This is a genomic window from Syntrophotaleaceae bacterium, assembly GCA_041390365.1.
In the GTDB taxonomy this organism is placed as follows: domain Bacteria; phylum Desulfobacterota; class Desulfuromonadia; order Desulfuromonadales; family Syntrophotaleaceae; genus JAWKQB01.
In genome coordinates this window covers 1,037,242-1,094,332 of the sequence record JAWKQB010000003.1, presented here as the reverse complement: position 1 = coordinate 1,094,332, position 57,091 = coordinate 1,037,242, and the positions used below count along the sequence as shown (strand labels likewise).

Annotated in this window: 55 protein-coding genes, 1 tRNA gene, 1 other RNA gene and 1 riboswitch (2 of these 58 running past the window's edge); of the genes, 27 read left to right on the top strand and 30 right to left on the bottom strand. The window is 58.3% G+C overall.

All coding sequences use genetic code 11. The annotated features are described in order from the left end of the window. The 3 genes from R2940_17260 to R2940_17250 all read left to right on the top strand — a co-directional run. Window positions 1-1,116, top strand: partial view of an ATP-binding protein gene (locus R2940_17260; GenBank protein ID MEZ4601539.1) — the 3' portion only. The gene continues 36 nt to the left of window position 1, outside the view; 1,116 of the gene's 1,152 nt are visible here — the last part of the coding sequence; the start codon falls outside the window, past its left edge; its stop codon occupies window positions 1,114-1,116. A gap of 37 nt (window positions 1,117-1,153) precedes the next feature. Beyond that, window positions 1,154-2,299 (top strand): HAMP domain-containing sensor histidine kinase, encoded by a 1,146-nt coding sequence (locus R2940_17255; protein MEZ4601538.1) that lies wholly within the window; start codon window positions 1,154-1,156, stop codon window positions 2,297-2,299. 130 nt (window positions 2,300-2,429) lie between these two features. Further along, window positions 2,430-2,813, top strand: coding sequence for a molybdenum cofactor biosynthesis protein MoaE (locus tag R2940_17250; GenBank protein MEZ4601537.1), 384 nt, complete (start codon window positions 2,430-2,432; stop codon window positions 2,811-2,813). An 85-nt stretch (window positions 2,814-2,898) separates the two neighbouring features. On the opposite strand, the gene R2940_17245 is transcribed toward R2940_17250, so the two are convergent. The 25 genes from R2940_17245 to R2940_17125 all read right to left on the bottom strand — a co-directional run bounded on the left by R2940_17245 (window position 2,899) and on the right by R2940_17125 (window position 27,569). Beyond that, window positions 2,899-3,927 carry a TIGR00730 family Rossman fold protein gene (locus R2940_17245; protein ID MEZ4601536.1) on the bottom strand — a complete coding sequence of 343 codons (1,029 nt, stop codon included), beginning with the start codon at window positions 3,925-3,927 and terminating at the stop codon, window positions 2,899-2,901. Between the two features lie 24 nt (window positions 3,928-3,951). Beyond that, window positions 3,952-4,500, bottom strand: coding sequence for a hypothetical protein (locus R2940_17240; protein ID MEZ4601535.1), 549 nt, complete (start codon window positions 4,498-4,500; stop codon window positions 3,952-3,954). Window positions 4,501-4,605: 105 nt separating this feature from the next. Further along, window positions 4,606-5,042: RNase P RNA component class A (gene rnpB, locus R2940_17235), an RNA gene on the bottom strand. A 27-nt stretch (window positions 5,043-5,069) separates the two neighbouring features. After that, the gene (locus tag R2940_17230; GenBank protein MEZ4601534.1) at window positions 5,070-5,780 is read right to left on the bottom strand and encodes a C4-type zinc ribbon domain-containing protein; all 711 of its coding nucleotides are present in this window, start codon (window positions 5,778-5,780) and stop codon (window positions 5,070-5,072) included. A 65-nt stretch (window positions 5,781-5,845) separates the two neighbouring features. Further along, window positions 5,846-6,970 (bottom strand): Nif3-like dinuclear metal center hexameric protein, encoded by a 1,125-nt coding sequence (locus R2940_17225; protein MEZ4601533.1) that lies wholly within the window; start codon window positions 6,968-6,970, stop codon window positions 5,846-5,848. Between the two features lie 130 nt (window positions 6,971-7,100). Then, window positions 7,101-7,176 (bottom strand) — tRNA-Ile (locus tag R2940_17220). Between the two features lie 65 nt (window positions 7,177-7,241). Then, window positions 7,242-8,996 (bottom strand): RNA polymerase sigma factor RpoD, encoded by a 1,755-nt coding sequence (gene rpoD / locus R2940_17215; protein ID MEZ4601532.1) that lies wholly within the window; start codon window positions 8,994-8,996, stop codon window positions 7,242-7,244. 85 nt (window positions 8,997-9,081) lie between these two features. Then, window positions 9,082-10,890 carry a DNA primase gene (gene dnaG, locus R2940_17210; protein MEZ4601531.1) on the bottom strand — a complete coding sequence of 603 codons (1,809 nt, stop codon included), beginning with the start codon at window positions 10,888-10,890 and terminating at the stop codon, window positions 9,082-9,084. Further along, complete coding sequence (locus R2940_17205) at window positions 10,887-13,244, bottom strand: endonuclease MutS2 (protein MEZ4601530.1); 2,358 nt, start codon at window positions 13,242-13,244, stop codon at window positions 10,887-10,889. The genes dnaG and R2940_17205 overlap by 4 nt, the downstream gene beginning before the upstream one ends. A gap of 41 nt (window positions 13,245-13,285) precedes the next feature. Next, window positions 13,286-13,813, bottom strand: a complete 528-nt coding sequence (locus tag R2940_17200) for a CvpA family protein (GenBank protein MEZ4601529.1) — start codon at window positions 13,811-13,813, stop codon at window positions 13,286-13,288. Between the two features lie 25 nt (window positions 13,814-13,838). Further along, a complete protein-coding gene (locus tag R2940_17195) occupies window positions 13,839-14,285 on the bottom strand; it encodes a GatB/YqeY domain-containing protein (GenBank protein MEZ4601528.1) in 447 nt (148 codons plus the stop codon). 100 nt (window positions 14,286-14,385) lie between these two features. Further along, a complete protein-coding gene (locus R2940_17190; protein ID MEZ4601527.1) occupies window positions 14,386-15,051 on the bottom strand; it encodes a phosphoribosyl-ATP diphosphatase in 666 nt (221 codons plus the stop codon). Window positions 15,052-15,063: 12 nt separating this feature from the next. Next, window positions 15,064-15,831 (bottom strand): imidazole glycerol phosphate synthase subunit HisF, encoded by a 768-nt coding sequence (gene hisF / locus R2940_17185; protein ID MEZ4601526.1) that lies wholly within the window; start codon window positions 15,829-15,831, stop codon window positions 15,064-15,066. Window positions 15,832-15,962: 131 nt separating this feature from the next. Continuing rightward, window positions 15,963-16,691 carry a 1-(5-phosphoribosyl)-5-[(5-phosphoribosylamino)methylideneamino]imidazole-4-carboxamide isomerase gene (hisA, locus tag R2940_17180; protein MEZ4601525.1) on the bottom strand — a complete coding sequence of 243 codons (729 nt, stop codon included), beginning with the start codon at window positions 16,689-16,691 and terminating at the stop codon, window positions 15,963-15,965. Between the two features lie 154 nt (window positions 16,692-16,845). Next, on the bottom strand, window positions 16,846-17,475 hold the full coding sequence (gene hisH, locus R2940_17175; GenBank protein ID MEZ4601524.1) for an imidazole glycerol phosphate synthase subunit HisH: 630 nt from the start codon (window positions 17,473-17,475) through the stop codon (window positions 16,846-16,848). 1 nt (window position 17,476) lies between these two features. Continuing rightward, window positions 17,477-18,067, bottom strand: a complete 591-nt coding sequence (gene hisB, locus R2940_17170) for an imidazoleglycerol-phosphate dehydratase HisB (protein ID MEZ4601523.1) — start codon at window positions 18,065-18,067, stop codon at window positions 17,477-17,479. 31 nt (window positions 18,068-18,098) lie between these two features. Further along, on the bottom strand, window positions 18,099-19,391 hold the full coding sequence (gene hisD, locus R2940_17165) for a histidinol dehydrogenase (protein ID MEZ4601522.1): 1,293 nt from the start codon (window positions 19,389-19,391) through the stop codon (window positions 18,099-18,101). A 31-nt stretch (window positions 19,392-19,422) separates the two neighbouring features. Further along, entirely contained in the window at window positions 19,423-20,085 is a 663-nt protein-coding gene (gene hisG, locus R2940_17160; GenBank protein ID MEZ4601521.1) for an ATP phosphoribosyltransferase, read from the bottom strand. A gap of 102 nt (window positions 20,086-20,187) precedes the next feature. Further along, on the bottom strand, window positions 20,188-21,441 hold the full coding sequence (gene murA, locus R2940_17155; GenBank protein MEZ4601520.1) for a UDP-N-acetylglucosamine 1-carboxyvinyltransferase: 1,254 nt from the start codon (window positions 21,439-21,441) through the stop codon (window positions 20,188-20,190). A gap of 67 nt (window positions 21,442-21,508) precedes the next feature. Continuing rightward, entirely contained in the window at window positions 21,509-22,366 is an 858-nt protein-coding gene (gene prmC / locus R2940_17150) for a peptide chain release factor N(5)-glutamine methyltransferase (GenBank protein MEZ4601519.1), read from the bottom strand. 1 nt (window position 22,367) lies between these two features. Further along, complete coding sequence (prfA, locus tag R2940_17145; protein MEZ4601518.1) at window positions 22,368-23,444, bottom strand: peptide chain release factor 1; 1,077 nt, start codon at window positions 23,442-23,444, stop codon at window positions 22,368-22,370. A 52-nt stretch (window positions 23,445-23,496) separates the two neighbouring features. Next, a complete protein-coding gene (gene thyX / locus R2940_17140; GenBank protein MEZ4601517.1) occupies window positions 23,497-24,183 on the bottom strand; it encodes an FAD-dependent thymidylate synthase in 687 nt (228 codons plus the stop codon). Between the two features lie 140 nt (window positions 24,184-24,323). After that, complete coding sequence (rpmE, locus tag R2940_17135; protein MEZ4601516.1) at window positions 24,324-24,530, bottom strand: 50S ribosomal protein L31; 207 nt, start codon at window positions 24,528-24,530, stop codon at window positions 24,324-24,326. Window positions 24,531-24,687: 157 nt separating this feature from the next. Next, a complete protein-coding gene (gene rho / locus R2940_17130; protein ID MEZ4601515.1) occupies window positions 24,688-25,935 on the bottom strand; it encodes a transcription termination factor Rho in 1,248 nt (415 codons plus the stop codon). An 827-nt stretch (window positions 25,936-26,762) separates the two neighbouring features. After that, entirely contained in the window at window positions 26,763-27,569 is an 807-nt protein-coding gene (locus R2940_17125; GenBank protein MEZ4601514.1) for a hypothetical protein, read from the bottom strand. A gap of 241 nt (window positions 27,570-27,810) precedes the next feature. On the opposite strand from R2940_17125, the gene R2940_17120 reads away from it, so the two are divergent. After that, on the top strand, window positions 27,811-28,617 hold the full coding sequence (locus tag R2940_17120; GenBank protein ID MEZ4601513.1) for a transporter: 807 nt from the start codon (window positions 27,811-27,813) through the stop codon (window positions 28,615-28,617). Between the two features lie 9 nt (window positions 28,618-28,626). Here R2940_17120 and gluQRS read toward each other — a convergent pair whose 3' ends face one another. Then, entirely contained in the window at window positions 28,627-29,544 is a 918-nt protein-coding gene (gene gluQRS, locus R2940_17115; protein ID MEZ4601512.1) for a tRNA glutamyl-Q(34) synthetase GluQRS, read from the bottom strand. A gap of 254 nt (window positions 29,545-29,798) precedes the next feature. Here gluQRS and R2940_17110 point away from each other — a divergent pair, with 254 nt between their 5' ends. Together R2940_17110 and R2940_17105 are read left to right on the top strand one after the other, a co-directional pair. Then, window positions 29,799-30,245, top strand: a complete 447-nt coding sequence (locus R2940_17110) for an Rrf2 family transcriptional regulator (GenBank protein ID MEZ4601511.1) — start codon at window positions 29,799-29,801, stop codon at window positions 30,243-30,245. A 148-nt stretch (window positions 30,246-30,393) separates the two neighbouring features. Further along, a riboswitch (SAM riboswitch) is annotated at window positions 30,394-30,507 on the top strand. 95 nt (window positions 30,508-30,602) lie between these two features. Further along, window positions 30,603-31,754, top strand: a complete 1,152-nt coding sequence (locus R2940_17105) for a homoserine O-acetyltransferase (protein MEZ4601510.1) — start codon at window positions 30,603-30,605, stop codon at window positions 31,752-31,754. On the opposite strand, the gene nudC is transcribed toward R2940_17105, so the two are convergent. The 3 genes from nudC to R2940_17090 all read right to left on the bottom strand — a co-directional run bounded on the left by nudC (window position 31,702) and on the right by R2940_17090 (window position 34,196). After that, window positions 31,702-32,592, bottom strand: coding sequence for an NAD(+) diphosphatase (gene nudC / locus R2940_17100; protein MEZ4601509.1), 891 nt, complete (start codon window positions 32,590-32,592; stop codon window positions 31,702-31,704). The two genes, R2940_17105 and nudC, sit on opposite strands and share 53 nt — an antisense overlap. Before the next feature lie 120 nt (window positions 32,593-32,712). Then, the gene (locus R2940_17095) at window positions 32,713-33,576 is read right to left on the bottom strand and encodes a diacylglycerol kinase family lipid kinase (protein MEZ4601508.1); all 864 of its coding nucleotides are present in this window, start codon (window positions 33,574-33,576) and stop codon (window positions 32,713-32,715) included. Window positions 33,577-33,824: 248 nt separating this feature from the next. Continuing rightward, window positions 33,825-34,196: a hypothetical protein gene (locus tag R2940_17090; GenBank protein ID MEZ4601507.1), complete on the bottom strand. Its 372-nt coding sequence runs from the start codon at window positions 34,194-34,196 to the stop codon at window positions 33,825-33,827. A 285-nt stretch (window positions 34,197-34,481) separates the two neighbouring features. Between R2940_17090 and R2940_17085 the strand changes: the two genes are divergently transcribed. Then, the gene (locus tag R2940_17085; protein ID MEZ4601506.1) at window positions 34,482-35,153 is read left to right on the top strand and encodes a metallophosphoesterase family protein; all 672 of its coding nucleotides are present in this window, start codon (window positions 34,482-34,484) and stop codon (window positions 35,151-35,153) included. A gap of 88 nt (window positions 35,154-35,241) precedes the next feature. Here the strand turns inward: R2940_17085 and R2940_17080 are convergent, their stop codons facing one another. Then, a complete protein-coding gene (locus R2940_17080) occupies window positions 35,242-36,477 on the bottom strand; it encodes a U32 family peptidase (GenBank protein MEZ4601505.1) in 1,236 nt (411 codons plus the stop codon). Between the two features lie 270 nt (window positions 36,478-36,747). Between R2940_17080 and ybgF the strand changes: the two genes are divergently transcribed. The 20 genes from ybgF to R2940_16980 form a co-directional block, all read left to right on the top strand. Next, window positions 36,748-37,416, top strand: a complete 669-nt coding sequence (ybgF, locus tag R2940_17075; GenBank protein ID MEZ4601504.1) for a tol-pal system protein YbgF — start codon at window positions 36,748-36,750, stop codon at window positions 37,414-37,416. Between the two features lie 120 nt (window positions 37,417-37,536). Continuing rightward, on the top strand, window positions 37,537-38,541 hold the full coding sequence (locus tag R2940_17070) for a LysM domain-containing protein (GenBank protein ID MEZ4601503.1): 1,005 nt from the start codon (window positions 37,537-37,539) through the stop codon (window positions 38,539-38,541). A 104-nt stretch (window positions 38,542-38,645) separates the two neighbouring features. Next, window positions 38,646-39,740: a DNA-processing protein DprA gene (gene dprA / locus R2940_17065; protein ID MEZ4601502.1), complete on the top strand. Its 1,095-nt coding sequence runs from the start codon at window positions 38,646-38,648 to the stop codon at window positions 39,738-39,740. An 11-nt stretch (window positions 39,741-39,751) separates the two neighbouring features. Continuing rightward, window positions 39,752-40,237 carry a DUF494 domain-containing protein gene (locus tag R2940_17060; GenBank protein ID MEZ4601501.1) on the top strand — a complete coding sequence of 162 codons (486 nt, stop codon included), beginning with the start codon at window positions 39,752-39,754 and terminating at the stop codon, window positions 40,235-40,237. 168 nt (window positions 40,238-40,405) lie between these two features. Further along, entirely contained in the window at window positions 40,406-42,781 is a 2,376-nt protein-coding gene (gene topA / locus R2940_17055; GenBank protein ID MEZ4601500.1) for a type I DNA topoisomerase, read from the top strand. Between the two features lie 216 nt (window positions 42,782-42,997). Then, entirely contained in the window at window positions 42,998-44,338 is a 1,341-nt protein-coding gene (gene trmFO, locus R2940_17050; protein MEZ4601499.1) for a methylenetetrahydrofolate--tRNA-(uracil(54)-C(5))-methyltransferase (FADH(2)-oxidizing) TrmFO, read from the top strand. A 163-nt stretch (window positions 44,339-44,501) separates the two neighbouring features. After that, window positions 44,502-46,418, top strand: coding sequence for a sensor domain-containing diguanylate cyclase (locus R2940_17045; protein MEZ4601498.1), 1,917 nt, complete (start codon window positions 44,502-44,504; stop codon window positions 46,416-46,418). Between the two features lie 84 nt (window positions 46,419-46,502). Further along, entirely contained in the window at window positions 46,503-47,150 is a 648-nt protein-coding gene (locus R2940_17040; protein MEZ4601497.1) for a Maf family nucleotide pyrophosphatase, read from the top strand. 87 nt (window positions 47,151-47,237) lie between these two features. Further along, window positions 47,238-47,924, top strand: coding sequence for a YggS family pyridoxal phosphate-dependent enzyme (locus R2940_17035; GenBank protein MEZ4601496.1), 687 nt, complete (start codon window positions 47,238-47,240; stop codon window positions 47,922-47,924). An 8-nt stretch (window positions 47,925-47,932) separates the two neighbouring features. Further along, entirely contained in the window at window positions 47,933-49,294 is a 1,362-nt protein-coding gene (locus R2940_17030; protein ID MEZ4601495.1) for a sodium-dependent transporter, read from the top strand. Between the two features lie 87 nt (window positions 49,295-49,381). Beyond that, a complete protein-coding gene (locus tag R2940_17025; protein MEZ4601494.1) occupies window positions 49,382-50,023 on the top strand; it encodes an HAD-IA family hydrolase in 642 nt (213 codons plus the stop codon). A 77-nt stretch (window positions 50,024-50,100) separates the two neighbouring features. Next, the gene (locus tag R2940_17020; GenBank protein MEZ4601493.1) at window positions 50,101-51,372 is read left to right on the top strand and encodes a hypothetical protein; all 1,272 of its coding nucleotides are present in this window, start codon (window positions 50,101-50,103) and stop codon (window positions 51,370-51,372) included. Window positions 51,373-51,606: 234 nt separating this feature from the next. Beyond that, a complete protein-coding gene (locus tag R2940_17015; protein MEZ4601492.1) occupies window positions 51,607-51,807 on the top strand; it encodes a hypothetical protein in 201 nt (66 codons plus the stop codon). After that, window positions 51,804-52,184: a hypothetical protein gene (locus R2940_17010; GenBank protein MEZ4601491.1), complete on the top strand. Its 381-nt coding sequence runs from the start codon at window positions 51,804-51,806 to the stop codon at window positions 52,182-52,184. The genes R2940_17015 and R2940_17010 overlap by 4 nt, the downstream gene beginning before the upstream one ends. Before the next feature lie 464 nt (window positions 52,185-52,648). Beyond that, window positions 52,649-53,449, top strand: coding sequence for an RDD family protein (locus tag R2940_17005; protein MEZ4601490.1), 801 nt, complete (start codon window positions 52,649-52,651; stop codon window positions 53,447-53,449). After that, window positions 53,446-54,033, top strand: a complete 588-nt coding sequence (locus R2940_17000) for a B-box zinc finger protein (GenBank protein MEZ4601489.1) — start codon at window positions 53,446-53,448, stop codon at window positions 54,031-54,033. Before R2940_17005 ends, R2940_17000 begins: the two co-directional genes overlap by 4 nt. After that, a complete protein-coding gene (locus R2940_16995) occupies window positions 53,997-55,058 on the top strand; it encodes a hypothetical protein (GenBank protein ID MEZ4601488.1) in 1,062 nt (353 codons plus the stop codon). Before R2940_17000 ends, R2940_16995 begins: the two co-directional genes overlap by 37 nt. Window positions 55,059-55,234: 176 nt before the next feature. Beyond that, window positions 55,235-55,375 (top strand): hypothetical protein, encoded by a 141-nt coding sequence (locus tag R2940_16990; GenBank protein ID MEZ4601487.1) that lies wholly within the window; start codon window positions 55,235-55,237, stop codon window positions 55,373-55,375. A gap of 16 nt (window positions 55,376-55,391) precedes the next feature. Further along, entirely contained in the window at window positions 55,392-57,059 is a 1,668-nt protein-coding gene (locus R2940_16985; GenBank protein MEZ4601486.1) for a hypothetical protein, read from the top strand. Next, window positions 57,043-57,091, top strand: partial view of a DUF4350 domain-containing protein gene (locus R2940_16980; protein ID MEZ4601485.1) — the start only. Its footprint extends 1,160 nt past the window's final position; only the first 49 of its 1,209 coding nucleotides appear in the window; the start codon lies at window positions 57,043-57,045; the stop codon falls past the right edge of the window. Before R2940_16985 ends, R2940_16980 begins: the two co-directional genes overlap by 17 nt.

The following is a 57,091-nucleotide window of genomic DNA, read 5'->3' as shown; positions in this document are numbered from 1 at the left end:
TCCTATCAGCGGGCAACAGCCTGGGATCTGAAACGGCAGATTGCACTGTTTGCCGATGGCGCCCTGAATCGCACCCTGCTCGACGCCGTCCCGACCCCGTTAATGGTTCTCAATACCCATCAGCAGATCGTCTATGCAAACAAAGGTCTGCTGGATATGGCGGCCGCCGATGCAAGCGAGGTCTACGGCCGTCGTCCGGGAGAAGTGCTCGACTGCCACCAGTCTGTCAACACGCCCGGAGGCTGCGGAACCTCAGAGGCCTGCAAAAGCTGCGGAGCGATCCTGGCCACTCTCTGCAGCCTTGGCGGCCGACAGAACGAAAGCGAGTGCTGCGTTTCCCGAAGTCGCGAAGAAATTCTGCCCGAGTCCCTCGAACTGCGGGTGAACACGTCTCCTCTCACCATCGATGGAGAAACTTTCGTCATTTTCGCCGTTACCGACATCAGCCATGAAAAAAGGCGCCGGGTCCTGGAACGAATTTTTTTTCACGACATCCTGAATGTCGCCGGCGGTATCCGCGGCTTTGCTGAATATCTCCTGCAACACGATCCGCCCAATCCGGAGGAGATCTATGCCCTGATCAGGGCCGCTGCCGACCAGACCATCGAGGAGATCGAGACCCAGCGGCTGCTGTCGGAAGCAGAGAACCAGGAACTCCAGGTGCGGTCGGAACCGCTGATCCTGGGGGATTTTCTGGAAACGACCGTCGGCTTCTATCGTCAGCACGAGGCGGCCCGGGGGAAACATCTGCACCTGGACGACCGCAGCCCGGAACTGATCCTGGTCAGCGACAGAACCCTTCTGCGCCGGGTGCTGGGGAACGCCATCAAAAACGCTCTTGAGGCCTGTTCCCCGGGAGAAACCGTCACCGTCGGCAGCGACATTGTCGGTGATCAGGTGCGCTTCAACATTCACAATCCCGGTCACATCCCGCATCCGGTCCAGTTGCGAATCTTTCAGCGCTCGTTTTCCACCAAAGGCCCCGGGCGCGGCCTCGGCACCTACAGTCTGCGGCTGCTCGGCAATCACATGGGAATTCAGGTCTCCTTCACCAGCAGCATCGGCAAAGGGACGCTGTTCACCATCCTTCATCCCCTGTCTTCGGCTACGGAATAGTCGCCGGAATCATATCGAAAAAAAGGACACCGTAGCCATGCCGACATCGGAACCTTTAACCTTTTTTGCCCCTGCCGATCGTGTTCCCTTCGAAACACTGAGGCAACAGATCGAATTTTTCGCCGATGCATCCCTGACCCGGAAGCTGCTCGACGCCGTTCCCTCCCTGTTGATGATTCTGAACCGCCATCGCCAGATCGTCTACGCCAACCAGACCCTGGTGGACCTTATCGCCTCCGGGGACAAAAACCTGGTGCACGGCCTGCGCCCGGGAGAAGCCCTGAACTGCCTGCATGCTGCCGCGGCCCCGGGCGGCTGCGGCACTGCCGAAGCGTGCAGCACCTGCGGGGCGGTGCTGGCCGTTCTGGGCGGGCTGCAGGGTCGGCAGGAAGTTCGAGAGTGCCGGGTAACCCGCATGGTGAACGGGCAGCAGGAGTGCCTCGATCTGCAGGTCTGGGCCACGCCGTTGATCCACTCGGGCGAGACCTTCACGGTGCTGGCCATCAGCGACATCAGCCACCAGAAGCGGCGGCGGGTTCTGGAGCGACTGTTTTTTCACGATATCCTCAACGTGGTCGGCAGCATCCGCGGCTTTGCCGAACTTTTGCAGTCCTACAGGTCGGAGGACAGGGAAGCGATCTACGGCCTGATAAAAGTCGCGGCCGAACAGACCATCGATGAAATCGAGACCCAGCGCATCCTGTCGGCCGCAGAAAACAATGAACTGCAGCTTCGGCCGGAACCGATTCGCATCGACCAGTTTCTGCACCAGACGGTGGAAATCTACCGCCGCCACCCCATTGCCGAAGGACGCATAGTGTCCATCATCCGACCCACCCCCGAGTTGACTCTCTTCAGTGACCGGACCCTGCTCGGGCGGGTCCTGGGCAACATGCTGAAAAACGCCCTTGAAGCCTGCTGTCCTGGAGAGACGGTCACAACCGGATACCGCGTCGTGGACGGGCGATTGGAATTCAGGGTGAACAACCCCGGAGTCATTCCCCCCGAGGTCCAGCTGCAGATTTTTCAACGATCCTTTTCCACCAAGGGCGAAGGTCGAGGTCTCGGCACCTACAGTTTGCGCCTGTTGAGCTCCCGTCTAGGCGGCGAGGTTTCTTTTATCAGCCGCGCGGAGGAAGGCACCACCTTTCTGGCCAGCTATCCGCTGAAGGCGGCCGTGTAAAACCTTATGCTCGACCTGCTTATTGCCGGTCGGTCGGATTCGTGGTTGCAACACCCGGTCCCCTGTGGATAATATGAGCCTTCATTTCGGCCCGCTTCAAAACCCGTTTTCATTTCTGAAAGGAAGCCAGATGGTTCTTGTCGTCGAGGAAGCGATTCAACCCGGGAAGATTTACGATCTGCTCGCAAGGAACACCGCGGGTTCGGTACTTTTGCACTTTGCCGTGGTCAAGGAAACGCCCCACAACCAGGCAGCCACCCAAGGCGTCGAATACCGCCGCAACGGGGACATGGAAACGGAGATGCAGACCATTGCCGAACATCTGCTGCAACAGTGGGAGCTGGAAGACGTGCTGCTGATCAGACGGGTGGGCTGCCTCAAGTCCGGCGAAATCATCTCCCTGGTGGCAACCTCTTCCCCCAACAGCGTCGATGCCTTTGACGCCTGCCAGCACGGCATCAGCCATCTGAAAAAGATGTCGACCATCAAAAAAACGGAAATCGGGGTCTGTTGATCCTGGATGAGCGTATAGCATAAGTGAAAAAGCCGGGGAGGTCTCCCCGGCTTTTTCACTTCTGGTGATCGGGATCGGTGGCCGTCTAAAAGGAATTGATCCGCCGGATAAAGGCCTTGAGCAGGCCGTAGCTGCGGCGATCGAATTCAAAGGTCAGCCGCGGCAGGGGGAGCAGATCGGGCTGGTCCTTTTCGGCCGGGAGCGGGCCGGTGATCTGCAAATGACTTCCCGGTTCCTTGATTTCCGGGAATTCGCCCTCCAGCATTTCCAACTGTTCCGGGTTCAGGGGCTTGTAAAGGCGAATCACCAGGGTTTTGCCGACAAAACGCATGGAGTGGTACACCCGGTAGAAATCGTCGATGATGCGCACCGCCTCCACCGGATCCCGGGTAATCGAGAAGAGACTGAAGTCCTCGCCGGAGATAAGGCCGCGCTTGAACAGGGGATCCTTGACGAATTTCAGCCACTTTTCCCAGTAGTCGCCGTCTTCCTCATCGATCAGCACCAGCGGTATCGGGGGGTTCTTCCCGGTCTGGATCAGAGTCAGGGTCTCCATCGCCTCATCCAGGGTTCCGAACCCGCCGGGGAACAGAGCGACCGCCGCCGCCTCCTTCAGAAAGGCGACCTTGCGATTGAAAAAATATTTGTAGGTAATGACATTTTCGCTTTCGGACATGACCGGATTGGTCTCCTGCTCGAAAGGCAGCCGGATATTCACCGCGAAGGAGTTTTCGGCGCCGGCGCCCTCATTGCCGGCCTGCATGATGCCGGGCCCGCCGCCGGTGATGACCATATACCCCCGCTCCACCAGCATCCGGCTGAAATCGACACATTTTGCATAGATCGGCTCCTCCGGCAGGGTCCGGGCCGAACCGAAGATCGTCACCTTCTTGCGGCGGCGGTAGGGTCCGAACAGCTTGTTGGTGTAGCGCATCTCCTTCATGGTGGTGCGCATCAGCTTGAGGTCCGCCAGGTAATCCGTCTCCCTGCCGGCCTTGAGTGCGCTGATGATCATCTCCCGGACCAGCTCGGGATGATTGACCTCAGTGGCGCGCAACAGATCGTCGATCAATTCGTCAAGGTGATTGTTGACGCGGGCAAAATGAATATCCATGCAAATTTTCCCCTTTGACTTCAGTCAGGCCGGTGTCCCGAGAAACGGTCGGCCGGAAAGGCCTTCGGCGCGGATGAATAGACCGCAGAGGCTGCTACCGGCAAAGCGGCGGTCAAATGCCCGATAAAGCCGGTGCAGGGCCTTCTCCAGCGCAAAATAGTTTTCCCGGTCTTTTCCGCCAAGGAAATTCAGGACCGGCTCACAGGCAAAGGTGATGCAATTAAAGGGCCGTCGACAGGGTTCGATACGGCAGCCCGTTGCACCAAGGAAGGGGCAGGGCAGCGAAAAATCCGGTTTTGGAGGGGGTTCTCCCGCAACAAGAAAAGCCAGCAGATTGGCCAGGGTAAAATGGTTTTTTCCGCTGTCGCAGCAGGCCCCCGAGCAGTGTCGGCAGGCTTTGGGCCCATCGGCAAGGCGAAACAGCTCGTCGATCTGCCCCTGCATCACCGCAATTTCATTGATCCTGTCGACGATCCACTTTCTGTCTTCCCGATCGAGGGTTTCCAATTCCTGACTTACGGCGGCAAGGGAGCGCTCCCAGAGCCGTTGATTGCGTTGAAGGTCACTGACCATAGTTCGTCTATGGAAACGGCGCCCTGGAAGCGCCGATTTCTGAAAAAAGCATCCAAAGATGTTTCGGGATTGAAAAGCGGGCGGATTCCTACCCGAAAAATGAATGGCCGGAGAAGTCCGTAAGCCGGGTTCTGTTCCCCGGGTCGGTTACCCTTGCCGGGGCGATGATCATTCCTCTAGGACCGCCGTCGCCGGCGGCCTCAAGCAGCCAACCCGGGAGCTTCGGACGGGCCGCCCTCAAACGCTCCCCTATTTGGCCTTGCTCCGGATGGGGTTTACCGAGCATCCGGTGTCACCACCGGACCTGGTGAGCTCTTACCTCACCCTTTCACCCTTACTCCGTTTTCGCCTCCGAACTTCGACGCAAACCACCTTTCTGGAAGGCGGCCTGCTCCGTCGAGCTTCGGCGAAGGCGGAGCGGTTTGCTTTCTGTGGCACTTTCCCTGGGGTTACCCCCGGTTCCCGTTAGGAACCATCCAGCCCTGCGGAGCCCGGACTTTCCTCCCCCTGCCTGGGCAGGCGGCGATCATCTGTCCTTCTCCGGCCATTCCAATGAAGATCGGCCTGAATCAGTCTTCCTTTTCCACATACAGCAGGCGATTGCAGTGCGGGCAGCACTGGATCTCCTGGGACCGAAACAAGCTGTTGAACAACTGGGGCGGCAGATGCATGTTGCAACCGAGACAGGTACCGTTCCTGGCTTCCACAACCGCAATACCGGCCCGGCGCTCCATCAGCAGTTGGTAGCGTTTGCGCAGGGGCACCGGCAGCGGCTCGAGATGGGTATCGCGCTGACTGTTCTTTTCGGCCAGAACCTGTTCGGAATCCTGGAGCGATTGGCGAATTTCTTCGCAGCGCTCCCTGACCTGCTCCTTCAAGGCGTCCAGCGACTCCTGCTTTTCTTTCCTTTCCTGCTCGAGAGCGCCGATCTCCTTTTCCTTTTCCTGGATCCGGTCGGAGAGATCCTTGTTCACCTTCTTGGCGGCATCAATCTCCTTGAGCACCGCCAGATATTCCTTCTGGGTCTTGATCTCAGGGAGCCTGCCCTCGGCTTTTTCCACATTGGCCTTTTCCAGATTCAGAGACTTGCGAAGTTCTTCGCGCTGCGCTTCGATCAACTCGATATCGGCGGTGAGACTGTCGATCATGGTCTGAATCCGCTCCAGGTCGGCACCAATTTCGAGTTGCTCCTTTTCGAGCTTCTGCCGATTTTCGCGAAGGCGACCCAGCTCCCGGTCGAGGCCCTGCAGGTTCTTGAGAAGTTGCATCTGTTCTTCCACGTAATTGCCTCCAATCATTCTCTCATTTGCGGTTTTTCGAGCGTTTTACCCGAAAAAAAAGGGATTCAGATCACTGTAAAAGGATCTTCCTCCCCCTTGTACTCCAAAAATTCGATGTGCATACCCCGCTCGGCGGCCTTTCTGCGAAGAACCTCGGCCAACCTGCCGACCATCAGCTGCTCACTGGCAAAATGACCGGCATCGATGAGGGCGAGATTCTGGTTTTCCGCATTCCGGGCATCATGGTATTTGACGTCACCCGTGACCAGTACGTCGGCTCCCTGGCGCACAGCCTCAGCCAGCAGTGAGGAGCCGCTGCCGCCGCAAAGTGCGACCTTCTGGACTTTTCTGTCCGGCGCACCCACCAGTCGCAACGCCGGACAGCTCAAGGCCTGCTTGACCCCTTCTGCAAAGGAGGCCAGGGTGGTCGGTCGAGGCAGTATGCCGATGCGGCCGAGGCCGATTTCCGTCCGGCGGTTGACCAAGGGGATCAGATCGTAGGCCACTTCCTCATAGGGGTGGGCCTTGACCATCCGGTCGACAACCCGACGCATCCGTTCCTTGGGGAGGATGGTTTCCATTCTCAGCTCCCGGACGCTGTTCTGCTCCCCGACAGATCCTGAAAAGGGGTCGCTGCCGGAACCTGGTCGGAATGTGCCCGTTCCTTCACTGCGAAAAGAGCAGCAGTCGTAATTGCCGATATGGCCTGCACCAGCCTGAAACAGGGCGTCGGCCACACGCTTTTCGTAACCGGCAGGGACATAGACCACCAGCTTGAGCAAATCGTCTGCACCAGTCTGGAGCGGAACGGCTTCCTCCACACCGAGCGCTTCGGCCAGCCAGTCGTTGAGTCCATCGCGGGCACGGTCGAGGTTTGTGTGCGCAGCCAGAATGGCAATCCCGTCCCGAACCGCCTGAAACAACAAACGGCCGGTTTCATCGACCGGCACAAGACTCCGCAGGGGGGTGTAGATCAGGGGATGATGGCACACCAGAGCCTGGGCAGCAGCCCTCGACGCTTCAGCAAGAGCGCCGGCGGAGGGATCGAGACAAACCAGCGCTCGGGAAACCGGGGTTTGAGGCTCGCCGACCTGAAGCCCGACATTGTCCCAACTCTCTGCAAGAGCCGGAGGATAGAGAGCATGAAGCAGCCCGACGAGATCCTGTATGCGAGAAATCTTTTCCTTCATTCCGAAGAGTTCTGTTTCCTTCGCCTTACCTGAACGAAAAAAAGAAGAGTGCAACTGGGTCGTTGCACTCCCGGCACTGCTCTGATTGTCGTTATGTCGATATGAGTGTTCGACTCATCTCACGCCCATGTGGTGGGCCCACCAGGATTCGAACCTGGGACCGACCGGTTATGAGCCGGTGGCTCTGCCAGCTGAGCTATAGGCCCGAAAATCAGCTTTTCAGTGTATGTTGTCGGCCAAACACTGTCAAGGATTTTCATCCTCGAACTCGTCAGGTCTCGACAAAGCTCTTAAGACGCTTGGCGCGGCTGGGATGCCGCAACTTGCGCAGGGCCTTCGCTTCGATCTGGCGGATACGTTCGCGGGTGACGGCGAAATCCTGACCGACCTCCTCGAGGGTATGGTCGGATTTTTCGCCGATGCCGAACCGCATGCGCAGAACCTTTTCCTCGCGCGGAGTCAGGGTCGCCAGCACCCGGGAGGTCTGATCGGACAGATTGCCCTTGATGACCGCCTCCAGGGGCGAAACGACTCCCTTGTCCTCGATGAAATCGCCCAGGGAGGAATCTTCCTCTTCGCCGATCGGCGTCTCCAGGCTGATCGGTTCCTTGGCAATTTTCAGCACCCGGCGCACCTTCTCCAGGGGCAGTTCCATCCGCTCGGCGATCTCCTCAGGGGTCGGCTCGCGGCCGATCTCCTGCACCAGCTGCCGGCTGGTACGGATGAGCTTGTTGATGGTTTCGATCATGTGCACCGGAATGCGGATGGTGCGGGCCTGATCGGCAATCGCGCGGGTGATCGCCTGACGAATCCACCAGGTGGCGTAGGTGGAAAACTTGTAGCCGCGCTGGTATTCGAATTTGTCCACCGCCTTCATCAGACCGATGTTCCCTTCCTGGATCAGGTCGAGAAACTGCAGGCCGCGGTTTGTGTATTTCTTGGCGATGGAGACCACCAGGCGCAGGTTGGCCTCTACCAGCTCGGATTTGGCCGCTTTGGCCCGCCATTCCCCCTTCTGCACTTCCTTGAGGGATTCCAGCAATTCCTCGGGGGCAAACCCCGATTCCTCCTCGACCCGCTTGAATTTGCGCTGGGCGCTCTTCAAACGTTTCTCCACCACCAGCAGGGTGTCGACCGGCACGTTGAGTTCCTGGCTGATCTGATGGGCGTCCTCGTCGCTCTTGCGCATCCTGCGCAACAGCCGCTTGATCTCCTTGTGGGGTTGGGACAGTTCCTTTTCGCAGGCATCCACCTCGGCCATCCCCTTTTTCACCTGTCGGGCGAGTTCCTTGAGACGATCGACAATCTTGTCGACCTGGAAATCCTTGAGCCGGATCTCCCGCATCAGATCGCCGATCTGGGCCTTGAGTTCCTTGCTGCGGGTTTCCAGATCGTCCTTTTCGGTCGGGCCCGCAGTGGTCAGTTCCTGGCGCAGTTCAAGGAATTGCTCGTTTTTGACCTGAATCTGTTCGATCAACCCCAGAATCCTCTGGCGCTGTCTCTCTTCGGCTTCGAGACCTTCTTCCTCCTCGAACTCCTTGGTGATCTCGGCTACGCCGATCTGTCCCTTGACGAGCTTTTCTCCCAGAGCGATGACTTCCTTGAAAGCGATCGGGGTCTTCATGATGACCCGGGTCACCAGCGCCTCGCCGTCCTCGATCCGTTTGGCGATCTCCACTTCGCCTTCGCGGGTCAAAAGGGACACCTGGCCCATCTCCCGCAGATACATGCGGACCGGATCACTGGTCCGGCCAAGGACACCCGCTTCAAATTCGGTATCCTCCTCCGACTCCTCCTCGCCCGCATCCTCTTCCGGGTTCTGGTTTTTCCGCAGGGCGACTTTCTGCTCCGAATCGACGACCTCAATATCCATCTCGCCGAACATGCTCATGACGTCATCGAGTTGATCGGAAGAGACCATGCTCTCCGGAAGGATGTCGTTAACCTCATCGTAGGTCAGGTAGCCCTTTTCCTTCCCCAGGTCGATAAGCTGCTGGACTTCTTCCATACCGGTTTTTTTGGACATTCTATGTCTTCTCCTCTAGATCCCCCTCCGCCGGGGATTCTGTTTTCTAAATCCTGCTTTCAGATCTTGAGAGTTGAATTATAACTCAATTGGGTCTCTTTATCTTCATCAGAACCTCGACCGCTTCACGCTGCCAGGCGGCAAGCTGCTCCGCGTCGTTTTCTGCATCGGCCTGCCTGATGAGGTCCTGTAATTGCTGGTAGCGGATCTTCAACCGTTCTTTTCCGACCGCTTTGAGGCAGTCATCGAATATCTGGGCCGGATCATCGGCCAGAATCTGATCATCTTTTATTATGATACCTGATAACAAGCATTTTTGGGGCTCGCTCAAGACTTCCGAAAAGAGCCCCTGGTCGAACTCAAGACCCCGTTCACGGCAGGCGATCAAACTTTCGGCAACGGCACGGCAGTCTGGATTCGCAAAGAGCAGGTCGGGGGTCACTTCGGCCGCCTTGCGGCACCAGGCCTCATCGGCCTTCATTAAATGCAACAAGTATTCCTGTGCTTTTTGTCCGGCACTTTTTACCGTTTTCGGCACCTTCGCCTGCACAGCTCTCGGGCGATCCACAGGCTGCCGGGGTTCAACGATCTGGCCGGAAGACCGGCCAAGCCGGCTTTTAAGAAGCACTTCGTCCACCCCTGTGGTCCGTGCCAACTCCTTCAGATACAGGTCCCGCTCAATGGCCCCTGGCAGCAATTTCAGCTTGCCGAGAATTTCTTCAGCCGCCCGGGCCTTGCCTTCGATGCTGGGACCGTAATTCTCCATGCATGCCTCAATGAACACCTGAAGCCCGGGCCGGGCGGAAGCCATCCTGTTCCGCATGGCTTCCGCACCATGCCGGGCCAGAAAGGAGTCTGGATCCTCTCCCTCTTCCAAATCGACCATCGATACGGAGATGGCTTCCGGCAGCAGTACATCCATGGCCCGGAAGGCCGCCTTGCGTCCGGCCTTGTCCTGGTCGAACAGGAGCAGAAGGCGCTGGCAGTAGCGTTTGAGCAGCCGGGCATGGTCAGGGGTCAGGGCTGTGCCACACGTCGCCACGACATTTGTGAAGCCGGCCCGGTACAGGGCCAGATGGTCGAAATAGCCCTCGACCACGATCGCCTCGCCGCTGCGCCGCATGGCCTCGCGGGCCTGGTACAGGCCGTAAAGAATCTGTCCCTTGTGATAGATGGGCGATTCGGCCGAGTTGATGTACTTGGGCAGAGTGTCGTCCAGCACCCGCCCCCCGAAAGCCACCACCCGGCCGCGGCTGTCCTCGATGGGAAACAGCAGCCGCCCCCGGAACAGGTCGTAATCTTCCCGTCCTTCCCTGGAACGGATCAGACCGAGGACATCCCGCGCCCATTTGGGATCGAATCCCTTGCCGGCCAGATGCTCGGCCAGAGCCCGCCAGCGATCCGGTGCAAATCCGAGCCGAAACTGCCGCACCATGTCACCCTCGAAGCCGCGCTGGCGCAAATATCGTCGCCCCGCTGCTCCCTCGGGCTCCTCCAACAGCATACGGTGGTAAAATTCACAGGCCACTTCCGTGATCCGCAGCAGCCGCTCCCGCTCTTCCCGGCGCCGCTCCTCTTCGGGTGTGGCCTTTTCATCGGGGATGTCCACCCCCACTCGATCGGCCAGACGCCGGACTGCTTCCGGAAAGGACAGCCCTTCCATGCGCATCAGGAAGGAAAAAACATCCCCCCCGACCCCACAGCCGAAACAGTGAAAAAACTGCCGTGCCGCGTTGACGTTGAAGGAAGGCGTCTTTTCGGCATGGAAAGGGCAGAGGCCGAGATGATTGACCCCCGACCGCTTCAGGGGCAGGTAGGAGGAGATCAAATCGACGATATCGGCCCGATCCCGGATTTCCTGGATCGTATTTTCCGTAAAATGGCTGGCGGTCATCGACGCAACTGGACAACGGTTACATTGTCCCCTCCCTGGCCAATGGCCGCAGCGTGAAAGCCCTTGACTTCCTGGTGTCCGCGCAGATATTCCCGCACCGCCCGCCGCAGCACGCCCTCCCCGGCGCCGTGCACCACCTCCAGCTCTTCCATGTGGTGGAGCAGGCCGTCATCAACGAACCGTTCCAGCAGAACCAGGGCTTCGTCGACCCGTTTGCCCACCAGAACCAGCTTCGGGCTGAAACCGTCCCGCTCGATGCGGCTCCTCACCCCGCCGCCTCCGGGCGTAGCGGCGAAACGCCGCGGGGAAAACTGCTCGAGGGAGTCAAGAGGCAGGCGCAGCTTCTTTCCCTTAACGGAAAGTTCGGCCTGATCCCCTTGCAACTGAATCACCTCGCCCTCAGTCCGCAGGGTCGGAATCCGCAGCAGCTCTCCCACCCGGGGAGCAATCAGGGCTTTTTTCGGCCCGCTCGGTGCTTGCTTCGGACGCAGGGTTTCCCGCACCTCCCGGATCTCGCCGGTCAACCGTGCCTGCTCGGGCACATCGACGGTTTTCGCCGCCTCACGGAACAGCAATTTTATTTTCCGCTCGGCGTCCCGGACCAGTCGCTCGCCCTGTTGCTGAGCCTTGTTCAGGATGGACTGTTTCTGCTCCTCCAGTTCCAGCAGGAGTCGCTTCCGTTTCTCCCGCTCTTCCCGGGCCCGGCCCTTGAAGCGGTGGGCCTCCTCGAGCTGTTGTTCGAGCTCGTGCTGTTGCCGGTTGACCTTCTCGATGAGTTCGAGACCCGTTCGCTCCCCTTCGCCGAGATAACTCTCCGCCCGGGCCAGGACCTTGTCGGAGAGGCCGAGCCGCCGGGCAATGGTGAAAGCCTTGCTGGCCCCTGGGATGCCGTAATGGAGACGGTAGGTCGGGGCCAGGGTCACGGCGTCGAACTCCACCGCCGCGTTTTCCACCCGCTCTTCGAGCAGGGCGTAGCTCTTTACCAGGTTGAGATGGGTGGTCACCAGGGTTTTGGCCCCGATTTCCCGCAACTCGTCAAGGACCGCCATGGCCAGGGCGCCCCCCTCGGCCGGATCGGTCCCGGTGCCCACCTCGTCCAGCAGCACCAGGGACCGGTTGTCGGCCCGGCTCAGTATCCGCTGGATGCGCGCCAGGTGACCTGAAAAGGTTGACAGGCTCTGCTCGATACTCTGCTCATCGCCGATGTCGGCAAAAACACGGTCGAACAGGAAAATTCGGCTGTTCTCCCGGCAGGGCAGATGCAGTCCGGACCGGACCATCAGCACCAGCAGGCCGGCCGTTTTCAGCGCCACACTCTTGCCGCCGGTGTTCGGACCGCTGATCACAAGCGTGTCCTTTTCTACTCCGAGCCGCAGGTCGATCGGAACAGCGGTATGGCCACGGGGAGTGCCGTCTGGCTCGAACATCAGCAGCGGGTGACGGGCGCCGTACAGCTCGATCAATGGAGAACTGCTAAGCCTGGGGGCCACGCCGTCGCACAGCCGGGAGAAATGCGCTGCTGCAGCTTTGAAATCAAGTCGGGCCAGGATTTCCTGGTTGCGCTGCAGTCCTGCCGCATTTTGCCGCACCAGGTCGGCAAGCCGCCGCAGGATACGCTCCTCCTCCCGCTGTTCGGCGCGGAGCTGGGCCTGAAGCTGATTGTTCCAGTCGAGGACCGCGGTCGGCTCCAGGAACAGGGTCTGTCCGCTGGCCGATTCGTCATGGACGAAACCCTTGATTCGCCCCCGATGATCGGCTCTTACCGGCACCACGTAACGGCCATTGCGTTCGGTGATCAGGCGATCCTGGAAAACCCCTTCATAGCGCTCTGCCATCAGCAGGTCTTCCAGGGACTTCCTGATCCTCGCACGCAGGCGACGGATTTCGTAACGCAGGTCACCCAGCTCGAAGGAGGCGCTGTCCAGGATTTCTCCCCGGCTGCCGATGCTTTCCCCGATCCGGGCCCGCAAGAGGGAGCAGGGATCGAGCTGTGCTCCGAGAGCGGTGAGCAGCGGGGTCTCCGGCCGGCCGGCGAGATAGGCCCGGCATTCCCGGGCAGCATCGATGCTCGACGACACCTCCAGCAAGGTTTCGGCAGTCAGCCAGGCGCCTTCGGTCCGTACCTGCCGCAGGGCATCCCGCAGGTCGCGGCTGCCACCGACGGGAGGACGGCGGATCTCTTCCAGCAGTGCCCGCATCTCGGAGACTTCGGCCAGCCCCTCGGAGACGGCGTTGGTGCCTTCCAGCGGCTGCATCTCCAAAGCAAGATCCCGCCCGGGGGCGGTGGCGCAGAATCCCGCCAGCAATTGCCTGACCTTGTCATACTCCAGAACCCGGAGGGTTTCGTCGATCATTGGCTCCCTGAATGTTTCAACCTTACCGGCAGACCGACAGATCAGATCTGTTTCGTGATGTTGCCATCCCTGGTCTGCATCTCCCGGTTGCCGGCAGCTTCCCGCCCCTGCTGGAGCAGGATTTCGCCGAAGCGGACAAAAGGCGGTGCCAGTTGCGACTGATCGAAAACGTTCCGAGCGATCTGCGGCAGTGGGCTGCGATTCAGGGCGAACAGCACCAGGGTCGCCAGCAACCCTCCCTGCACCAGCCCGAACAGACCGCCGGCCACCCGGTTAAAACCGCCCAAAAACAGCAACTTAACGAACCGCGACAGCAGAAAACCAAGCAGACCAAAGAAAACGACCGTCAGCAGAAACAGGGCGACGAAGGCGATAATGATGCAGGCCTTGGCCGGCCAGCCCAGGACGTCGACCAGCAGTTCGGCCAGGGGGGCATGATAGCGTACAGCCAGAAAAAGCCCGCCGAACAGCCCCGCCAGGGAGCAGAGCTCCCGGAGCAGGCCGCGGAACAATCCTTTGAGCACGAATACAGCCAGCATCGCCAGTATGGTGATATCCAGCAGGTTCATTCCGGACCTCCCCGGCCGATCGGATTCAGCCCGAAAGGCGCTCCTTCACCATCTCGCTGACCACCTTGCCGTCAGCCCTCCCCTTGGTCTGGGCACTGACAACCTTCATCACCCGCCCCATATCCTTCTGCGAGGAGGCGCCAAGCTCGGCTATGGTCTCGTCTATGAGCGTCCCCAGCTCTTCCAGACTCAGTTGCGCCGGGAGATATTCCTGCAGAATCGCCAGTTCGGCTTCTTCCTTTTCCGCCAGTTCCGGGCGCTGGTTATCGCGATAGACCTGAGCCGATTCCTTGCGCTGCTTGACCAACGAACTCAGGACGTCGATCACTCCTGCGTCATCCAGTTCCTGGCGGGCATCGATCTCCCGATTCTTGATCGCCGACCGGATCAGTCGGATAGTGCTCAGGCGCAGGGAGTCCTTGGCCTTCATGGCCTCTTTCATTGCGTCGTTCAACCGCTCCTTAAGGCTCATCTGTCCCTATCCTTTGTGAAAGCACAAAAAGGCGACCGGCTGACCGGCCCCCTCCCGATAAACGGTTTATTATACGAAAGACCAACCACAAAAGAAACGGCTATTTCGAAGGGGGCTCCGGTGCAGCAGCGTTTCGGCCAGCCTTTTCCTCGATCCCCGACAGGCCGAACCGTCGCCGCAGCTCGGCGTAGATCCGTTCCGGGGGCAAATCATAATATCCGAGCAGCACCAGCACATGAAAGAACAGATCGGCCGTCTCGTACACCACAGAATCGACGTCGCCACCCTTGCCGGCGACAGCCGTCTCCGTCGCTTCCTCTCCGATCTTGCCGAGTATCTTGTCCAACCCTTTCGCATACAATGAGGCAACATACGATTTTTCGGAAGGATTGTCCCTGCGGTCCTGAATCACCTGGTAGATGGCGGCCAGAATATCCCGAGTCACTGCGATGGAATCTGCAGAAGATTCGTCCTGCCACAACAACGTTTTGAAGGCGTCAAAACCCTGCCCCTCCTGCTCGACCAGCAGCAGAAGACAGTCATCGCCGCAGCTCAGACGCGCCTCCCGCACGCGCTGGCCGGCCCCCGGTTTCGGTTGGACGACTTTGCCGGCGGACCGGGAATAGCGGTGCAGCAAGCCTGTTGCCTGCGTCATCTCGACCGCCTCGGCATTGAGGTAGGAAAGCATCACTTCGCCGCTCGCGGCGTTGCGCACGATGGCCGGGATCAGACCGTCTCCGTCGAATTTGAGTCGGGCAAGGGACATCTATTCCTCCCCCTAAAGGCGCGCCGGAACGCCGCGCGCCAGCAGGTATTCCTTGCATTCGCGGATGGTATATTCGCGAAAATGAAAGATGCTGGCGGCCAGAGCAGCGCTGGCGCCGCCTTCGGTCAGGCCCTGATAGATGTGTTCGAGATTGCCGACACCGCCGGAAGCGATGACCGGAATCGAAACCTGGTCGCTGATGGTGCGGGTCAGGGCCAGGTCGTATCCGTCCCTGGTGCCATCGCAGTCCATGGAGGTGAGCAGAATCTCACCCGCTCCATAATCGGCCATCCTCTCGGCCCAGGCGACGGCGTCGATCCCGGTAGGGTTTCGGCCGCCGTGGGTATAGACCTCCCAGGCCTGGGGATCGGAACCGGTAACCCTGCGGGCATCGATGGCCACCACGATGCACTGGGATCCGAAGCGTTCAGCCGCCTCCCGAACGAATTCGGGACGATGCACCGCGGCGGTATTGATCGAAACCTTATCGGCTCCGGCATTGAGCAGGTTGCGGATATCTGCAATCTCGCGGATGCCGCCGCCAACCGTCAGGGGCATGAAAACCCGCTCGGCTGTGCGGGCCACCACGTCAAGAATGATGTTCCGCTTGTCGCTGGAGGCGGTGATGTCGAGAAAGGTCAGTTCGTCAGCTCCCTGCTCATCATAGGCTTCGGCAGCTTCGACCGGATCCCCGGCGTCGCGCAGCTCCAGAAACTGCACCCCCTTGACCACTCTTCCGTCCTTTACGTCCAGACAAGGTATGATTCGTTTGGTCAGCATGGTTGATGTCTCAAAATAAGTACGCCCGGGGGCGATTTCAAGGTTTGAATAAATTTTTTGTTGCTCGTTGCTGGTTGCTGGTTGCTGGTTGCTAGTAAAGATTTTACTAGCCCCTAGCCACCAGCAACGAGCTACTGCTTTTTAGTCATCGCCACCGCGGCGCGCAGGTCGAGGCTGCCGTTGTAGAGGGCCTTGCCGGTGATGACCCCGGATACGCCGCTGGATTCGATGGCCATCAGCCGGGAGATATCGTCCAGGCAGGAAACTCCGCCCGAGGCGATTACCGGAATGGAGATGGCTTCGGCCAGTTGCCGGGTGGCCTCGATGTTGGGTCCCTGCATCATGCCGTCGCGGGCGATATCCGTGTAGATGATCGCCTCAACGCCGTAGCCTTCCAATTCCTTGGCCAGTTCCGTGGCCCGTTTTTCCGTGACGTCGGCCCAGCCGCGCACCGCCACCAGGCCGTCCTTGGCGTCGATGCCGACCACGATGCGGCCGGGAAACAGACGGCAGGCCTCGGCCACCAGCGCCGGATTCTCCTTGGCCACCGTGCCAAGGATGACCCGGCCGACCCCGAGGTCGAGATAGGCTTCCACCGTCGCCAGGTCGCGGATGCCGCCGCCGAGCTCGGTGGGCATGGAAACCGCCTCGACGATGGCCCTGATCGCCTCCCCGTTGCGGGGCACGCCGGCAAAGGCGCCGTCCAGGTCGACGATATGCAGCAGTTCGCCCCCCTGCTCCTGCCAGATCAGCGCCTGGCCGGCAGGATCATCGCTGTAGACGGTATCCTTGTCCATGAGCCCCTGTTCAAGTCGGACGCAACGGCCCTCTTTCAGGTCGATAGCGGGAATGACGATCATTGGTTTCCTTTCCTTAGGGCAAGGGCACACGGACTGACACGGACTGACACTGACGAACATGGACGAACATGGACAAGTTTTGGTCCGTGCAGGTCCGTGACAGTCCGTGTGCGTCCGTGTGCCCTGCTCTTTGACGATCTTCTTTCGCTCTGGTTTACAACCTGCCGAAGTTCTCCAAAATCCGCAGCCCCACCTGCTGGCTCTTTTCCGGATGAAACTGGGTAGCCATAACGTTGTCCCGCCAGATGCTGGAGCAGAAGGTCATGCCGTAGTCGGTGGTGCTGGAAACCACGGCCCGATCCTCCGGGTCGACATAATAGGAGTGGACAAAGTAGACCGATTCGCCTCCGGCCAACCCCTGGAACAAGGGCGATTGGCTGCGGATGTCGATCTGGTTCCAGCCCATGTGCGGAACCTTGAGGGGAACCCCCGCCGATTGCAGCTCTGCCGGGAACCGCCTCACCCGTCCTGGGATGATATCCAACCCTTGGTGCAGGCCAAATTCCTCGCTTTCGGTGAACAGCAGCTGCAGCCCGAGACAGATGCCCAGGAAGGGTTTTCCAGAGTCGACATGCCGCAGGATCGGTTCGATGAAACCGCCGTCGCGGAGGTTGTCCATGCAGTCCTGAAAGGCGCCGACGCCCGGCAGAACCAGCCGGTCGGCCCCCTCGATCAGTTTCGGGTCATCGGTCACCCGCGCGTCGAAACCGACCTTTTCGAAGCCCTTCTGCACGCTCCGCAGGTTGCCCATGCCGTAATCGATGATGACGATCCGCTTGCTCATGCTACTCCAGCTTCCCCTTGGTCGACATTACCCCGGAGATCCGGGCATCGAACCCGGTAGCCTGATCGAGGGCCCGGGCAAAGGCCTTGAAGATGGCCTCGATGATATGGTGTAGGTTGTCGCCGTAATCCACGGTGACATGGACATTGGCTCCGGAATGGTTGCAGAAGGCGACGAAAAACTCTTCGACCAGTTCGACATCGAAGGTCCCGACCTTTGCCTTGGGCAGATCGGCCTTGAAGATCAGATGCGGGCGCCCGGAAAAATCGACATCCACGGTAGCCAGGGCCTCATGCATCGGCACCCGCCCATGGCCGTAGCGCCGGATGCCGGCCTTGTCGCCGAGGGCCTGCTTGAAGGCTTCGCCGAGACAGATGCCGAGGTCCTCGACCGTGTGGTGGTCGTCGACCTCCACGTCCCCTTCCGCCTGGATCTCGAGATCGAAAAAACCGTGTTTCGCCAGCAGGCAGAGCATGTGGTCGATGAAGGGCACGGGCGTGGCGATTTTGCCACTGCCTTTACCATCCAGCGCCAGCGTCAGCTTGATCCGGGTCTCCCGGGTCTGACGATCGATCATCGCGGTGCGTGTCATGTCGCTCCCCCCTTTCAATAGTTCCCGGCTCTTACCCTCTGAGCCGGATGGATACCGAACGTCCATGGGCATCGAGCCCTTCCAGCCCCGCCAGGTGCACGACAGCATCGCCGAGCCGCTCCAATCCGGCGCGGCTCATGGAAATGATGCTCGACTTTTTGACAAAATCCTCAACTCCCAGAGGAGAGAAGAATCTCGCCGTCCCGCCGGTGGGCAGGGTGTGATTGGGTCCGGCCAGGTAATCGCCTGCCGCCTCAGGGGTATGATGCCCCATGAAAACTGCCCCCGCATGCCGGATTTTCGGCAAAATGGCGAAGGGGTCGTCGACGGCCAGTTCGAGATGCTCCGGAGCGATGCGGTTGCTGAAAGCGATCGCTTCCTCCAGATCGCCCGCCACGATGATCGCCCCGTAACGGTCTATGGAACGCCGCGCGATCTCCTGCCGGGGCAGTGCTGCGAGCTGTTCCTGCAGACTCTGGCGCACCTTGCCGGCGAAATCGTCGCTGGTGGTGACCAGCACGCTGGATGCCAGTTCGTCGTGCTCGGCCTGGGACAGCAGGTCGGCGGCAATATGGGACGGTTCACCGCTGCCGTCGTTGATCACCAGGATTTCGCTGGGGCCTGCGATCATGTCGATGTCGACCTGACCGAAAACCTGCTTCTTGGCTGTGGCCACATAGATGTTGCCGGGGCCGGTGATCTTGTCGACCCGGGGAACACTTTCGGTGCCGAAGGCCAGGGCCGCTACCGCCTGGGCCCCACCGATGCGGAAGATACGATCGACCCCCGCCAGTTCCGCTGCGGCCAGCACGTGGGGATTGACCTCCCCACCCGGCATCGGCACCACCATGATGATCTCCCCGACCCCGGCAACTTTGGCCGGGATGGCGTTCATCAGCACCGATGAAGGGTAGCTGGCCTTGCCGCCAGGGACATAGATGCCGACCCGGTCGAGGGGCCGGACCATCTGACCGAGAAGCAGGTCCTCCTCATCAGTGGACAGCCAGGACTTTTCCTTTTGCCGGGCATGGAAACGTTCTATCCGTTCGGCCGCCAGGCGCAGGCAGGCCAGGGATTCAGGGCTCACGGAAACCAATGCCTGGCGGCGTTCAGCGGGCGTGACCTCCAGGGTGGCGGGTGACAATTCCAGGCCGTCGAACCGGGCGGTATAGGCACACAACGCTGCATCGCCCTCCTGACGAACGGCGGCAACGATCTCCCGGACGGCTTCCTCCACTCCTTGCGGCGGCGCTTCGCCGCGGGCAATGATCGCCTGCAGAGCACTCTCGAAGCCGGGATCGTCAAAACGCAATATCTGGATCATGCCCCCTGCCCTTCCTCTTTTTTCCTGCCCCTCAGCCGGCAATGACCGGTTTTTCTCCGATAACCTGCTCCAGATCCGCAATAATGCGGCTGATGCGACTGTGCTTGGTCTTAAGGCTGGCCCTGTTGACGATCAGCCGGCTGGTAATATCGGCGATGGTTTCAACCTCCACCATACCGTTGTCCCGCAGGGTAGCGCCGGTAGATACCAGGTCGACGATCCGCTCGGCCAGCCCCACCAGAGGCGCCAGCTCGATGGACCCGTACAGTTTGATAATTTCCACCTGTACTCCTCGGGCAGCGAAATATCGCTCGGTGACGGCCGGGTACTTGGTCGCCACCCGGATATTGGACCAGCTGGCCGGGTCCTCCTCTGCCAGCAGTTCCTTCGGTTCGGCCACTACCAGGCGGCAGTAGCCGAATTTCAGATCGAGGGGCTCATAAAGGTCCTTCCCCTGCTCAAGCAGGGTATCCTTGCCCACTACGCCCAGATCGGCGCAGCCGTATTCCACGTAGGTGGGCACGTCCGTCGCACGCACCGCCATGAAACGGAACTTGCTTTCAGGGTTTTCGAACACCAGCTTGCGGCTGTCCCCGGCCATCTCCGGACAGGTGATGCCGATCTTGCCGAACAGCTCCATCGAATCCTGCATGATGCGCCCCTTCGGCAGGGCAAAGGTGATGTAATCGCTCATTGTTTTAGAACCTTTAAAAAATCGGTGGCTGGTTGCTCGTGGCTGGCGACTGGTAAATTCAAAACCAACTACGAGCTACCAGCAACTAACTACTGCCCCTAACTATTCCTTCACCCGCTCGATTTCGGCGCCGAGCAGTCGGAATTTTTCCTCGAGCCGCTCGTATCCGCGGTCGAGATGGTAGATCCGGGACACCTCGGTAGTGTTGTCTGCGGCCAGGCCGGCCAGCACCAGGCTGGCGCTGGCTCGCAGATCAGTGGCCATAACCGGCGCACCCAGCAAGGTTTTGACCCCGCGGACCGTGGCCGTCGACCCTTCGATGGTGATGTCCGCACCCATGCGCTGCAGTTCGCAAACGTGCATGAAGCGGTTTTCGAAGACGTTTTCGGTAATGACGCTGGTCCCCTCGGCGAGAGTCATCAGGGCCATGAACTGAGCCTGCATGTCGGTGGGGAAACCGGGATGAGGCCGGGTCTTGATATTGACAGACTGGATATGCCGCGGCCCCTTGATCCGCAGTCCCCCCTCCTCCTCGATCACCTCGACTCCGGCTTCAAGAAGTTTGGCGACAAGGGGCTCGACATGTCCGGGACGGGCCCCACTGACCTTGACGTTGCCCCGGGTCATGGCTGCGGCGACCATGAAGGTGCCGGCCTCGATGCGGTCGGGCATGACGGAGAAATCCATTGGCCGCAGCTCGTCCACCCCTTCGATGACGATCCGGTCGGTTCCGGCCCCCTCGATGCGGGCGCCCATGCCGACCAGGGCCTCGGCGAGATCGACGATCTCGGGCTCGCAGGCGGCATTTTCCAGCACCGTCGTCCCCCTGGCGAGGGTAGCGGCCATCATCAGGTTTTCAGTACCGCCGACGGTGGGAATGTCGAGATAGATACGGGCGCCCTGCAGTCGCCGGGCACGGGCTTCGACATAGCCGTGATCGAGTTCGATCCGCGCCCCCATCGCCTCCAGCCCCTTGAGGTGAAGGTTGATCGGCCGGGCGCCGATGGCGCATCCGCCGGGAAGACTGACCCGGGCATGACCGAGACGGGCCAGCAGAGGTCCGAGCGCCAGAACGGAAGCGCGCATGGTCTTGACCAGATCGTAGGGAGCTTCAACGCTGCGAATGTTTTCAGCATCGATGGCAAAACGGTCGCCCGTTCGCGAAACGTCGGCTCCGAGCACCGCAAGCAGCTTGCCCGCGGTGGAGATGTCCCGCAGATCGGGAACATTGGCCAGTTGATGGATACCGGGAGCCAGGAGTGTACCGAACAAAAGAGGCAAGGCGGAGTTTTTCGCTCCGCTGACCTGAACTTCGCCTTTCAGGCGTCGTCCGCCGTGAATGATGATCTTGTCCAACTGTTACCGCCTTTTTTAAAGCATGGGGCCTATGGGTCTTATGAGTCCCACAGGTCCTATGAAAATCTCAGATCCGGCGCCCCCCCACTACCCGGGGGATGCCGCCATAGTCATCTCGGCTGAAAACCTCCTTCAGACCGGACTTTTCGAACAGCTCTCGAATCATCGGCACCTGGCCGATTCCCGCCTCCACCAGCAGCCAACCGCCGGGACGCAGCCGGCTGCCGGCCTGGCCGGCCAGCAGCCGATAGCAATCGAGACCGTCCTCGCCGCCGTCCAGAGCCGATGACGGCTCGTACGCCCGCACCTCGGGCATCAGTCCTGCCAGATCGTCCGTGGGAATATAGGGCGGATTGGCTACAATCAGGTCGAAAGGTCCGTCCGGCAATCGGACCATGTCAATTTGCTGGAATTCGATCCGTCCGGCAAGTCCATTACGCTCGGCGTTATTCGCCGCCACGGCAAGGGCTTCGGCAGACGTGTCAATGGCAACCAGACTGGCTTTGGGAAGTTCATGGGCCAGAGCGACGGCAATGGCGCCGCTGCCGGTTCCAACGTCGAGAATCCTCCCCTCCGCCGGCACCCTGGCAAGGGCTTCTTCCACCATAACCTCGGTATCCGGACGGGGAATCAGGACCGCCGGAGTGACCTCGAAGGGCAGGGACCAGAATTCCGTCCGGCCGAGAATATACTGCAGCGGCTCACGCCGCGACCGGCGTCCCACCATCTGACGGTAGGCGCTCAGCTCCACCGCATCGAGGGGCCGATCGTAATTGAGATAGAGGCCGACCCGGTCCAGCTTCAGCACTTCGGCCAGCATCAGTTCGGCGTCCAGGCGCCCGTTGTCCACGCCCTTGTCCTTGAGATAATCCGCAGTCCATTGCAGGACCTTCAGGACTGTCCAGGTTTCTTTAGTGCCTGCCAAATCAGGCCTCCTGGCCGGCCAGCGCCTCACTCTGAAAATAGGTGCCGAGGGCCTCGATGAGTTCGTCGAGATTTCCCTGCATGATGCTTTCGAGCTTGTAAAGGGTCAGGCCAATTCGGTGGTCGGTGCATCTGCCCTGGGGGAAATTGTAGGTGCGGATGCGCTGGGAACGGTCTCCGCTGCCCACCTGCCCCTTGCGGTCGGCGGCCATTTTGGTCTCCTGTTCGGCCTGCAGGCTGTCGAGTATCCTTGACTGCAGAACCTTCATCGCCTTGGCCTTGTTCTTGTGCTGGGATTTTTCATCCTGGCAGGACACCACAACTCCGGTGGGGATGTGGGTGATGCGTACTGCCGATTCGGTCTTGTTGACATGCTGTCCACCCGCACCCGAGGCGCGATAGACGTCGATCCGCAGATCGCTGGGATCGATCTCCACGTCCACATCCTCGGCTTCGGGGAGAACGGCCACGGTGCAGGCCGAGGTATGAATTCGCCCCTGGGCCTCGGTCTCAGGGACTCTCTGCACGCGGTGTGTGCCGCTTTCGTATTTGAGCCGGGAATAGACCCGCTGCCCGCTGACAAGAGCGATCACTTCCTTGAAGCCACCGGCATCGGCATCGGATACGCTGATCAGTTCGACCCGCCAGCCCTTGTTTTCAGCATATCGCGAATACATGCGGAAAAGATCGGCGGCGAACAGCGCCGCCTCTTCACCTCCGGTACCGGCGCGAATCTCCAGGATGACGTTCTTTTCGTCCTTGGGATCCTTCGGCAGCAAAAGCACCTTGAGCCGCTGCTCCAGCTCGATCCTACGGTTTTCCAGTTCGGGCAATTCGAGGCGGGCCATTTCCTTCAATTCGGAATCGCCGTCCTCGAGCAGTTCCCGTAATCCGGCAAGCTCTCCGCAAATCCCGCGGTAATCGGTATAGGCTTCGACCACCGCCGACAGGTCGGCATGTTCCTTGGTCAAATCCCTGAATCGACTCTGCTGGGAAACCACTTTCGGATCGGAAAGCAGAGCTTCCACCTCGCGAAAGCGATCCACCACTTCTTCAAGCTTGCTGAATATCGGATCCACGCGAATAATCCCAGTAAACGGCACCAAGCCAAGACCCTTGGCCGGGAAATTTCTAGAGATCGGCGAATTCCCTGCGGACTTCGTCGATGGCGCCACAGCTCATTCGCCCCTCGGGACAAGGCCCTGTCAGGCATCCCGGGCCTGCGGCAGCGAACAGGAGCGGAGCCGCGGTCCGCGCCAGACGCAGCATCTCGGTAGCCATCTCCCTGATCTCCCATTGCGCCCGACGGCAGCAGCGCAATCCGAAAAAATGCAGCAGTTCCCGGGCATTCATGGTCATCACCAGCTTGGTCTGAGCGGCATTGGGCAACACAAACCGGGCATCTTCGGCCGGAATCCCCGCCTCCAGCAGGTCCCGGTAAAGAAGGTGAATCTCTTCCAGAAGGGCGTCGTAACGCTGAAGAAGATCCGGTTTTTCAGAGATCGAGGGCGGCGTGACGGCGGCGAATAGTTCCTTATGGGAAACGTAGCGCTGACTCTGCTGGGAATAGGACGCCAGACGGTGTCGTACCAGCTGATGGGAGCAGGCCCGGCTGATGCCTTCGATACCGAAGGTAAAAGAGGCATGTTCGAGAACCGAGAGGTGACCCAGGGAAAGAATCTTCTCCAGCAAACGGCCGCGCTCATCCTCATTCTGCTCCAGCAAACGGTCTATACCTGAGGCCGAATAGCAGAGGCGGGCGGCGGCCGCCACAATCCGCTCGGGATCAGGGGTGTGCTGCAAAAGCTGAACGAACATGATCCTCTCGGTTTATCATACGGGGCGAAAAGCCCCGGCCGGGCCAGTATATGGCGGCGGGCAGAATGCCCGACCGAGGAAAACCCATAAAAAAGAGACGGCCCCGGAGGGCCGTCTCCGACACTTGTTCGATCTCCTGACTACTTCTTCTCGTACTTCTTGCGGAACCTTTCGATCCGCCCTTCGGTATCGAGCAGCTTCTGCTTGCCGGTAAAGAAGGGGTGGCAAGCGGAGCAGATTTCCGTAAGAATTTCGCCGCCCTTTTTCGTGGAGCGGGTCTCAAAGGCATTGCCGCAGTGACACTTGACATTGACAGCGTCGTAAGCGGGGTGAATTCCTTCTTTCATCTTTTTTCTCCTTGGGGTTCTGGTTGGCCCGGTTTTGATATTCGGGTTATACAGAACCGGAATCTTGGCCAGGAAAGGCAAAGGTTGATTTTTAGCAGTTTCAGTCGTTTTCTGCAAGCTTTTTATGAGAAGGCCCGACCCTGGATGCATCAGTGCCTTACTGGTTCATCGATTCGAAAAATTCCTGGTTGGTCTTGCTTGCGGACAGTTTTTCCAGGAGAAATTCCATGCTGTCCACGACGTTCATGGCCGAGAGGACTTTGCGCAACAGCCAGATACGCTGCAGCGTAGTCGGTTCGACCAGGAGCTCCTCCCGACGGGTGCCTGATTTATTGATGTCGATGGCGGGAAATACGCGCTTGTCGACCAGACGGCGGTCGAGCTGCAACTCCATGTTGCCGGTTCCCTTGAACTCCTCGAAAATCACCTCGTCCATCTTGCTGCCGGTATCGATGAGGGCAGTGGCGATAATGGTCAGGCTCCCTCCCTCCTCGATGTTGCGCGCCGCACCGAAAAACCGCTTCGGCTTATGCAGGGCATTGGAATCGACGCCCCCCGAGAGGATCTTGCCGCTGGGCGGGACCACCGTGTTGTAGGCCCGGGCAAGTCGGGTAATGGAGTCGAGCAGGATCACCACGTCACGCTTGTGCTCGACCAGGCGTCGGGCCTTTTCGATGACCATTTCCGCCACCTGCACATGGCGGGTCGCCGGCTCATCGAAGGTGGAGGAGATTACCTCCCCCTTGACCGAACGCTGCATGTCCGTCACCTCTTCAGGCCGTTCGTCGATGAGCAGAACGATCAGGTACACCTCCGGATGGTTAGTGGTGATGGAATTGGCGATATTCTGCAGCAGCATGGTCTTGCCGGTTCGCGGCGGTGCCACGATCAGGCCCCTCTGTCCCTTGCCGATGGGGGTGGCGATGTCCATGACCCGCATGGAGAGATTGTCCGGCTCCGTTTCCAGCCCGATCCGTTCTTCCGGATAGAGCGGCGTCAGGTTGTCGAAGAGAGTCTTGTCGCGGGCAACGGCGGGATTCTCGAAATTGACTTCGGCCACCTTGAGCAGGGCGAAATAACGCTCACCCTCTTTTGGTGGGCGAATCTGGCCGCTCACCGTGTCCCCGGTGCGCAGATTGAAGCGGCGGATCTGGGAGGGGGATACGTAGATATCATCAGGGCCGGGGAGATAGTTGGCATCGGGAGCACGCAGGAATCCGAAACCGTCGGGCAGTATCTCCAAAACCCCTTCGCCGAAGATGGCGCCATTTTTTTCAGCGGTGGAATTGAGGATGGCGAAAATCAGGTCCTGCTTGCGCATGCCGGAGGCGCCATCCAGCTTCAGGTCCTTCCCGATCTGCACCAGGTCACCTATCTTCTTTTCTTTAAGTTCTTTCAGGTTCATGAATTCTCCTCAAACAAGGATTCGGCACGGCAAACTGCATAAAGCCGCGCCGTTTGGCGCCCTTATCAGTCGGCCTGTCAATTCTCTGAGTCGTTTTCGTCAATTCAATAAATGAATAAGATGCAAGATTTGAATCAGGGCTGTATCAACCGTCTATGCGCTATCCGGAATGATGATGGAATTAAGGCGGGATATATTCCTCAAGCCCGGGCTGTCAATATGTTGCTGTTCTTCAAATTCTCCCGGCGGGCGTGCGTCAAGCCAACCCCGGCTCCTGGATGCGCACAGCAAAGACCTTGCCAAATATGGGGATGCAGAAGGCGCAAACGGTTTCAAGGGAAAACCCGGCATTGACCGCCTGCGGCCATAATGACATTTTTTCGGGCAGGACTCGACACACCGCATGGTCCTGGCCGTTTTTCTGTCGATTCGGATAAATAAGCTTCAATTCAAGCTCAAATGGAATTCCGCTGTCAGCCTGTGTGTTTTTATCTGAGTAAGGTGAGCTTCCGAAAGGATTTGGAAAAAGAGCGACGTGGCCGAAGATATCGGCTCTGATTGTTCTATCTACCCTTTTTGCCTCAACGTGTCAATCGATTATTTTTCCTCGCCCCCTTGAGCCGGACGCCCTCTTGCCACCAAGGGCGCCAAGGGTCGGGTCAGGGTACATCACAACCTGAACCAGGACCTTCCGGAAGAATTTGTTCGATTATAGCAGATTTAAAAAGCATTTTTGGCTACGGCACAGAAAAAGAGGTCCCAGGCCGGCCCCGGACAGTCTGCGCCATCCGGGGCCGGCAAATCGGTCCTTTTCAAGTCCGTGCAGATTATTGCTGCTGATTCTCCTGGGGACTCTTAGCAAAAGGATTCAGCATGCCGGGCTTGAGGTATCCCGCCATCTCCTGGAACAGCTCCTGGTAGGGGTGCGGCAGCTTGGTCTTCTGAAACCAGTTGGTCCCGGGTTCGGTCAAAGCGCGTTCCAGACCTGCAATGGTGACGAAGTGAACCGGTACCTGATCGGTCTTGTTATAGTGGGCTTCGTCGAAATTCGGATATTGCAGCGACAGAAAAGGTTCGCTGACCAGACCGAAGTATTCCCACAGGGGTTCCCCGCTGGGCAGGACAACCAGGGCACTGGCCTGAATTCCGTTATAGGGCGATTCCAGATAGGTGAGGCGGGTGCGGTCCCACCTCCTCTCGACGCGGTTGGTACCGTTGAGAACCACCAGCAGCAGGGCATCCACGGCGTTCTGGCGACAGAGCTCGGCAGCGGTCTCGGGACTGATCATGTAATGGTAGCGAGGGCCTTCGGGATTTTTCCGCACCGACCGGTTGCGGATCAGCCTGCCATACAGTTGCTGGGGGTCCGCGGAAATCGCCCGCACATCGAAATAACTTTTCTTTTCTCTCAGCAGCTCAACCAGGTAAGGGTGGCGGCCCGTATTGTGCCGCTGCAGCAAAGCCAGTACCTGCTGAGGCTCGGGATGTTCGATGGTCGACTGTTCGTCCACCATCAACGGCAGGACTCCGAGGGTTTTTACCTCTTCGCGATACTCCTCCTTGGGCACCTTGAAAAAAGACTGACAGGCGGTCAAAGAAACGAGCAATATCAGCATTATCAGTGAACGCAGCATGGATTCAACTCCTCCTCTTGTTTTTCAGTTCACCCGGGAAAACCGGGCAGAATCGACCCGAATAACCGTTGGCGCGCAGATTCTACCATAAATACTTCTTTCGCAATCCCAAAATAAAGGGACATCTGAAACGAAAGGACAGCCAGTTGACAGGGCCGGCGGAAGTGTTTTAATTTTCCGACGTCGTTATTTTAATCGAATTCGGTACTTATTTATTGCGCAGATAATCCGGGAGGTCGTTTTGAAATCATCGCTCTTTGCCCTCACCTTCGGCCCCCTTCTGCTGATCGGCCTTTTTACTGCCGCCGTGGAAGCAGCCACTCTCGAACCCCTCGGAATGCAGGATGCGGAGCTTCTGTCCAAAAATGAGGCCGAGTTCCGAATCGGCTTTTCCTACAGCCATGACCTGCACAACCTTTTTCAGTCCGAGCACCACGATCGCCGCCTTGCCGAATTGCCCGCGCTGTCGCTCAATCTCGGTCTCGGGGAACGGGTTGAGGGACAGATGGCCTACAGCTACCTCTATCTGCAAAAGGACGGACAGGACGACAAATGGGGCAGCGGCGATCTCACCCTGGGTCTCAAGGTGAGACTTTGGCAGGAATCATTCATGATTCCTGCTTTGGCCCTGCGTCTGGCAACAAAATTACCGAATGCCGATGAGAAAGACGATTTCGGAACCGATGAGGCCGACATATTCCTCGACTTTCTGGCGACGCGCAACTTTCCGGAATTTTCGATCTACCTTAATCTCGGTCTGGCCATCCTCGGTGATCCCCGGGAAGGATACAGCGGGCAGGATGACGCCATCCGCTACGCCCTCGGTCTGCGTCTGCCGCTGATTGAGGACGCTCTCGATGCCCTGTTGTCCATTGAAGGGATGGAGTCCTCCATCAACAGCCGAGGTGCGTTGAGAGCCGGCCTTCAGATGCCTCTCGGAACCTTTCTCTGGGATTTCGGCGGCAGCATCGGCTATCACAGCAAAAGCGAGGACTGGAGCCTGCGCACCGGCCTGACCATCCCCTTCAGTCTCTCCGACACCTGGTAATTATCTTTTTCATCCCTCGACCGGGACTGCTGATCTGTTTGGCACCCGGTCGAGGGAAAAATGCTCGACTCCCCAGGCCAGGACTTCAACGGGAGAACCGCTCAGGCTCTCTGGCACAGGCTGTCCGAGAAACTCCAACGCCTGCCGCAGCAGATTTCCCCGGTCGGATTCTCCGGCAATGCCAAGGGCTCCGTGCCTTTTGCTGATTTTTTCACCTTGCGGGGTCAAGGCCAGGGGTAGATGAATATAATCGGGGATTGGGTAGCCGAGGCAGGCCTGCAGAAAAATCTGCCGGGGGGTCGAAAGAAGCAGATCCTCGCCCCGCACGACCTGATTCACTCCGCTTTCGGCATCGTCCACAACCACTGCCAGCTGATAGGCGAACATTCCATCGGCCCGACGCAGCACAAAATCCCCAACCGCGCTTTGCAAACACTGTTCCCGCCGGCCGAAAACACCATCGACAAAACAGATGCGGCGATCGGGAACCCTGAGGCGTAGCGACCTGGGGCGGCGCCCTTCGGCCAATCCGGAGCGGCAGGTTCCGGGATAGACCGGACCTTCTTCCCCGGGGTGAGGGGCGCTCGCCAGAATCTCTTTCCGGCTGCAGCCGCAGGCATAAAGAAGATCCTTTTCCTGCAAAACCTCCAAGGCCGCCTGGTAATGCCCGGTCCGCCGGCTCTGATAAAAGACTTCCCCGTCCCAGGCTAGCCCCAGGCATTCAAGGGTGCGCAGGATGTCGTCGGCCGCACCGGGCATCACCCGCGGGGTGTCCAGATCCTCGATTCGCACCAGCCACTTTCCTCCTGCCTGCCGGGCAAGACAAAAACTGCCCAGGGCTGCAGTCAAAGAACCGAAATGCAGGGGACCGGTCGGGCTCGGGGCGAAACGGCCGATTATTTCACAGGACTTTTGGGTTGCATACATGGCGAAGACCCCCAAACCTGGCCGGGGCAGGGAGAGAAAGGACTGTAAAGGCAGGTACGGCAAACATCGTGCATAATGACGCCGTTCAGGGCGCTCTGTCAAGGGGAGACCCGGAAAACCGACCGACCCCCCGGGCACTCTCCGCTAATCTTTATCATTGACAATTCATCTTTGGAAAGGTTATTGCTAACCAAAAAGGTCCCTGATAACCGGTTTTCATCGACCTTCATCAAAAGGGGACCGGGAGAAAAACGATGGTTATAACCCGTGCGACTGAATATGCAATTCGGGCCGTCCTGTACATGGCTAAGCAGCCCAATGGAAAAACCGTTCTCAAAAAAGACATTTGCACGGCTCAGGGGATTACCCCTGCATTTCTGACCAAAATTCTGCAGCCTTTGATCCGCTGCGGCATTGTCGGCTCGCATCGGGGTGTCTGCGGGGGGTTTTTTCTGGCCCGCCCACCGGCCCAGATCACCCTGTTGGATATAGTGAATGCCGAGGAAGGTTTGCCCAATCTGAATGCCTGTCTCGAAGAGGACGGCATTTGTCCGCGGGATGAGCTATGCCCGGTTCATCGGGTGTGGAGGGACGCTCGCAGCGATCTGATGGAAAGACTGCAGCGTTACAGTTTTGCCGATCTGATCGAGCAGGAAGAGGAATGCTTGCGCAACCGCAAGCACCAGGACCTTGAATCGTAAGAATTCCTTTCTCAACCAATCGTGTCAGTTCGCCCTGAAGTCCAAGATCAGAATTTCCAGGGGCGTTCTTCTTGCGACACCATCAAGGATTGACAATTTTCCTCCCCTCCAGTAGAGTCGGCAGTCATACAACTGAATAGCACGTCTGTCTTTATCAAGAGTGGTGGAGGGAAAGGCCCGTCGAAGCCACAGCAACCGGCCCGCCCAATGGCGGGTGTCAGGTGCTAATTCCTGCTCCCGTCCTGCGGGAGAGAGATGAGGATGGAGCCGCAAGCGTTACTGCACGAGCAGCGATCCCACGGCCCCTTTCCTCATCGGAAGGGGCCGTTTTTATTGGATTGGAGTCGAGGCCGATCGATGGAAAATTCTGTTGGTGTCGTTGCCACCGAGTATGCGACTTTTGACGTCGAACTGCAGCTGGAAAGTGGTCGTCTGCTCGGCCCCCCGATCACGCTGGCTTACGAAACCTACGGGCGTCTGAATGCATCCCGTTCCAATGTCATCCTCGTCACCCATGCCTGGACCGGAGACGCCCACGCGGCCGGGAAAAACCATCGGGATGATCGAAAAACCGGCTGGTGGGACGACATGATCGGCCCCGGCAAAGTCCTTGATACCGACCTCTATTTCGTGATTTGCAGCAACGTCATCGGCTCCTGCCGCGGCTCGACCGGCCCCTCCAGCACAAATCCCCGCACCGGCCGCCCCTATAACCTTTCATTCCCGGTCGTCATGGTCCGCGATATGGTGCGGGCCCAAAAACTGCTCATCGACCACCTCGGCTTCCATTCCCTGCTGACGGTCATCGGCGGCAGCATGGGCGCCATGCAGGCCCTGGATTGGGGGGTACTCTATCCGGAAACGGTACGCTCCATCATCCCGATTGCCGGCACGGGCCGCACATCACCAATGGCCATCGCCCTCAATGCCCTGGCGCGCCAAGCCATCTTCAACGACCCGATGTGGAAGAAGGGGAACTACAAACCGGAGCACCCTCCCGCCGATGGCCTGGCGCTGGCCCGGGCATTGGGTCACATCTCGTTCCTTTCCGATGCCTCCATGCACCTCAAATTCGGCCGCCGGTTTTCGGTCAGGGACGGCATGTTCGACTTTTTCGGCCAATTCGAGGTGGAGCGATACCTGGAGTACAACGGCCGCAGCTTTATCGACCGGTTCGACACCAATGCTTTTCTCTACCTGGCAAAAGCGCTGGATCTGTACGATGTGGCCTGGAACTTTGAAAGCCGGGAAGAGGCCCTGAGCAGGATTGCCTGCCCGTCCCTCTGGTTCGCCTTCACTTCGGACTGGCTCTATCCCCCCTATCAGAGCGAGGAGTTGGTGGATATCCTGCGCCGATTGGGCAAGAATGTGGAATATCACCTGATCCACTCGGATTACGGCCACGATTCTTTCCTGGTCGAGCCGGAAAAATTTACGCACTACATCCGGGATTTTCTCATTCGCCTGGGCGAACAGCCAGATCTCCAATCTTCAGGTGGTGATCGATAAGATAGCGGGAAATGCTTCTTTTCGGTGGCAGTTTCGGCAAACGGTCGACCGGGAACCAGCGGGCATCCTCCAATTCCTGCAGATCTACCTGAAGATCCCCTCCTGAATATTCTGCCACAAAACCAGCCATGAGCTGACTTGGGAAGGGCCAGCACTGACTGCCGACATACTCCAGTCCGGCAACCCGGATGCCCGTCTCCTCCTCCACCTCCCGAACCGCTGCTTCTTCGAGGCATTCTCCAAATTCAACAAACCCTGATACCAGGCTGTATCGATCCCGGGGCCACTCGGCCTTGCGCACCAGCAACAACTCCCCTGGGCGTCGCACCAGAACAATAGCGCAGGGATGGATATGGGGAAAATGGGAATAGCCACACTCCCGGCACCGCTTGCCCCATTCCCGGGGCAGCCTTTCCATGCCCCCACCACAGATGGAACAGTAGCGACTGGTGCGTTCCCAATGAAGGATCTGGGCGGCCGTGCCCGCCAGAGTCAGTGGCTCGATGGGGATCAGGGAATGCCAGTCCGGCAGATTCTCGGCCCTCCAACCCGACGGCAGGGTCGGAATCCGGTCTATCTCCAAAAGACGGCAGGGCTTTCCTTGCCAGTGGCCCATGAAGAGCGGAGTGCCACCTGACCTGATCAATTCCCCCGGCAGGACACCGTTGGGGAGAGCTGCTTCCTGCAGAAGAAGTTCCGAACCACGCAGAACAATCCAGACTCCGTCCTCTCCCCCGGGATCGGCATCGGGAGGAGCCAGCTGGAAAAACTGCTGCAGGCAGGTGTGGTTGAAGGGGAGATGACAGGGACTAAGAAAAAAATCGGGTGAAGCGTTCATAGGCAACAGCCCTCACATGCGTTTGTCCGGAAAATCGGGCGCTCTCGGTATCGGTAGAATGATGTTTTCCCGATACCGGCCCGAAGAAGAAGCTGGGCGTTCTGCTTACTCAGCGCTTCCCTAGGGAGGAAAAACCAGCGTCAGCTCTCCGAAAATGGCCTGGAACGTCTGCGGCAGGCAGCCGTGGCTGTCGCCATCGATCTGGACGGGGATATCCGCCCCGGTCATGCGCACATGCCTGGTTTTGAAATGGAGCATCTCTTTCTTACCCGGCGGATAACCAAGCAGAATCCTGGCGACATTGACCAGCAACCGAAGTCTTCCGGGGCGGAGAAAAAGCCGGACATCCAGCAGGTCTTCGAGCAGCGATGCTCCATCGGTAATGGAGAATCGGCCGCCGTACAGACGTCCGTTGCCGATCAGCGCGGCGCAGGCCCGACAGCGGATCCCGTCGGAGAGCACTTCGAAGGGTTCCTTCGTCGGCCTCACCAGAGTCCGCAGACCACTGACGATATATGCCAGTTTCCCGATGCGACGCTTCAGCCTGAGGCTGACCGCTGCAACCACCTCGGCATCGAAGCCGATGCCGGCCATAAGGAGAAAACGGGTATCACCCGCAAGTCCGACAGAGACGGCGCGGGGAATGCCCTGCAGCACAAGATCGCAGGCCTTGTCGAGATCGAAAGGGATATTGACTTCGAGGGCGAAGACATTGGTGGTTCCCAGGGGGATGAAAGCCAGCGGAATGGTCGAGGGAGCCAGACCGTTGATCACCTCGTTGAGGGTACCGTCGCCTCCGGCGGCGACGATCCGGTCGAAGCCACTTTCCCGGGCCGCCTCCGCGGCACGCCGGGCATCACCCCTGCTGTCCGTCAAAACCAGCTTGACGGAGGCGCCCCGGGTTTCAAGCAGATCGACGGCTCTGGCAATTTTCAACCGGGCATTTCCGCCGGCAACAGGATTTGCAATCAGCAGAATTTTCATGATCTCCCTCTAGCGCCCCCCGTCCGGTGCCGAGATGAAGAATTTTTTTGAGGGAATCGGACCGGATGGTGGCCGAGGGACAATATGCCGTTTTCGATGAAAGCCTGCAAGGGCTTTCGCCGGACATTGCTTATTTTGAACGGATTCGTTGTCTCGGCAAAAAAAAACGCCCCAGGCTTCAATGGGGCGAAAAGGAAGGATGGCATTGGCTGGAGCCAGCCCGGAGGACAGGCTGGAGAGGACTTCGGTTACCAGGGAAGATGAATTTTTATACCCCAAGTAGGATTGAGATAGTCATCGGCTGCAAGAACGATGTTCAGGGGGCGCAGATTGGGCAAAGCCACCTGAACCCCGGCCACTGTTTCCGGTTCGCTGTAGGCGCGCTCCCTCAACAAGGGCGGCAGAAGCTCGTCGGCGATCGGAGTTTTGGGAGGCGGAGAAATCTTTTCCTCAGGTGCGTGGACGATCAGGGTAAATTCCGGCCTGGCTTTCACCGGGCGCCGAGCTATGCTGGAAACAGCCGCTGGCTTGAAAAGCGAAATCTGTTTGTTGGGCTTTTCCGCCATAGCCGTTCCGGAAAAAAGAACCAGCGTCCCAATAACCAGAATCCACTTTTTCATACGCCCACTCCTTTCAGCACCGCGACCTTTCAGCGGGTCAAGCCTTTTGTTTGGACTTCTTTCAAAAGAAATGCCATTTCCACAGCAAAGGCAAAAAAAATTTACAAACTCTTAAAAATTTCGAAAAATTAAATAGTTATGAATTCTTTCTGATCTTCAGCCGTCTCCTCATGAAAGAACCGACGTCCCGGGACCCGGGAACAGGGCCTGTTATTACACCACAGATTGTGGCATTTTTCGGCTCCACCCTGGTTTTTTTTGCAGGCATGGGTTTACAATTGAATCATGAAAAGGAAGGCCGCCAGGGGCGAAACCGGCAAAGAAAAGCAAGAGGAGGGCAGGCTGCTTGCCGTCGGAGACATCCACGGTCAGCTCAGCCTGTTGCGTGACCTGCTGCGGCAGGTGGATCCCGCTCAGGGGGACCAGTTGGTTTTTCTCGGAGATTATATTGACCGGGGCCCCGATTCGAAAGGGGTGATCAATTTCCTTCTGGAACTTCGGCAACAATTTCCTGGCATCGTTTTCCTCAAAGGCAATCACGAGGCCATGCTGCTCGACTACCTCGCCGGGCGTGACAGATTGCTCTATCTGCTCAATGGCGGCAGCAGAACGCTTGACTCATATACGTGCCAGGGGCAGATCCATTTTCCCGAGGAACACCTGCATTTCCTTCAGCATCTGCCCCTGTACCACGAAACCGACCAGTTTCTCTTCGTCCATGCCGGCCTGCGGCCGGGGATCGATCCCGCCGGTCAGGTCGAAGAGGATCTGCTCTGGATCCGGGAGGAATTCCTCGAATCGAACCATGACTGGGGCAAAACCGTCGTATTCGGGCACACCCCTCAAAAAAAACCGTTACTGAGCGGCAAAAGGATCGGCCTCGATACCGGTGCCGGCCATGGCCGCACCCTGACCTGCTGCGAGGTCCGTCAACGCCGTTGCTGGACGGCGTCCTGAAAGGCCGCTATCGACCTGCAGTCAAAACCGGGATCGACCTTTTTGGTGAAATCGAGATGAGTTCCAAATCTTTCGATTTCGATCCCGATCAGGGACGTTCCCGACGCAGCAGATCCCCTTCCTGAGCCCCCGGGGGCAGAACCACGATCGCCGTGGCATTGGGCTGCATGACCGGCAGCTCCCGGCCATCCTCGGCGAGCAGATTTTCGACCGCAAACCGCGCCTGCCGCATCCCGGGACCGATCAATTCCAAAGTCTCTCCGGGATAGAATCGATTGCGCCCCTGTACGATACCCCGGCCGTCCGGGAGGATGTCCAGCACCACCCCGACAAAATCGTGACTGCGACGATACAGGGAATCCCTTGCATGAATCTTCCCTCTCTCTCCAGGAAACAGAAAGCCGCTGTCATAGGGGCGATGGCTGACCTTTTCGAGTTCCTGCCGCCACTGAGGATCGAACCGATATCCCCGGGGATCGGAACAGTAGGCATCGAGAGCGGTTCGATATACCCGGGTGACCGCCGCCACATAATAGCGACTTTTCATCCTCCCCTCGATTTTCAGACTGTCGATGCCGGTCGCGATCAGATCCGGCAAATGTTCGACCAGACAGAGATCGCGGCTGTTCATGATGTAGCTGCCACGCTCGTCTTCCTCCAAAGGAAAATACTGCCCCGGACGGGTTTCCTCAACCAGTGCGTAGTTCCAGCGGCAGGGCTGAGCGCACAATCCCGCATTTGCACCTCGGCCAGCCAGAGCGGCCGACAGAAGGCAGCGGCCCGAATAGGCGACGCACATCGCTCCATGGACGAACACCTCGAGTTCTGCTTCGGTTTTTTCGCGGATGGCCTTGATTTCACCCAGAGACAGCTCCCGCGCCAGGTTCACCCGCCTGATCCCCGCCCGCCGCCAAAATTCCACCGCCCCGGCATTGGTCGTGTTGGCCTGGGTCGACAGATGAAGTTCCCGGCCGGGATCGACTTTTTGCGCGAGAGCAAGTACACCCGGGTCGGAGATGATATACGCATCCGGTCCGATAGCCCGCAATTCCTCGAGAAACCCTTCGATTTCACCCGTTTCCTGAGGATGCAGATAGGCATTGAGCGCCAGATAGAGGCGCTTGCCCTGCTGCTTCGTTATCTTTCTCGCGCGGACCAGTTCCCGCAGAGTAAAGTTGCCGGCCAGAGCCCGCAGACCGAAGCGGGGAAGACCCACGTAAACGGCATCCGCGCCATAGGCCAGGGCGGTTTCCAGCTTCTCCATATCCCCTGCCGGAACCAGCAGCTCGGGCTTTTTGAAGCTGTCCGGACTTTCAATCATCATGATTGTCTTCCCAAGGCTCGCATCTTGCATAAATGGTTGAATACGCAAAAATATGCGGGCAGGATAACACGGAACGGATTGCGATGGTAAGTTGAAGAATCCGCCAGCGTGATGGAAAAAGGCGGCGACCACCGACCAAATCAACGCCACGCACTGTTTCTCCCGCCGAGAATTGGATTCGGGTTGACAAGTGACTAAAAAGTTTATAATTTCCTGGCATGTTCGCGGGGCTTCATGCCCCCGGCCCGGTCGGCCTTTGGGAGAGGAGCAATGATGGTTTCAAAATTTCTGGGCGTCCTGCTGCCGGCCCTGGTTATCCTGAGCGGCTGCGCCATGCCGTCCCCGACCGTGGAGACCCCCAGCCTGCAAAGCGACCTCACCCAACTCAGGCAGAGTCAGCAGGACCTCAGCCGGAAAATGGTCCAACTGGAAAACAATCAGGTTCTTCTGGAAAACCGCCTGCAGGATCAGCAGCGCCTGACCGAGGATCTCCGAAGAATGGTGGAAACGCAAAAGGGCACTGGCGCCGGGCAAAAAGCCGGCTCCATTACTGCCGAAACAGGGCAGGCCGCCCCTGCCTCGCCCACAGCTCTCTACCTGCAGGCTTTCTCCGATTATGCCTCCGGCGACTATTCCCGGGCCGTACAGGGATTCAAAGCCTTTATAGAAAGTTACCCCGGCAACGACTACGCCGGCAACGCCCAGTATTGGCTTGGAGAATGTTATCTCGGGCTGGAGAACTACGAGCAGGCGGTTCAGGAACTTCAGAAGGTCGGGGAGCAATACCCTGAAAGCGGCAAAGCCCCTGATGCGCTCCTGAAAATGGTGCCCGCATTACGTAAGCTGAACCGTTTCGAACAGGCCCGAAAGGTCCTTGAAGATCTGATCAGACTCTACCCGCAGAGTCCGGCCGCCCAGAAGGCCATGGCCGGTCGTTGAGCGAATTTATCCGGGACCTTCCGGTAGCAAGGTGCTGATGGCCAACACAGCAGTTGGCAAATTTTTGGGCGACGCCTCAAAAAAAGAACTATTCACAATTTGTCATCAACAGGGGGACCTATGACCTTCATCAAAAAAGGGCTGCTTCTCTGCTGCCTGCTCCTGCTGCCCGCCTCGGCCGGGGCTGCGGAAAATCCTCGCATCTACACGATTCAGAAAGGGGATACGCTGTGGGGCATCTCCCAAAAATTCATCGAAGACCCTTATTACTGGCCAAATCTCTGGTCGCATAACCCCTTCGTCAGAAACCCCCATTTCATCTATCCGGGACAGAGAGTGGCCATCTACGAAGGTAAGCTGGTTTTTCTTCCGGCCGAGGGAGAGGCTGCTTTACCTTCTGAGGTTGGCGAGGAACCGGCCGCCCTGCCGCTGCCCGAACCAGAAGAACAGATCATCATCAAGACGACCGCAGCAGCAGAGGGATTCGTTACGGCGGATGAACTGGCCTCATCCGGTACATTGGTGGATGCCACCGATGCGCGGTTGCTGATGGCTGAAAACGATCTCGTATTCATTGAAATGAGGGCCCCGATGCAGCCCGGAGATTACTACAGCCTGGTTGAAGTCGGAGACCAGGTCCGGCATCCCATCAGCGGCAAAAACATCGGCAACAAGATCACCTATCTGGGACAGGTCCTGATCAGGGAGATCAAACCGCCTGTCGCCACGGCTGACATCGTTCATTCCGAAAAAGAGATCATGCGCGGCGCCCGGCTCATACCGAGCCTCGCCGTACAACAGTCGGTCGCCCTGAAGAAGGCTGCCGCTTCTTTGTCGGGCTACGTGATCGCCGGAAGCGATGAAAAGATCGCTTTGAGCCAGCATGACACCATCAACGTCGACCTCGGCTCCCGGGCGGGACTTGCAGAAGGCAATCTGCTGTACATTTCAAGGCCGAAAAAGGCCTCCGCATCGGCCATGAACGAGCACAAACTGCCATTGCCCGACTCCCTCATGGGCGCGGCTGTGGTCGTCAATGTCAAGCCCGATACGGCCAGTGCCCTCATTTTGAAATCCGTCGGCCCCATTTACACAGGAGACCGTGTCGTTACGGCCACTGAATAAACCGGGGCACGGGACTCCCCCTGTCCTGGACATCAACCTGAAACGGAAAAAAGGATTGGAAGCGCTTTCAATCCTTTTTTCCGTTCATCACCTCCTTGCATGCCATGACCCGTGAAGAACTGGCCTGGTTGCGCATTCATCTGACCAACGGCCTCGGCCGCACCGGCCTGATACGACTGATGGAAACCTTTGGTGGCCCCGAGGCCATACTCGCCGCTGAACCGGTGACCTGGATCGGAAAGGCCGGAATTCGCCCGGCCGTTGCTGCGGCACTCCCCCCCGAAAACGACCCCCGCTTCCTCCATTCGGTAGAGCGGCTTGACAGGATCGGCGCAAAAATAGTGACCTTGTGGGACGAAGGGAATTATCCGGCCGCGCTGCGAACGATCTATGACCCGCCCGCCCTGCTGTACCTGAGGGGAGAGATGCCCGGAGGGGAATGTTTTGCCGTGGTGGGGGCACGAAACGCCTCCAGCTGCGGACTTCAGTTGGCGTATGAAATCAGCGCGGAGCTCGCCGCCCGGGGCATTTTTATCGTCAGCGGGCTCGCCCGCGGGATCGACAGTGCCGCTCATCGAGGCGCCCTGAAACGAGGCCGGACGGTTGCGGTATTGGGTTGCGGCATCGATCAAATCTACCCCCTGGAAAACCGTCGGCTCACGAGTCAAATCATTGACAGCGGAGGTGTTCTTTCGGAGTATCCCCCGGGCACCCCCCCTCTCCCGGGGCATTTCCCCGGCCGCAACCGAATAATCAGCGGGCTTAGCAGAGGAGTCCTGGTGGTGGAAGCGGCGGCTAAAAGCGGCTCGCTTCTGACCGCAGACTTCGCCCTGGAACAGGGCCGGGAGGTCTTTGCCGTCCCCGGCCAGGTACACCTTGAAGGCAGCACAGGCGTCAACCGGCTGCTCAAGGAAGGGGCCCATCTCGTCACCGATGCCGAAGATATTCTGCTAGAGCTATGGCCCGATTCGTGCAAGCCCAACGATAGGAATAGTCAGGACCAGTTGGCCGCCAACCTGTCCGGAAAGACGCTGAGCGTCTATCTGGCCCTTGGTCCGGAGCCCCAGCACATCGACGAACTGGCCCGGAAATGCACCTTGACACCCATGGAGCTTTCCGCTATTTTACTGCACTTGGAGCTTGCAAACGGGGCTGTACAGCTGCCCGGCATGCGTTACATCCGTAAAAATTTTCCATGACTCGGAGACTTATGACCGGGAATCCTCTCAAAGAAAGGGTACTGGCAATCGTCAGCATTATCGCTCAGTACGTTATTGACGACCGACAGCTACCCTCGGACAGTGACATTGTTGAAGAGCTTCTGGCATCAGGCTTCGAAGCTGAAGAGATCGATGCCGCCTTTCACTGGATGGAAAGCCTCGCGCTGTATCGCACAGATCGACCCGCCAGACACCCCCTCACCATCCCCAGCCAACGCATTTTCACCCCTGAAGAGTGCTATGCCCTTTCTCTGGAAGCCCGGGGGTTCCTGGTACAATTGAGGCGTCTCGGTATTCTGGACGACGATACACAGGAAGAAATCATTCAGAGAGCCCTGCAGTCGGGTGACGAGGAAATGACGCTCAAGGATGCCAAAGTTCTGACCGCCCTCTCCCTGTTCGCCCGCTCTCACAGTGAGTGGCTGCGGGAGGTAGACTGCTTTATGGAAGACGACTGGGCGCGCATGTACCATTGAACCCCACGGGCTGCGGATTTTCGCAGCCTTTTTGATTGAAACCTCTGAATACGGTATGATCTTCAAGACATGCCGGTCGACCCCGCCGGTCTTGGCCGGCTGTTTCTGCTGCTTCGGGATTCCGGCCGGCATAACCGGAGGGATTCAAAAAGACTTATCGAGGCGTCAATGGCAAAATCACTGGTGATCGTCGAGTCACCCGCCAAAGCGAAAACCATTGAAAAATTTCTTGGCCCCGACTACAAAGTCCTGGCCTCCTACGGCCACGTGCGCGCCCTGCCCAGCAAGCAGGGCTCCGTGGATGTCGAAGCCGGATTTGAGCCGCTCTATCAGGTGCTTCCGGAGAGCAAAAAGCAGATATCCCTGCTGAAAAGCGAGGTCAAAAAGAGCGACGAACTGATTCTCGCCACGGACCCCGACCGCGAGGGGGAAGCCATCGCCTGGCATCTGCTGGAGGCTCTTGGACTTCGGGAGGATGGAAAAAAGCCGGAGATCAAGCGGGTCACCTTCCACGAAATCACCAAAGGGGCTGTTCAGGACGCAGTCGCTCACCCCGGCAGGATTTCCCGGGACCTGGTGGACGCCCAGCAGGCCCGCTCCATCCTTGATTATCTGGTCGGTTTCAACCTGTCACCCTTTCTCTGGAAAAAAATCCGTTACGGTCTTTCCGCAGGCCGGGTCCAATCGGTGGCCCTGCGCATGATTTGCGATCGGGAAAAGGAGATTCAGGCCTTTGTCCCGCAGGAATACTGGACCATAGAGGCCCTGTTGCAGCCTGAAAGCAAGGAGCCTTTCCGCGCCCGACTGCACGCCGTCGACGGCGAAGTCCTGAAAAAGTTCGACATTCCCGACCAGGCCGCGGCCGCCAAACTGGTCAAAGACCTCGAGGGCAAGGAATTCAGGGTCGCCAGCCTCAAACGCTCGGAAAAAAAGCGGCAACCGGCAGCTCCCTTCACCACCAGCACGCTGCAGCAGGAGGCCAGCCGCAAGCTCGGCTTTTCGGCGCGCAAGACGATGAGCCTCGCCCAGAAGCTTTACGAAGGGATCGACATCGGATCCGGCGCGGAAGGCCTCATCACCTACATGAGAACCGACTCCGTGGCTTTGTCCGAAGTGGCTCTCAACGAAGCAAGGGAGGTCATCAGGCGGGAGTACGGCGAAGACTATGCCCTGAAAAAGCCCCGGATCTTCAAGAACAAGTCCAAAAACGCCCAGGAGGCCCACGAAGCCATCCGCCCCACCTCGATCGCCCATATGCCCAACAGGGTCAAGGGTTATCTTACGTCCGACCAGTTCAGGCTCTATCAGTTGATCTGGACCCGAACCGTTGCCTCGCAGATGGCTCCGGCCATCCTCGATGCCACCAGCGTCGACATCGCCGCTGGCGAACGCTTCATGTTCCGCGCCAGCGGCCAGGTGATCCGATTCCCCGGCTTCATGAAACTCTACATCGAAAGCACAGACGATGCGGAGGAAAAGACCGAGGGCACACTGCCGGTGCTGAAGGAAGGGGAGAGCCTGGCCAATCGCGAACTGCTGCCCGAGCAGCATTTCACCCAGCCGCCGCCGCGCTTCACCGAAGCCAGCCTGGTCAAGACCCTAGAGGAATACGGCATCGGCCGACCTTCGACCTACGCCTCGATCATCAACACCCTTTTGACCAGGAAATACGTGCGTCTGGAGAAGCGGGCCTTTTATCCTGAAGATGTCGGAATGGTGGTGAGCGATCTCCTGGTCAATCATTTCGAGCGGTACGTCGACTATCACTTCACTGCCGAACTGGAAGAGGACCTCGATGCCATCTCCCGCGGCGAAACCCAATGGCGGCCGGTGCTGAAGGAATTCTGGGACCCTTTCATCAGTCTCCTGAAGCAGAAGGAAACCCAGATTTCCAAGCAGGACGTGACCACCGAGAAGACCGATCGGAGCTGTCCCGAGTGCGGCCAACCCCTCGTCATAAAACTTGGCCGCGCCGGCCGTTTTCTGGCCTGTTCCGGTTTTCCGGACTGTCGGTATACGGAACCTCTCAGTGGCGGAGTTCAGGAAGAACCGGTATTTTCCGACCAGAAATGCGACAAATGCGGCGAACCGATGCTGATCAAGGAAGGCCGCTACGGAAAATTTCTGGCCTGTTCCGGGTATCCGAAGTGCAAGAACATTCAGCCTCTGGTAAAGCCCAAATCCCTTGGCATCACCTGTCCGGAATGCGGCGAAGGGGAGTTGCAGGAAAAGAAAAGCCGTTATGGCAAAATCTTCTACTCCTGCAACCGGTATCCCAAATGCAAATTCGCACTGTGGGACATGCCGGTGGCCGAACCCTGTCCCAAGTGCAGTTTTCCTATAGTGGTGGAAAAGGTGACCAAGCGGGAGGGCACCTATCGCAAGTGCCCGCAGGAAGGCTGCGACTGGAAACAGATTCTGATTCCTCCGGAGACCAAAGGGGGCACCCAGAAAAGCGGTGCCCAAAAACCTGCCATTCAGAAATCGCCCGCCAAAAAACCGGCTGAAACCGGAAAGAAGGCCGGGAGCAGAGGTAAAAAATAGAAGTTCTAAAAAAATACCTTAACTTCAGGACTGCGACGACCGGGCCTATGTCCGGTCGTTTTTCTTTTTGCATAAAATCCATTACTTAAGGGAAGACGGATTTTCGAAAGCAAGCTTCTTCGGGGCCGGTATGGGGTCGAATGCCCGTTTTTTCGATGACGACCCCGACCCCGATAGAATTGAGGGGCTCAAGTGGATTACTCGAAATATAGCTTTATGACCCAGGAAAATCAGTCCCCCGAATTGATTGTCATCGGTGCCGGTCTGGCCGGGACGGAAGCCGCCTGGCAGGCAGCAGGGCGCGGAATTCCGGTCACCTTGTACGAAATGAAGCCGGAACGCTTTTCGCCCGCCCACCGATCCCCGGATCTGGCGGAACTGGTCTGTTCCAACAGTTTGCGGGGAGCGGGCCTGAACAACGCCGTCGGCTGTCTTAAGGAGGAACTGCGGCGCTGCGGTTCCCTTTTCATGACGGCCGCCGATGCTACGGCCGTCCCGGCGGGAGGCGCTCTGGCTGTGGACCGGGAAGCCTTTTCGGCCTTTATCACCCGCCACATCAGCCGGCATCCCCTGATCACCCTGCAGCGCAGGGAACTCGTCGAAATTCCGCCGCAGCGTCCGCTCATCATAGCCAGCGGACCTCTGACCAGCGAGGCCCTCGCCCGGGATGTTGCCAGGCTGACGGGGAGCGAACAGCTCTATTTCTATGATGCCATCGCCCCCATCGTTGAAGCGGATTCCATCGACTTTTCCACAGCCTGGCGGGCTTCACGCTATGGCAGGGGCGGTGACGACTATGTTAATTGCCCCTTGTCCCGGGAAGAATATTTCGCCTTCGTCGCCGAACTCAAAGCGGCGGAAAAAGTCCCGGGCCGAGATTTTGAAAAAGTCATTCATTTTGAAGGGTGCATGCCGATCGAGGAAATGGCCGCCCGGGGTGAAATGACCCTGGCATTCGGCCCAATGAAGCCTGTCGGACTGCCCGATCCCCGTACCGGCAAGGAACCCTTCGCCGTTGTCCAGCTGCGGCAGGACAATCTCCATGCCACTCTGTTCAACATGGTCGGTTTCCAGACCAAGTTGACCTATCCGGAGCAGCGCCGCATCCTGCGCACCATTCCGGGCCTGCAGCAGGCCCGCTTCGCCCGGCTGGGAAGCATGCACCGCAACACGTTTATCAATGCGCCTGCCGTGCTGGAACGGTCTCTTCAATTCAGGGACGACCCCCGACTCTTCTTCGCCGGACAGATTACCGGGGTGGAAGGGTACGTGGAATCTGCCGCCATCGGTTTTCTTGCGGGACTTTTTGCGGCCCTTCAACTGCGCAATCAGAACATTCCGCTGCCTCCGGCAACAACAGCTTTGGGCGCCCTGCTGACTCATCTGTCTGATTCGGAAGCAGAAGGTTTTCAGCCAATGAATGTCAATTATGGGCTCTTCCCGCCCCTGGATGGTCACCGGAGAAAACGGACCGAACGGCGTCTCGCCCTGGCCGAAAGGGCCCTCGAGGATCTGGAAGTCTGGCGCAAATCCTGCATAACTCTAAATATCGCTTGAATAAAATCGCCTTGGTTTTTTTCAAAATTGGTCTATAATATCCTTAGTTTTCAATATTTTTAATGATTTGATACGGTTTTGGCCGCCTTTCTGATAGACCAAAACTCCGGCAACCAGCATGACAGCACCGCCTCCAAATATTTCGGGCAACCCCGAAGAGGTTTTGGAAAACCTGCTGAAAGTCCCAGAACTGCAGAGCCTGGAACTGGCCCTGTACGACGACGAGGGGCATCTTCTGGCAATGCGCTGCGGGTCTCAGGCCGCCCTTTGCGGAGCCACTGGCAACCTTCTTTGCACTGAGGACTGCCCTCGGAAAAAAAACGGCAGACTGGCCATAGCCCTGGGCGACCCCTCTCCCGCTGTCGCTACCTGCCCCGGTGGTTTGTGGCACTATCTGCTGCCATGCCTGACCGAAAAGGGCAGTCTGCAGATCCTGGCCGTAGGCGGAGTGCGCAGCCATGATCTGAATCTTCCCTACCTGGAGGATCTGGCTTTACAAAAGGGCCTTTCCGCTTCATCCTTGCTTGAATTCTGGGAAAACATCCCACCGGTTTCCCAGCGGGACATTCTGGAAACCGGCCGCCTGCTTCGTCAGCATCTTATCGACTCTGCTCCTGCGTCGCAGCCGAACTCCTGGACATCCGAGTCCCTCACCCCCCTGACTGCCGGTCTGATCAAAGCCGCAGCCGAGACGGAATCCGGCCTCCCCCGGGCGCAGACTCCGGCCGCCATCCTCAATCTGCTCGCTGAGGCCCTGTCTCCCCACTTCTCTTCCGACCAGATAGCGCTCTTTCTGCCCAAAGCCGAAGGCCAACCCTCCAACTGGATCTTTCCGGAAGAAGCTGATGTGGAGACCTGCAACCTGACCGGTCGAAGATTTCCTCCGGGATTGCAGGAAAATAACACCACCTGCCTTCCCCTGCAGTTTCATAATGAACTGTTCGGTTGCCTGGTTTTGCAGGCCGTGCTCCCATCGACCTCCGATCGCCTGCTGCTTAAGATCATTGCCGACCGGGTTGCCGGCCGTCTCGAGCAACTGAAAACTGCGCGCTCCAACGATGGCAAAACCTCTTTCCCTGCCGAATATCTGCTGAACCGTTTGGAAGTTCTGGGAACCAACCGGGAATTGAGGGATCTGTGCAGGCAGATACTGGAGACGGCGGCTCAACTGGCCAAGGCGGAAAAGGGCTCCCTGATGCTGCTCGAAGGCAACAGCGGCAAGCTGCGAATCCTGGCCAGCATCGGCATGGATCGCTCCCTTGTGGAGGAATCGGCTTTGCGGGGAGAACAAAGCATTTCGGCCCTGGTGCTTAAAACCGGGCAGCCGCTGCTGATTAACGACCTGACCAAGGATCAGCGAATCAAGATCGTGCCCCGCCCGCGCTTTCGCACCAATTCCCTCCTGAGTCTGCCCCTTCGGGCTCACCAGGGAATGCTCGGGGTTCTCAACCTGGCGGACAAATGGGACAGCAGTTCTTTCAGTGAAGCGGATTTGAGCCTTCTTTCGACCTGGACCGGCTATTGCGCCCCCCTTATCGAGCGCCTCGCCAACAGCCGTCTTTCGGGCCAGGCGAGGGAAGAGGCCGCCATCGATCCTTTGACCGGTGTCTACAACCAGCCGATTCTGGAAAGACGGTTCAATGAAGAATCCAGCCGCTGCACCCGCTTCGGCCAGGATATGGTCCTTATGCTCGTTGCTCCCGACACCGAGTCCGGACAGTCCTCCGAAATCCAGGCAGCCCAAGAGAAAGCACTGGTCCGGGAGATGGGAGAACTGTTGCGAAAAATGGATATCGTCGGGCGTCTGGCATCCGGCGTCTTTGCCATTCTTTTGCCGGACACACCTCGTGAGGGTGCGGCGATTGTCGCTGAACGGCTGCGCCAGATCGTTGCCAGACAACATACAAAGCTGAAGATGACCGTCAGTTGCGGACTTGCGGTTTTCCCACGCCACGGTTCGACCTTCCCTGCCCTGGTCCGGTCGGCCGAAATGGCCCGACAGCAGGCCAGGAGCAACGGCGGCAATGCCATCCTCTTTATCGACCAGGTCAACAAGAACGACAAAATCATCTACATCTGAATAACGAGTTCACTCCACCTTCCAGATCTCCGGTAGAAATCTGCTGCCCGTTGCCTTTTTTTCCGGATCGATCAAACTGTTATCATGCACACGAACAACTCAGCTCCTGACAAAAACGAAATTCAACCACAAATCATCCTTGCCAGCGCTTCCCCCCGGCGGCGTGAACTGCTGGCATCCCTTGGACTACGGTTTGCCGTGATTCCCAGTGAGGTCTCCGAAGAGATCCTCCCCGGGGAAACGCCTCGCCGGCATGTCCTTCGGCTCAGCGAAGACAAGGCCCGAGAAGTGGCTTTGCGCCCGGCAGTCCCGGGGCGCTGGTTCATCGGCAGTGACACCATCGTGCTACGGGACGAAGTCATTCTCGGCAAGCCGGCCGATGCCTCCATGGCTGAAGAGATGCTGCTCTCCCTTTCAGGCCGTACCCATGAAGTGCTGTCAGGTTATGCTGTCTTTGATCGGAAGGAGGATCGGATAGTATCCGGAGCCGTGACAACAAGAGTCCGGTTCAAGGAGTTGACAGCCTCGGAGATCGCAGGGTACATTGCCACCGGCGAACCCTTTGGCAAGGCCGGGGCCTATGCCATTCAGGGCATAGGCGCATTCATGGTGCCGGCGATCGAGGGCAGCTACACCAATGTTGTCGGCCTGCCCCTGTGCGAGGTCGTCGAGGTCCTGGAAGGCCTCGGAGCTTTTCGTCTTTTCGAAGATTTTCGGGCTGGAAGAGACTAGATCCCATCGGGGTCGGTATCGAAAAAGTTCAACGACCCCGAGACCGATATCGATGAAGTGCATGACGTGATTCAAGGAATTGCCACCATGACTGTTCAGGAGAATCTCAGCCGCATTCGAGAGCAGATTGCCGAGGCCTGCCGACGGGCGGGACGCTCACCGGAATCGGTTCGCCTGGTGGCCGTGTCCAAAACCAAACCGGCATCCATGGTGGAGGAGGCGGCCGCAGCGGGTCAGAAACTGTTCGGCGAAAGTTACGCGCAGGAATTCGCCACCAAGGTTGAGGACGTGCACAGACCGGTGGAATGGCATTTCATCGGCGGACTGCAAACCAACAAAGTCAAGTACCTGGCGGGCAAGGTCGACCTGATTCACTCTGTCGACCGTCTGTCCCTGGCCGAAGAGATCGACAAACAATGGGCAAAGATCGACCAGGTGGTCGACATCCTCATCCAGCTCAATCTCGGCGAAGAGGAGACGAAGTCCGGCACTGACGAAACGGGGCTGGAAGAGCTATTGCGGCAGGCGGCCGCCCTGCCACACCTGCGCGTCCGCGGTTTGATGGCCCTGCCCCCCTGGCTGGACGATCCGGAAGAGGTTCGGCCCTACTTCCGACGGCTGCGGGAACTGGCGGAGAAAATGGCGGCTCTGAATATACCCGGCGTGGAGATGAAGGAGCTGTCGATGGGCATGAGCCACGATTTCGAAGTGGCCGTCGAGGAAGGGGCGACCCTGGTCAGGGTCGGTTCGGCCATTTTCGGCGAACGCGGCTGAGGCTGGCAATGAAGGCGATCGACAACCACCAACCGAGAGCCCTCTGGGCGACCCGCCTCGGTTTCATTATGGCCGCCGCCGGCAGCGCCGTCGGTCTCGGCAACATCTGGAAATTCCCCTATATTACCGGGGTCAACGGAGGCGGAGCCTTCGTCCTCGTCTATCTGATCTGTATCGCCCTGGTCGGCCTGCCGATCATGATGGCCGAACTGATGATCGGACGCCATACCCGGCGGGATGCGGTGGGGGCCTTCATTCATCTGGAAGGACGCCGCTCCCCCTGGCTTTGCGCCGGATGGGTCAGCGTTTCGGCCGCCTTCATCATCCTCTCCTACTATTCGGTGGTGGCCGGTTGGACCCTCGACTACATTTTTCGGGCCATCAGGGGGAGCTTCAGCGGTCTTCCGCCGGAAACCATCGAAGGGCTTTTCGATGGTTTGATCGGCGACGGCCCGCGACAGATTCTCTGGCATCTGGTCTTCATCCTGCTCTGCCTCGGAATTGTCATCGGTGGCGTACAGAAAGGGATCGAGCGGTGGAGCAAGATCCTCATGCCGCTGCTGTTCCTGCTGCTTCTGCTGCTGTTCGTCAACGGCATGCTCAGCAAGGGCGCGTGGGCCGGACTGACCTTCATGTTCCGCCCCGACTTCGGGAAACTGACTCCAGGAGCCGTCCTGGAGGCCCTGGGCCACGCCTTTTTCACCCTCTCCCTCGGCATGGCGGCGATGATCACCTACGGCTCCTACCTGAGCCGCCAGGAAGACCTGCTGGCCGCGGGCGTCCGGGTGGTTGTTCTCGACACCCTCATCGCCCTGATGGCCGGTCTCGCGATCTTCCCCGTGGTCTTCGCCGTCGGCCTGGAACCGGCTGCGGGCCCGGGACTGATCTTCAAGACCATCCCGGTGGTTTTTTCCCGGCTGCCGGGCGGCTTTCTGCTGGCCATCCTGTTTTTCCTGCTGCTCGCCTTCGCCGCCCTGACCAGCGCCATCTCCCTGCTCGAAGCCCAGGTCGCCTACCTCATCGACGAGCGCGGCTGGGCCCGCGGCAAAGCCACGTCCTATCTGGCCGCCCTGGCCTTCGTCGTCGGCATTCCCACCGCCCTTTCCTACAACGTCCTCGGCAATTGGCAGCCGATCGGCGAACGCTCCTTCTTCGACTCGATCGACCTGATCGCCTCCAACTACCTTTTGCCGATTAGCGGCCTGCTGATCGCGGTCTACGTCGGCTGGTTCTGGAAAGGGGATGAGGAGAAGGAAGAGTTAATTGCCGGCGGAGCGGGCTGGGTGTTTCCCGTCTGGCACTTTTTGATTCGCTATGTGGCGCCGGTCGCGGTGGCGGTTATTCTTTATTACAAAGTTGTGCATCCGTAGCAAATGAAGGGGTTGAAATCAAAATCGAAATCAGAGCCGATCCCGATTTCGATCCCGATTTCGATTTCGACCTAGGGAGACATGCCTATGACCTTCGATACGTTCCTGTTCGACCTGGATGGAACTCTCGTCGATTCCGTGGCCGATCTGGCCACTTCAATAAACCAGCTTCGTGATGAACTTTCCCTGGGCCCCCTCGATCTGGACACAATCAGTGGGCATATCGGGGACGGAGCGACCATGCTGGTCAAGAGGAGCCTGCCCGAAGGAGCCTTCTCCCCCCAGCACCTGCAGCGGTTCCTGAACCTCTATCGAAACCGGCTGACAGACCAAACCCGGGTTTATCCCGGGATAGACGAGTTTTTGATCCAGCACCAATTGGACAAGATGGCGGTGATCACCAACAAACCCTTCGACCTGACCCTCGCCCTGCTCAACGAACTCGGCCTGATCGCATTTTTTCAAACCCTCGTCTGCGGCGACAGCGGGCTGCCGAAAAAACCGGATCCCGCTCCCGTCCTGCAGGCCCTGAGGGAGCTGCAGGCCGATCCGAAACGGACGGTGATGATCGGCGACCACCATACCGACCTTCTGGCGGGACGGGCGGCCGGGGTCAAAACCTGTTTCTGCGCCTTCGGCTTCGGCAACGATGGCGGTGTCGAGTCCGATTTTCGGGCCGAAACCCCGGAGGACCTGCTGCGCCTGTTTCCGGCCGAGAATCGATGGTGAGGCCGGATAGACCCAAAGTCAAAAGCCGATTTCGATTTCGATAGCGATTTCGTTTTGGATCATTAAAGTCCCGCCCCATGTCAACGGACAGACTCCTTAGCCAAAGAGAAATTTCCCATTTCTTTTTCCCCCTGCTGCTCAACGTGCAGTTGATGAGCCTGTCCCATTCGGTGATCAACGCGGCCCTGGCACGAGGCGAGAAACCGGTGCTGGCCCTGGCCGGATTCAGCATCGCCATGGTCCTGCACCTGTTCCTCGCCTCCCCCTCCTATCAGAACCACACAATAACCATCGCCCTGGTGAGAAACCGCCGGTCGCTGCTAGGGGTGGGCGGTTATGTCCTGGCGGTGGCCATATATGTTTCTCTCCTGCTGACCCTGATCGGTTATTCCCCTCTCGGTCCATGGGTATTGCAGGAACTTCTGGGAACCAGCCCGGAAATTGCCGCCGAGGCGCGCAAGGTCATCGCCGTGCTGGCATTTCTGCCGTTTCTGACCGGGATTCGCGGCCTGTGCCAGGGGCTGGTCATCCGCGCCCGCCATACCGGCCTGGTCTCTCTGGCCACCCTGGTGCGCATCGGCGCTCTGCTCGGCTTCCTGTTCCTGGGACGGTCCTGGTTCTCGGGAGCCACCCTGGGGGCTTTCGGCCTGCTGGGCTGCATCGCCGTAGAAACCTGTTTCATGGTCTGGTTCGCCTGGAAAACCTGGCTCCCCGAGGAAGACGTCTCCCCGAAAAAATGGCGCGATATCTTCCACTACAGCCTGCCCCTTTCTTTTTCCTCGGCCATGCAGCAGGCCGTGCCATTGCTGATCGGGGCCATCATCAGCCGCCTGCCCGACGCCGCCCTGGCCCTGGCCGCCTACGGCATCATCCGCGGCTTCATCTTCCTGCTGGCCGGTCCGATGCGGAACCTGCAGCAGGCCTATCTGACCCTGGTAAAAAGCAGGCACGACGACCTGCAACTCGTGATCTTTTTTCGCAGGGTGGCCATCGGCATGGCCCTGATCATGCTGCTTGCGGCCTATCCCCTTAATCTTCCAATCATGCAAGGCATCATGGGCCTCTCCGACGAACTGCGCCGCTATATCGCCCTGCCGCTGGCAGCCTGCCTGCTCTACCCGGTCTTTTATGGCGCCGTCAACCTGTTGCGAGGCCATTATGCCGCCGCGCACCGCACCGGTCAGCTCGGCTGGGCGACGGTGTTCAAGGTCGGCTATCTGATGGGCTGCTGGATGGTCATCCGGCTCACTGGTATTTCCCCACCGGGAATCGCCCTGGCGGTCTTTCTGCTGCTGACCTGCGAGGTGTGCGAAGCGTGGTATCTTCGGCGGGGACTGCATTGGGTCTAAATCAAAAGCCGATTTCGATCCCGATCCCGATTTGGATTGGCACCCCCCAAAACAGACCCGGCCTGTCACAATCAAGCGGGGCTCCCTTTAAGGCACCCTATGATTATTGGTTTTTCAAAATCGAAATCGCTATCGAAATCGGGATCGGGTTTCAGCTTTTCCTTCAGAAGGATTGACCCGTTTCCCCCATCCACAGTAAATTTATTGTAGATCTCTATACCACGAATGGAAACAATGGAAGAGACGCCCCCCAAAAAGCACCCCTGCCCCGACTGCCGGCAATGTCAGTGGTGTCCCGATACCCGCTGCGCCATGTGTCTGCGCACCACCGGATCCTGCAGAAAAAAAATGTCGATCGCAGAACAGATCGCCCTTTACGAAAAAATCAATCGGGAATACAACGAGAAAAAAAGCCATTCGGACGACGAGAAATGAACGCACCCAGGGAATTTCCCCCCATCGTCATCAACGCCATCTTCGCGCTCGGGCTGTTTTCGTCGATCTGCTTCCGGGTCCTGCTGGTGGCCGACCATCTCTATCCGGCTCTGGTTCGCCCCATCTGGTACGCCGGCGTCCTCGGCTACTGCGGCTTCTTCTGGCATCGCTACCGCATTACCCGCAAACGCAAGAGGGCCATACGCGGCATGGACCTGATCGCCAAAGTCAACCAGGACCAACTCGGCGAGGAGGACCGCAAGGCGGTCAGTTACATACTCTCTTCGGTAGACCATTCCAAGGAGGGGCTCAACTACCTGATCATCTTCATCCTCTCCGCCCTGGCTATCGCGGCGGACCTTTACTTGAGCGCTTAAGGGGAAAGGCCAGGATCCGATTTCGATCCCGATTTCGATTTCGATTTGGATCCCACCCGAAACCAGCCAGATTGGCAAAATAAGCGGGAGAGAATGACCCTTCTGGAGCAATTTTGAGAACGAGGTGGACCACCTCTGGCGGGTGAAACGATAACGAAGCGGAAGGGTAATTTCTTGACAAAAAGAGCTTAAAGTTTTTCAATAGATAAATTTCAATGCATTTTGTTTTATGGAGAAGCCCGATGGAGGGAAGAGGTAACCATTCAAGCCGCCGCGCCGGTCTCGAACCGATGGCGGCTTTAACTTTTTCCGAAAGTGGGACAATGCTGTCTGTGCAGAAGGTGGAGCCGGAACCCATCGCCGCCTTATTTTGGCACGCTTCATGAATTGATGTAATTAAATCCGGCGCGTTCTCTTGGCTTTTTTTCTTTATTATCCCCTTTTGCTTTGACGAGGAGGCTCATATGGTTATTGAATGTCCCACTTGCGGAAAGAAGGGAAGTATTGAGACGGAAAAGATCCCGGAACAGGGAACCAAACTGACTTGCAACAGCTGTCAGGAGCGTTTTTTCATCACCCGCGACAGGGGCACGGAGCCTCTTCAGAAGATCGGCGCTGTTCAGCCATCCACAAAAGCAACACAACCGATGCCTCGGGCTGGGGCCGAGGAACCTTCATCGGCAGACGCCTATAAACCTCGTTTAACCTGTAGCCTTTGCGGTCAAAATTATGGACGACAAGATTTGGTCCGATTCGGAGAGAAGCTTGTCTGCGGCTCGTGCAAACCGGCCTATGTCCAAATGATTCAGCAGGGCGAATCCCACCCTGCAGAGATGCGCTATGCGGGTTTCTGGGTAAGGTTCGCAGCCAAAATCATCGACGGCATTGTCCTCTGGATCCTTCTCATGCCTGTCACTCTCTTGGTCTCTTCAATGTTTCAGGTCGACCCGAACAACCCGGAGCAAATTTCCACCATGATGGCAGGCGTGGGGATTCTGTACCTCTTCCAGATAGGTATTCCAGCCGTATTTACATGCTTCTTCCTGGGACGATTTCAGGCAACCCCGGGCAAAATGGCTCTTGGCCTGATCGTCACAAATCCGGAGCGGCAAAAGATCAGTTATCTTCGCGCCCTTGGCCGGAGTTTTGCCGAATGGATCAGCAGCCTTATCCTGGCCATCGGCTATCTGATGGCAGGGTTCGACGAAGAGAAACGTACTCTCCATGATCGTATCTGCAGCACCCGGGTCGTATACAAGAGATGAAGTTTTCAGGCTCCGATCAAAGGGGTATGGCCTGTCCCGGATGCGGCAGGACACTTCCCGGCACCCTTTATAACAGGGCCCGACCGGTCCCTTGTCCCCATTGCCGAGCGGTACTGGAAATTTCGGTCTTTCCCGCTTTTTACCGCGACGACAAGCCGGTTTCCGCCCAGAATGTGCTGGCGGAAGGCGAGGCCAACTGCTTCAATCATCCACAGAAAAAAGCCGTGAGCGTCTGCGAGGATTGCGGCCGTTTTCTGTGCGCTCTCTGTGAGGTCGTCATCGGCTCCCGTCATACCTGCCCCGATTGCATCGAAACAGGAAGAATACAAGGCAGCAAGCAGGACTTGGTCATCCGACGGACCATGCATGACAGTATCGCCCTGTCGCTTGCGCTCCTTCCGGCACTGATATGGCCCGTAACCCTCCTGACCGCGCCGGCAGCACTTTTTTACGCAATTCGGCATTGGAAATCCCCCACCAGCATTCTGCCCAGAACAAAGATTCGCTACCTTTCGGCAATACTCTTTGCCTTGTTGCAGGTCGGGGGATGGACGCTGCTGGCAGTCTCTTTTATGACATCATGAAAAATTCCGGCAACCGCACATATCAACGACTTCCCGGGAAAAAGACGGGGCTGTACCGTCGAGCCAGGCTCTGGATGGGTGGCGATCACCTTTTGGCGGTCGATTCGAATATCTACCAGGAGCGCTACCAGCGCTACTATTTCAAGGACATTCAAGGGATTGTCATCCAAAAAACGAAGAGGGGCAGGATTTTCAACGGCATCTTCGGTGTCGTGTTGGCCCTTGCCGCCGCACTTTCTCTGCAAGCCTGGTTCGCTTCCGAATCGGTCTGGGTTGTCTTCTGGGCCATTCTCGGATCGTGTTTCCTGGTCATCCTCCTGGGCAACACGGCTCTTGGCCCCACCTGCATATGCCGGGTGCGAATGCCGATATCCACCAACGAACTCCCCTCGTTGCACCGCTTGCGTCTGGCGCGCAAGGTGCGGGACCGAATTCGGGAAAAGATCGAGCAAACTCAGGGCCGACTGACGTCCGAGCAAATCCTGCACTCCACCTCTCCGCCGAGCCGATCATTGTCGAGCCTTGGGATGACCCCGGGTTCCGGGACACGGCAGGAGATGAAAGTCGATCCGCCCGTCTCCCTCTGGGCCCACTGGTCCCTTTTCGCCACCGCCCTGTTGACGGGAGCCTTCTGCGTCCTCTACCTTTTCCGGGGCGGACCGGTCCTAGCCTGGAGCGGTCTGCTGCTCGGCTCTTTGCTGGTCGTATTGAACATCATCGCCTTGTCCAGGCAAGCCCGCAAGCAGATGCCGGGAGCGGCAAAAACATCCAGCTGGATCGTTATGGGTGTCATTTTTGCCGGCGGCATTTTAGTATATTTTGGCATGATAATAACGATGTTGAAAAACGGTGAAGTCGAACCGATGTTCAACCAGTGGTCTCTTTACAGCAGCATGGCCGCTGTTCGCCCGATCGACGTGCCGTTCCTCACCGTAATATTCATTGTTCTGGCACTCTGCCTGTTTCTTGCTTCACTGATCGGAACCGTGTCTCTGGCAAGCTGGCAGCCCGACGGAGGAAGGTGACAGTGACAGACCTGGTGTCAAAAAGATGTCTTCGGCACAGCCAACGTGAAGCTGTGGCTCTCTGTCCGGCATGCAAACACTACTTTTGTCGAGAATGCATCATTGAGCATCAGGGGCTTTTCCTCTGCAGCCGCTGCCTGAATGCCGCCAATGGGGGAAGCAAGAAAGGCAGGGGAATGATTGGAGTTATCGGGAGCCTGCTGGCCAGTGCTGCCGGTTTTCTGCTTCTCTGGATGAGCTTCTTTTATCTCGGCAAACTACTTCTTGCCATTCCAAGCAGTTTCCACGAGGGTACCCTCTGGAGCAGTTTTCGATAGCCCCATGGCGGTATCGATGCGCGAACACCATCGGGGGCGGCCGGCTCTCGACCTTCTCGAAGAGGCCTTTGCCGTCTTGCGCAGCCAGCCGGCCGAAAACCTTTTGCTTTACCTTCTCGGCACCACCCCCTTTGCACTGTCGCTGATTTATTTCTGGGCCGATATGAGTGGCGGCGCTCTGGCCCACGACCATTTGGGAAAAGGCTCTCTTGTTCTGACTCTCGCCTGGGTCTGGATGAAAAGCTGGCAGGCCGTTTTTGCCGAGCGGGTCAAAAGCGGTATCATGCAAACTCCGCCCCTCCCTCTGACTCCAATCAGGTTGCTGCGACTCGCTGTTTTTCAAGGTATGTCCAGCGCCTGGGCATTGTTGCTGTTGCCGGTTGCTTTTGCGTTGACCCTTCCCGCAGCCTGGTGCCTGGCATTTTTCCAGAACCTGACCGTTCTCGACCGGGGTGATGACAGTGCTCCCGCGGCGCAGGTGCGCCAGGCCTGGCAGCAGGCCCGGCTCTGGCCAGGGCAAAACCACCAGATGCTGTTGATGCTGAGCGCTTTTTCCCTGGTGGTCTTCATCAACTTTTTCATCCTCCTCATGCTGCTTCCTCATCTGCTCAAAGTGCTGTTCGGTATCGAGTCGATTTATGGCATGGGGGCTCTCGCCATGGCCAACTCCACGCTCTGGCTGATCGTCTCCGTGCTGACTTTTCTCTGTGTCGACCCGCTGGTAAAAACAGCCTATGTGCTGCGGTGCTACCGGGGACTTTCCCTTCGCAGCGGCGAAGACCTGCTGGCGGAATTGCACCTTTCGCGTAAAACCAGGGGTATTTATACCCTTTTCTCCGGTTTTCTTGTCTTCCTGACGCTTTGCGGCACCCCCGGCATTTCAGGGGCAGGCAGCGAGCAAACTCCGGCCAACGGTCGAGCGCAGGGGATGATTGTCGCCTCCGAACTGGACCGGGCGATCGATGCCGAAATGTCGCGGGTCGAATACAGTTGGCGCATGCCCAGGGAGCAGATTCAGGAAACCGATGAGGAGCCGTCCGGATTCATGCACACCGTGGCGGAGACCATCCGCTACTGGGGAGAATTTCTGGGCGATGGCATAGAGACGTTTTTGGAGTGGCTGGGGGACGTCCTGGCAAAGCTTTTTCCAAAAATCGGTCTCGCCAAGCCGGAAGGTCGCAGCGAGCCTGCCGATCTGCGCTTTCTTGCCCTGTACATCGGATTGGGATTCGCCATCTGCATTGCCGCCATGGTTGCCTGGAGGCACTTGCGGCGCAGAAAACGTCTTGGGCCGGAAATCGTCCCGACAGATGTTTTGCTGCCAGATATGGAGGCGGAGGAGGTGGATGCCAGCGTCCTGCCGGTCAACGAATGGCTGGCCCTTGCCGAGAAGCTGCTCGAACAGGGGCAGCGGCGCCTGGCCGTCCGCGCCTTGTATTTGGCCGATCTCGCCGGACTTGCAGGCGCCGATCTGCTCCAAATCGGCAAGGCAAAATCGGACCACGATTACTGTAAAGAGCTGCAACGAAACATCCTCACCGAAACGGACGTGGTCCAGGCGTTTTTCCAGAACATCATTGTTTTTCAGCAGATCTGGTACGGGATGCGGGAGGTCAGCGAAGAGATGCTGGAGCAGTTTCAGGGCAACCATCGAAGGATCATGAGCCATGTCGGCGCGGCGTAGAATCGTTCTGCTCGGCTTTTGCCTGCTCCTGG

Bases quoted from the DNA above. Each gene is read 5' to 3' on its own strand.
- R2940_17240 (MEZ4601535.1), bottom strand. From the start codon at position 4,500: ATGGTCAGTGACCTTCAACGCAATCAACGGCTCTGGGAGCGCTCCCTT.
- R2940_17125 (MEZ4601514.1), bottom strand. From the start codon at position 27,569: ATGCTGCGTTCACTGATAATGCTGATATTGCTCGTTTCTTTGACCGCC.
- R2940_17190 (MEZ4601527.1), bottom strand. From the start codon at position 15,051: ATGTCCCTTGCCCGACTCAAATTCGACGGAGACGGTCTGATCCCGGCC.
- R2940_17005 (MEZ4601490.1), top strand. From the start codon at position 52,649: ATGGTTATTGAATGTCCCACTTGCGGAAAGAAGGGAAGTATTGAGACG.
- R2940_17195 (MEZ4601528.1), bottom strand. From the start codon at position 14,285: ATGAGCCTTAAGGAGCGGTTGAACGACGCAATGAAAGAGGCCATGAAG.
- hisB (MEZ4601523.1), bottom strand. From the start codon at position 18,067: ATGACACGCACCGCGATGATCGATCGTCAGACCCGGGAGACCCGGATC.
- R2940_16985 (MEZ4601486.1), top strand. From the start codon at position 55,392: ATGCGCGAACACCATCGGGGGCGGCCGGCTCTCGACCTTCTCGAAGAG.
- R2940_17030 (MEZ4601495.1), top strand. From the start codon at position 47,933: ATGAAGGCGATCGACAACCACCAACCGAGAGCCCTCTGGGCGACCCGC.
- hisG (MEZ4601521.1), bottom strand. From the start codon at position 20,085: ATGAGCGATTACATCACCTTTGCCCTGCCGAAGGGGCGCATCATGCAG.
- rpoD (MEZ4601532.1), bottom strand. From the start codon at position 8,996: ATGTCCAAAAAAACCGGTATGGAAGAAGTCCAGCAGCTTATCGACCTG.
- dprA (MEZ4601502.1), top strand. From the start codon at position 38,646: ATGACCCGTGAAGAACTGGCCTGGTTGCGCATTCATCTGACCAACGGC.
- R2940_17250 (MEZ4601537.1), top strand. From the start codon at position 2,430: ATGGTTCTTGTCGTCGAGGAAGCGATTCAACCCGGGAAGATTTACGAT.
- R2940_17015 (MEZ4601492.1), top strand. From the start codon at position 51,607: ATGGAAGAGACGCCCCCCAAAAAGCACCCCTGCCCCGACTGCCGGCAA.
- R2940_17110 (MEZ4601511.1), top strand. From the start codon at position 29,799: ATGGTTATAACCCGTGCGACTGAATATGCAATTCGGGCCGTCCTGTAC.
- R2940_17105 (MEZ4601510.1), top strand. From the start codon at position 30,603: ATGGAAAATTCTGTTGGTGTCGTTGCCACCGAGTATGCGACTTTTGAC.
- rpmE (MEZ4601516.1), bottom strand. From the start codon at position 24,530: ATGAAAGAAGGAATTCACCCCGCTTACGACGCTGTCAATGTCAAGTGT.
- R2940_17085 (MEZ4601506.1), top strand. From the start codon at position 34,482: ATGAAAAGGAAGGCCGCCAGGGGCGAAACCGGCAAAGAAAAGCAAGAG.
- R2940_17020 (MEZ4601493.1), top strand. From the start codon at position 50,101: ATGTCAACGGACAGACTCCTTAGCCAAAGAGAAATTTCCCATTTCTTT.
- R2940_17245 (MEZ4601536.1), bottom strand. From the start codon at position 3,927: ATGGATATTCATTTTGCCCGCGTCAACAATCACCTTGACGAATTGATC.
- thyX (MEZ4601517.1), bottom strand. From the start codon at position 24,183: ATGTTCGTTCAGCTTTTGCAGCACACCCCTGATCCCGAGCGGATTGTG.
- R2940_17060 (MEZ4601501.1), top strand. From the start codon at position 39,752: ATGACCGGGAATCCTCTCAAAGAAAGGGTACTGGCAATCGTCAGCATT.
- trmFO (MEZ4601499.1), top strand. From the start codon at position 42,998: ATGACCCAGGAAAATCAGTCCCCCGAATTGATTGTCATCGGTGCCGGT.
- R2940_17255 (MEZ4601538.1), top strand. From the start codon at position 1,154: ATGCCGACATCGGAACCTTTAACCTTTTTTGCCCCTGCCGATCGTGTT.
- R2940_17070 (MEZ4601503.1), top strand. From the start codon at position 37,537: ATGACCTTCATCAAAAAAGGGCTGCTTCTCTGCTGCCTGCTCCTGCTG.
- R2940_17095 (MEZ4601508.1), bottom strand. From the start codon at position 33,576: ATGAAAATTCTGCTGATTGCAAATCCTGTTGCCGGCGGAAATGCCCGG.
- R2940_17000 (MEZ4601489.1), top strand. From the start codon at position 53,446: ATGAAGTTTTCAGGCTCCGATCAAAGGGGTATGGCCTGTCCCGGATGC.
- R2940_17010 (MEZ4601491.1), top strand. From the start codon at position 51,804: ATGAACGCACCCAGGGAATTTCCCCCCATCGTCATCAACGCCATCTTC.
- R2940_16990 (MEZ4601487.1), top strand. From the start codon at position 55,235: ATGATTGGAGTTATCGGGAGCCTGCTGGCCAGTGCTGCCGGTTTTCTG.
- ybgF (MEZ4601504.1), top strand. From the start codon at position 36,748: ATGATGGTTTCAAAATTTCTGGGCGTCCTGCTGCCGGCCCTGGTTATC.
- dnaG (MEZ4601531.1), bottom strand. From the start codon at position 10,890: ATGACCGCCAGCCATTTTACGGAAAATACGATCCAGGAAATCCGGGAT.
- R2940_16995 (MEZ4601488.1), top strand. From the start codon at position 53,997: ATGGACGCTGCTGGCAGTCTCTTTTATGACATCATGAAAAATTCCGGC.
- R2940_17035 (MEZ4601496.1), top strand. From the start codon at position 47,238: ATGACTGTTCAGGAGAATCTCAGCCGCATTCGAGAGCAGATTGCCGAG.
- R2940_17040 (MEZ4601497.1), top strand. From the start codon at position 46,503: ATGCACACGAACAACTCAGCTCCTGACAAAAACGAAATTCAACCACAA.
- rho (MEZ4601515.1), bottom strand. From the start codon at position 25,935: ATGAACCTGAAAGAACTTAAAGAAAAGAAGATAGGTGACCTGGTGCAG.
- R2940_17080 (MEZ4601505.1), bottom strand. From the start codon at position 36,477: ATGATGATTGAAAGTCCGGACAGCTTCAAAAAGCCCGAGCTGCTGGTT.
- hisD (MEZ4601522.1), bottom strand. From the start codon at position 19,391: ATGATCCAGATATTGCGTTTTGACGATCCCGGCTTCGAGAGTGCTCTG.
- R2940_17200 (MEZ4601529.1), bottom strand. From the start codon at position 13,813: ATGAACCTGCTGGATATCACCATACTGGCGATGCTGGCTGTATTCGTG.
- nudC (MEZ4601509.1), bottom strand. From the start codon at position 32,592: ATGAACGCTTCACCCGATTTTTTTCTTAGTCCCTGTCATCTCCCCTTC.
- gluQRS (MEZ4601512.1), bottom strand. From the start codon at position 29,544: ATGTATGCAACCCAAAAGTCCTGTGAAATAATCGGCCGTTTCGCCCCG.
- R2940_17225 (MEZ4601533.1), bottom strand. From the start codon at position 6,970: ATGAAGGAAAAGATTTCTCGCATACAGGATCTCGTCGGGCTGCTTCAT.
- R2940_17090 (MEZ4601507.1), bottom strand. From the start codon at position 34,196: ATGAAAAAGTGGATTCTGGTTATTGGGACGCTGGTTCTTTTTTCCGGA.
- hisH (MEZ4601524.1), bottom strand. From the start codon at position 17,475: ATGAGCAAGCGGATCGTCATCATCGATTACGGCATGGGCAACCTGCGG.
- hisA (MEZ4601525.1), bottom strand. From the start codon at position 16,691: ATGATCGTCATTCCCGCTATCGACCTGAAAGAGGGCCGTTGCGTCCGA.
- R2940_17205 (MEZ4601530.1), bottom strand. From the start codon at position 13,244: ATGATCGACGAAACCCTCCGGGTTCTGGAGTATGACAAGGTCAGGCAA.
- hisF (MEZ4601526.1), bottom strand. From the start codon at position 15,831: ATGCTGACCAAACGAATCATACCTTGTCTGGACGTAAAGGACGGAAGA.
- R2940_17025 (MEZ4601494.1), top strand. From the start codon at position 49,382: ATGACCTTCGATACGTTCCTGTTCGACCTGGATGGAACTCTCGTCGAT.
- topA (MEZ4601500.1), top strand. From the start codon at position 40,406: ATGGCAAAATCACTGGTGATCGTCGAGTCACCCGCCAAAGCGAAAACC.